This is a genomic window from Bradyrhizobium sp. 31Argb, assembly GCF_043638955.1.
Taxonomy (GTDB): Bacteria; Pseudomonadota; Alphaproteobacteria; order Rhizobiales; family Xanthobacteraceae; genus Bradyrhizobium.
In genome coordinates this window covers 1-57671 of the sequence record NZ_JBEGDB010000004.1, presented here as the reverse complement: position 1 = coordinate 57671, position 57671 = coordinate 1, and the positions used below count along the sequence as shown (strand labels likewise).

The window sequence follows — 57671 nt, the reverse complement described above, 5'->3', positions numbered from 1 at the left end:
CTGCTCGCGGAGGACGGAGAAGCAGACGCTGAACCCATCCACTGTCCGCAGCGTCACCATGCGCACGCTCGGATCGCTCGATTGCTCGACCATCCAGGAATCCAGCGGATAGGCGTAGCGCAGGCTGCCGTCGCCGTAGCGGCGCTGCAGCGCCTTGTCGAGCAATCCGGGCAAGGTCATCACCAGGGTGCCGACCTGGTTGAGCGAAAGCCTCAGGGTCGCGGGGTTGCCGGCGGAATCGACGAAGCCAAGCGAAACGGCGCCGTCGGCGGCGACTTCGCACGTCGTCAGGGCCTGCGGGTCGATCTGCATCATAGGCTCCGAACAAATATACGTTATATTCGTAAGGATATATCGATGCGATCCCGGTCGTCCAGCCCGTCTTTTTTGACCCGCAGCGCCGCATCCCGGGTATGGCCGGAAACCGCCGGGACGTGATATAGTGACGGATATAACGGAGCCCGGGCCGGGGCCCGTCGCCAATGGAGATGAGGCCCGCCATGTTCGACTCCCAATGCGATCTTGCTGCGCTCGTGTACGAGCAGCATCAGGACCCCGACGAGATCCTGCGCGATTTCGCGGCCAGCCTGAACAGAGCCGGATATCGCGCCGTCGGGATTGTGCAGCTCGGCCATCACTGCCTCGATGCCGGCCTGTCCGCCATGCTGGTCCATAGCGGCGAAGAGCTGCAGCTATTCCAGAACCTCGGCAATTGCTCGGCCGGCTGCCGGCTCGACGTCGGCCAGTTGCTCGACGCTGGCGAGCGGATCGCGGCGGCGATCGATCGCGGCGCGGACGTGCTGATCCTCAACCGCTTCGGTCGGCAGGAATGTGAGGGCAAAGGCCTTTGCTACCTGGTCGAGCGTGCGCTCAGCGCGGATATCCCGGTCGTGATCGCCGTGCCCAGCCACCGCTTTGCCCATTGGATCAAGTTCGCCGACGGCATGAGCGTCCGCCTCCGCTGCGACCGCGATGCACTGGAGGCGTGGTGGAGCCGCGTCTCGGCCCAATATCCGAGGCCGATGGCTGCCGAACACCAGACGGTTTGCGAAGTGTTGAAATGATGTCAGCGCAGAAAGGAGCTTGGCCTACGGCGCTTGCGCAAGATGCTGCACGAAGAGGGTAGGGACGTTGCACGTTCCATCGCGGAGCGTGAAGACGCGCGTTCCCGGTTTCGCGCCCGCCTTGACATCGGACACGTTGCGGCCGGTACGCAGCAGCCGCTCGCGCGCGGCGTCGGCATCGTCGACCGACCAGGCGATGCCCCAGAGGCGGTCCGCCTTGCGCGCCTCGCCTTCGTCCGGACGGTGGACGATCTCGATCAGCATGTCGCCACAGGCAAATTGCATCAACCGGCTTTTGCTCTTCGCGTCGGTGCGGTCGAAGATCAGCTCTAACCCGAGGCGCGCGCCGTAGAGCGCCACCGCGCGCTCCGGCTCGTCGGTTGCAACCACCACCAGGTCCATCCTGCGAACCGTGGCCGGCCCTGTCGCCGCAGAGCGAGCTGCTTTGGATAGAAGCTTACTGAAGCGGATCGGTACGCCGTGCGACTGTTCGGCCGGCAAGCCGCTGCGTCTCCAGGAGAGTGTCGTGCCGGTCGCAAGATGACTGCAGGTGATGTCGGCGACCTCGTCCGGCTGAAGCGAGATACGTCGCAATCGCCGATAGCTCTTTTCGATATCGTCGACCTCGAACTCTAGACACCACAGGCCTTCGCCGCTCTCGGCAAGGGCGGCACGGACGCGCGCGCCAAGCGCGCCTTCGCTGTTGGGAGCCATGACCCGAAGCGTGGCGTTGTCCAGAATGAAGAACGCGCTTTCGACGCCATCGGTTCTGGAGCGAAACGCCGGTTCTCTCGCGAGCACCTCGCGATAGGCGGCAATGCCGGTGTCGAGATCGTGAACCAGGACGCTGGTATGGTCGAGGGTCGTGATCATGAGGGACGCTCCGGAAGAGGCCGGCTCCGCTGCAAAGTGCATCGAGCTTCGGCGCGCAGCAGCATATTGGATGACCCCAAGAATTGACAGTTCATTTTTGGAACTGTATGAGGAGGACCAGCCAGGGCATGGCTACAGGTCGCCTGTACGTGACGGGCGGAGAATAACGGATGCTCGGGAGGAGAGGCCGGTGGGAAATCCCCTGAAGGTTGAATTCCATTTCGATTTCGGCAGCCCGAACGCCTATCTGGCGGAACTTGTCATCCCCTCGATCGAACAGCGCACCGGCGTGAAGTTCGACTATGTGCCGGTCTTGCTCGGCGGAATTTTCAAGGCGACCGGCAACATGTCGCCGGCCGACTCGCTGCGCGGCATCAAGAACAAGCCGGAATACATGGCGCTGGAAACCGAGCGCTTCATCCGCCGCCACAACATCACGACCTATCGTCCGAACCCGTTCTTCCCGGTCATCACCCTGATGCTGATGCGCGGCGCGGTCGCTGCGCAATTCGAAGGCGTGTTCGAGCCCTACGTCCGTGCGGCCTTCCATCACATGTGGGAAGAGCCGAAGAAGATGGATGACGTCGAAGTGGTTCGCGCCGCGCTCAAATCTTCCGGCCTGGACGCCGACAGGTTGATCGCACGGGCGCAGCAGGACGACGTCAAGAAGCGGCTGATCGAGCTGACGGTCGACGCGGTCAACCGCGGCGCTTTCGGCTCACCGACGTTCTTCGTCGGCAAGGAGATGTTCTTCGGCAAGGATCAGCTTCGCGACGTCGAGGAATCCATCGTCGAGCAGACAAGGCAGTTGGCGAAGAGCGCGTGAGCGCCGGACCGCGGCGGCCGGAGATCGTCGAACAAATAAGGAGAACGTGATGCCGGGCCCACTCAATGGCGTACGCGTACTGGATCTCACCGGCGTGGTATCGGGACCGTTCGCCACCATGTTCCTCGCCGACCAGGGCGCCGATGTTCTCAAGATCGAGCCGATCGGCGGCGACATCACCCGCCGCAGCCGCGCCACCATCGACAAGTCCGGCGAATTCTCGGCGCTGTTCATTTCCTCCAACCGCGGCAAGCGCTCGCTCGCAATCGACGTCAAGAGCGAGGCCGGCCGCGAGGTGCTGGCCAAGCTCGTCGCGCAAGCCGACGTGCTGGTGCAGAATTTCCGGCCCGGCACCATGGAGCGCCTCGGCCTTGGCGCGGATGAGCTGCGCCAGCGTCATCCGCGCTTGATCTATGTCTCGATCAGCGGCGTCGGCGAGACCGGGCCCTATGTGAAGAAGCGGGTGTACGATCCGATCATCCAGGGATTGTCGGGATTCGCCGACATCCAGTCCCAGCCGGTCACCAACCGTCCGCAGATGATCCGCACCATCGTCTGCGACAAGACCACCGCTGTCATGACCGCGCAGGCAGTCGCTGCTGCGCTCTATGCGCGCGAGAAGACCGGGCAGGGCGATCACATCCGGGTCGCGATGCTGGATGCGATGATCTCCTATCTCTGGCCGGAAGGCATGATGCAGTACACAGTGGTCGGCACCGAGGAGACCTCTGCCGATCCCAACGACCGGCCGGATCTCGTGTTCAAGACCAGCGACGGCTACATCACCGCCGGCACGATCTCGGATTCGGAATGGCAGGGTTTTTGCCGCGCCACCGGCGATCCCGAGCTTGCCAAGGATCCGCGCTTTGCGACGCCCTCCGCGCGCTCGGTGAATGCGACGGCGCGGATCAACAAGATGGCCGAATATATCGCGCAGCACACCAAGGCCGAATGGCTGGAGCGGCTCGATGCGGCCGATGTTCCCTGCGCCCCGATCCTGCGCCGCGGCGAGATCATCCACAACGAGCAGGTGGTGGCGCGCGAGATCATCACCGAGTTCGAGCAGCCCAAGGTCGGACGCGTGCGGCAGCCAAAACCGGCGGCGCGCTTTGAAGTCAACGAGGCGTCGATCGGCGGACCGGCGCCGCGCGTCGGCGAGCACTCGCGCGAGGTGCTGCGCGAGCTCGGCTATGACGATGCCGCGATCGAGCGGATGGTCAGCGAGAAGGCCGTGCGGGTGGCGGTGTAAGCGCGCAATCAATAAGCAACGAGTGGGGCGCTCTCTTTCCCTCTCCCCGTTCTTCACGGGGAGAGGGCAGGGTGAGGGGCTGCCTCCGCGATCATATCTCTCACCGTATTCGCGGAGAGAGCCCCTCACCCCAACCCTCTCCCCGTAAAGGACGGGGAGAGGGAGAACTGCTGCCTCGCGCTTGGCTGCTCACGTCTTCGGCGGCGTGATTGGGGCGAGCGGTTTGTTTGCGGCCTGGCCGCACTGATAGGCTTCCCGCTGGTGCATGCGCTCGAGATAGGGATGGGCGTGGTCGCAGATGCCGACGCCGTAGGCGATCGCCCAGTCGAGGCAGGTGGTGAGCAAGATGTCGGCGCTGGTGAATCGATCGCCCATCAGGAATTGGCGGCCGTCGGCGAGCGCGACCTCGACGTGGCGCGATTGCTGACGGAAATATTCCGCGGCCTGGGCCACGACATCGGGCGCGACGCCGTAGATGTGTCCGAGCGCGTCGGCCTTGTGTCGGCGCATGACATAGAGGCTCGTCGAATCGAGCTCGGCAACGATGAAGAAGCACCATTCGAGCCAGGCGGCGTAGTCGCGCTGGCTCTCCGGAATCAACGAGCGCTCCGGTGTCGAATAGGTCCGCGACAGATAGGCGACGATCGCCGCGCTCTCGCCGATACAGAAATCGCCGTCCTGCAGCAGCGGAATCTTCTGCCGCGGATTGAGCACGGTATATTCCTGGGTCTTGGTCTCGCCCGTGCGGGGGCCGATCGGCCGCGTCTTGTAGGCGAGGCCAAGCTCGTGCATGGCCCAGTGCGGTCGTATCGTCCGGCTCGTGCCCACACCCCAGAGGGTCAGCTCCGGCGCGGCCATCTCACCATTTCTCCACCGCGGGACGCAGATCGAGCTCGTGCGTCCAGCCGTCCCGCGTCTGCTGATGCGCGAACCAATAGGCTTCCGCGATCGACGACGTCTTGGTCAGGCTGTCCTGTGGAATCGCGCTCGCCTCGATGCCGCGGGCTTTCATGCGCTCATGGATGGCCGGGCTGTCGACGCCGGCGTCAATGATGAGGTGCACGACATGGACGTTCTTCGGACCGAGCTCGCGCGCCATCGCTTGCGCGACCGCGCGCAGTGCGAACTTTGCCGATGAGAACGCAGCAAAACCAGTTCCGCCGCGGATGCTCGCGGTCGCGCCGGTGAAGAAGATGGTGCCGCGGCCGCGCGGCACCATGTGGCGCGCGGCCTCGCGGCCGACCAGGAACCCGGCGTAGCAGGCCAGCTCCCAGGCCTTGAAGAACAGCTTTTCGGTGGTCTCGAGCAGCGGCTTGTTGACGTTCGAACCGGCGTTGAAGAGGCAGACTTCGATCGGGCCGATCTCTTTCTCGACGCGGGCGAACAGATCCTGGACTTCCGCTTCCTGCCGGGCGTCAACGCTGAGCGCGTGGACCTCATGGCCGGCGGCCTTCAATTCGTCGACCAGGTCCTGCGATTTGGCGGCATCGCGGCGGCAGATGCAGACGGTGTAGCCGCCCTTTGCGAAACGCCGCGCCACGGCGGCCCCGATCGCGTCGCCCGCGCCGACCAATATCGCTACCCCGCGGCGTTCTGTCATCCTGGTTTCTCCCACATAGTTCTTATTTGGTACCGAATTAATAGAGAGCGGTGAGGACGATGTAAATGGAGTTATTTGAGCTGGTACAGCTATTCAGCCTTCAAATTCACATCATTCCGCCGTGAGCCGCTTACTCGCGAATAATTGCGATTGACGAGTTCAAAAAAAGAACGTTAGATGCGGCGAGTGATGAAGTCGCCTCGCGAGCGGCTCGATATCTGTCGGGAGGTCTGAGGTGGCGAATTTGGCAGGGACACTTGGCATCCGCGAAGCCGCAGGCTCGGCGCCGCGCGCTACGGCACGAAGATCCGTCCACCTCGGCGAAACCCGGTAGGAGCGTCGTCCGATGGAGCTGGTGCTTACTCGTGAAGAAGCAGCGTTTCGCGACGAGGTGCGCGCCTTCATCGCGGAAAACTATCCGGCGGAGATGCGCGTTCCTAATCCGGACACCGACCTCACCAAGGAGCAGATGCTGCTCTGGCATCGCATCCTCCACAAGAAGGGCTGGATCGCGCCGCTCTGGCCCAAGGAATATGGCGGCCCCGGCTGGTCGATCACCAAGCGCTTCATCTTCGAGCGGGAGACCACGCGCGCCGGCACACTGCCGCCGCTCGCGTTCAGCGTCACCATGGTGGGCCCGGTCATCTACACCTTCGGCAATGAGACGCAGAAGAAGAAGTTCCTGCCGCGCATCCTGTCCGGCGAGGATTGGTGGTGCCAGGGCTATTCGGAGCCGGGCTCAGGCTCCGATCTTGCTTCGGTCCGTACCAAGGCGGTGCGCGACGGCGACCACTATATCGTGAACGGCCACAAGACCTGGACCACGCTCGCACAGCATGCCGACTGGATCTTCTGCCTGGTGCGCACCGACCCGAGCGCGAAACCGCAATCCGGCATCTCGTTCCTCTTGATCGACATGAAGTCGCCGGGCGTCACCGTGCGCCCGATCATCACGATCGACGGCAGTCATGAGGTGAACGACGTTTTTCTCGAGAACGTCCGCGTGCCCGCCGCCAATCTGATCGGGGAGGAGAACAAGGGCTGGACCTACGCGAAATTCCTGCTTGGCAATGAGCGCACCAGCATGGCCGGTATCGGCCGCTCGACGCGCTATCTCGATCGGCTCAAGCAGATCGTGAAGGCGGAGATTCCCGAAGACGATCCGGCCCACCTCGAATTCGTCAGGGACATCGCCCGCATCGAGCTCGACGTGCTGGCGCTGGAGGCGACCGAGCTTCGTATCGTAGCCCAAATGGCGCGCGGCATCGATCCCGGTCCGGCGGCGTCGCTGTTCAAGATCAGGGGCACCGAGATCTTCCAGGACATCACCGAGCTGACACACCGCGCGATCGGCAATTACGGGCTCGCGATCCGCGAGCATCCCGTGAGCGCCAATCATTTCATGCCGGGCCCGGACTACGGGCACACCGCCTCGGAAAAATATCTCAACTCGCGCAAGCTCTCGATCTACGGCGGCTCGAACGAGATCCAGCGCAACATCATCGCTAAGGCCGTACTCGGACTCTAGCTTCGCAGGGAGCCATCGGAATGGACATCCAGTTCACGGAAGAGCAGGAGCTGTTACGGTCCAGCGTGCAGCGCCTGTTGCGCGATCAGTATGATTTCGATGCACGCCGCAAGATCGTCGCGAGCGAGGAGGGCTGGAGCCGCAAACATTGGTCGTCCTTCGCCGAGCTCGGCCTGCTCGCCGCGCCGTTCTCCGAGGAGGTCGGAGGGCTCGGTGGCGGGCCGCTGGCCACTATGATCATGATGCAGGAGTTCGGCAGGCACCTTCTGGTCGAGCCGTTCTTCGAGACCGTCGTCCTTGCCGGCGGCCTGATCGAAGATTTCGGCTCGGCGGCTCAGCAGGCCACGTATCTCCCTGATATCATGTCCGGAGAGAAGGTCTGGGCACTGGCCTGGTCCGAAGGCCGCTCGCGTTACGATCTCGGCCATGTCTCTACCATCGCTCGCCGTGAGGGTGGAAGCTACGTGCTCAGCGGCACCAAGGCAGCGGTCGTGGCTGCGCCCTGGGCCGACAGTCTGATCGTCTCCGCTCGCACCTCGGGAGAGCGGGGCGATCGCAACGGCGTCAGCCTGTTCGTTGTCGATCGCCATTCTCCGAATCTTCATCTGCAAGGTTTCAGGACCATCGATGGCCGGCGCGCCGCCGAGGTCGCGCTGATGAACGTTTCCGTGCCGGCGAGCCAGATGCTGGGACGGGAGGGCGAGGGCGTTGCCGCACTCGAAGCCTGCCGTGACAGCGCCATCGGCGCACTCTGCGCGGAGACCGTCGGCGCAATGGGTGAACTGAATGCGGCGACTCTCGAATACAGCAAGACGCGAAAGCAGTTCGGCGCGACGCTCGGCTCGTTCCAAGTGCTGCAGCACCGGATGGTCGACATGTTCATCGCGCATCAGGAGGCGCTGTCCCTGATGCAGCATCTCAATCTCAGCCTTGCATCGAAGGACGAAGGGGTATCGCGGCTTGCTTCCGGTGCCAAGTCGAAGATCGGCTATGCCGCCAAGTTCGTGGCCGACCAGGCGGTGCAACTCCACGGCGGCATGGGCATGACCGACGAGCTCAATGTCGGCCATTACTTCAAGCGGATTTCATCCATCAACATCCAGTTCGGCGATCCCGCCTTTCATGTCCTGCGCTATGCGCAGCTCGACGCGGCAGCCTGACGAGAAGAGGAAAGCATATGCGAGATGCAGTGATCGTATCGACGGCGCGTACCGGCGTCGGCAAGGCCTATCGCGGCGCACTCAACAACACGGAAGGGCCGACCCTGGCCGGCCACGTGATGGCCGAGGCGGTCAAGCGCGCCGGGATCGAACCCGGCGAGGTCGAGGACGTGGTGATGGGCTGCGCGATGCAGCAGGGCACCATGGTGATGAACGTCGCTCGCAAGGGCGCGACCCGGGCTGGCTTGCCGGTCACCGTCGCCGGCACCACGATCGACCGGCAATGTGCCTCCGGCCTGCAGGCCATCGCGGTCGCGGCGCGCTCGGTGATGCTCGACGGCGTCGAGATCGCGATCGGCGGCGGCATCGAATCGATCAGCCTGGTGCAGAACGAGCACATGAACAGGTTCCACGCCGTCGACGACGAGCTGATGGCGATGAAGCCGGAAATATACATGTCGATGCTTGAGACGGCCGAAGTGGTCGCCGAGCGCTACAAGATTGGTCGCGAGCAGCAGGACGAATACTCGCTCGAGTGCCAGCGCCGCGTCGGCGCCGCATTGCAGGGCGGCCGCTTCAGTGACGAGATCGTGCCGATCACGACCAGGATGGCTGTTGTCGATAAGGATACGAAGGAGGTCACCTACAAGGAGGTGACGCTGACCAAGGACGAGGGACCGCGGCCTGATACGACGGCCGAAGCGCTTGCGAAGATCAAGCCGGTGTTCGAGGGCAGCGCCGGTAACGCCAGCCAGCTTTCGGATGGCGCGTCCGCCTGCGTGATCATGAGTGACAAGGTTGCCGCGCAGAAGGGGCTGAAGCCACTCGGCATCTTCCGCGGCTTCGTTGCTGCTGGCGTCGAGCCGGACGAGATGGGCGTCGGCCCGGTCGCCGCGATCCCGCGGCTGCTCAAGCGGCACAACCTGAAGATCGACGATATCGATCTCTGGGAGCTCAACGAGGCCTATGCAGTGCAGGTGATCTATTGCCGCGACAAGCTCGGCATCAACCCTGAAAAACTCAACGTCAATGGCGGCTCGATCGCGATCGGCCACCCCTACGGCATGACCGGTGCGCGGCTGACCGGCCATATCCTGATCGAGGGTCGCCGGCGCAAGGCGAAATACGGCGTGGTGACCATGTGCATCGGTGGCGGCATGGGCGCTGCGGGACTGTTTGAAATCATCCACTGATCGGGAACGCGGGAGAAACTTCGTGAAGACAGCGATCACTGAACTGCTCGGCATCCAGCATCCGATCATCCAGGGCGGCATGCACTATGTCGGCTTTGCCGAGCTCGCCGCCGCGGTGTCGAACGCCGGCGGTCTCGGCATCATCACCGGGTTGACGCAGAAGACGCCGGAATTGCTCGCCAAGGAAATCGCGCGCTGCCGCGACATGACCGACAAGCCGTTCGGCGTCAATCTCACCTTCCTGCCGAGCTTCACCGCGCCGCCTTATCCGGAATATATCGCCGCGATCCGCGAGGGCGGTGTCAAGATCGTGGAGACCGCGGGCCGTAGCCCCGAGCAGTACATGCCGGCGTTGAAGGCCGCCGGCATCAAGGTGATCCACAAATGCACGTCCGTCCGCCATTCGCTGAAGGCCGAGAAGATCGGCTGCGATGCGGTCAGTGTCGACGGCTTCGAGTGCGGCGGTCATCCCGGTGAGGACGATATCCCGAACATGATCCTACTGCCGCGTGCGGCCGATGAACTGAAGATCCCGTTTGTGGCCTCGGGCGGCATGGCTGACGGGCGTAGCCTCGCCGCGTCGCTCGCGATGGGCGCTGATGGCATCAACATGGGTACGCGCTTTGTCGCCACGAAGGAGGCGCCAGTCCACGACAACGTGAAGCGGGCGCTGGTGGAGGCCACCGAGCTCGACACCCGCCTGGTGATGCGCGCGCTGCGCAACACCGAGCGCGTCCTGAAGAACAAGGGCGTCGATCAGCTTCTCGAGATCGAGCGCGAGAAGGGCGCGAGCATCAAGATCCAGGACATTCACGAGCAGGTCGCGGGCGTCTATCCCAAGGTGATGGTCGACGGCGAGATGGATGCCGGCGCCTGGAGCTGCGGCATGGTGGTCGGACTGATCCATGACATCCCGACGGTGCAGGAACTGATCGACCGCGTCATGACCGAAGCCGAGCAGATCATCCGGCAACGGCTCACCGGCTTCCTCGACGGTGTCGTGGCGGAGGCGCCGGCGCGCGCGGTCGCCTGAGAGGTCTTTGAGGTTTTCGACATGTTGGCTGGTTCGCCTGAGCGGGCGGACCGGGCCGCGGGCGTATGCCTGCATTTCTTTTAAACGATTGGCCTGCGCGTGACAGGCTTTGGAGGGAGGGAAGCATGAAGATGAAATTGAGTGTGGCGGCGGCATGCCTAGCGGCGTCGCTGCTGGCGCTTCCGGCTGACGCCGCCGACGAACCGGGCGTCAGCGCGACCGAGATCAAGATCGGCGGGATCTTTCCGTTCAGCGGTCCGGCGTCGTCGATCGGTCTCGTCGGCCGCGGCGTGCTCGGCTATGTCCAGATGATCAACGATCGCGGCGGCATCAACGGGCGCAAGATCAACTATATCGCGATGGACGATGCTTACAGTCCGCCAAAGGCGGTCGAGCATGCGCGCAAGCTCGTCGAAAGCGACGAGGTCGCCTTCATCTTCAGCCAGCTCGGGACACCAGGCAATTCGGCGACGGCGAAATATTTGAAGGCGAAAGGCGTTCCTTCGATTGCGATCGTCAGCGGCTCGAGCAAGTTCACCGATGTTGCCGAATTTCCGCTAACGACGACCGGGCTCGTCAGCTATCAGACCGAGGGCCGGATCTACGCGAAATTCCTCGAGCAGACGCTGCCGGGCAAGAAATACGCGATCCTGTTCCAGAACGACGATCTCGGCAAAGACTATGTCGCCGCGTTCAAGTCGATCCTGAAGGGCGATTTCGACAAGCGCGTCGTCACCGCAGCCTACGAGGTGACGGAGCCGACCATCGATTCCCAGGTGATCACTCTCAAGAGCTCCGGTGCGGAAGGCTTCTTCATCGCGGGAACGCCGAAATTCGCGGCGCAGGCGATCCGCAAGGCGTCCGAGATCGGCTGGAAGGCGACCGTGATCCTCAATTTCCCGTCGGGCTCGATCGGAGGTACGTTGAAGCCGGCCGGACTTGAGAATTCGAAGGGCGTCATTGTCGGCACCATCAACAAGGACCCGACCGATGGGCGATGGGACGATGACGAGGGCGTGAAGGCCGATCGCGCGTTCTTCGAGAAGTACCTGCCCGGCGCCGACATCCAGAACACCAGCTATCTCACCGGCTATATGCAGGGCATGGTTCTGGAGCAGATCCTGAAGCAGTGCGGAAATGACATGTCGCGAAAGAACATCATCATGCAGGCGAAATCGCTGAAAGACTTTGTGGTTCCGACAGCGTCTCCCGGCATCAAGGCCAATACGTCCGACAGCAACAACATGGTCTGGACGCAGTTGCAGATGCAGCGCTGGAGCGGCACCAATTGGGAACCGTTCGGCGCGATCCTGGATGCGAATTCGGAATGATCTCGCTTTCTCCTGTGAGTGCGGTGAGGAATTGTAGGGTGGGCAAAGCGAAGCGTGCCCACCGTCCACGTTCGGTGCAAGGAAGGTGGGCACGCTGCGCTTTGCCCACCCTACGGCGCCGGTGCGTCTCTTACTGGCCGTGAAATACCGGCTTGCGCTTCTCAACGAAGGCGCGCACGGCTTCGTTGTGGTCGTTCGTGCGCGCCGCGCGGACCATATGCTCGGCTTCCAAATCCATCGAGGTCAGAAGGTCGGACGCAAGGGCGTGGTCGAGATTGTCCTTGATGTAGCCAAGCGCGATCGGCGGCCCATCGGCGAGTTGCTGTGCCAGTTCCAGCGCGGTCGATCGGAGCTGATCGTCAGGGACGACGCGGTTGACCAGTCCGAACGCTTCGCAACGCCTAGCGTCGAGACGTTCCGACAGGAACATCAATTCGCGCGCGCGGGCCGTTCCCGCCAGCCGCGTCAGCAGCCAGGCGACGCCGTAATCGCCGGACAGGCCGATGCGGGCGTAGCCGGTCGCCATGATGGCGGATTCGGCTGCGATCCGGATGTCGCAGGCAAGCGCGATCGCGAGGCCTGCGCCTGCAGCAGGGCCGGGAAGGGCGGCGACGGTGGGTTTGCGGACGGCCACCAGCACGCCGGTGAGCGTGCGCTGCCTCTCCTGGAGAATAGCGACACGCTCCTCCAGCGTCCGTTCGGGCCGGGCAATGCCGCTGCCCATGCCCTTGACGTCACCGCCGGCGCAAAAGGCATTGCCCGCGCCCGTGATCAGGAGGGCGCCAATCTTGGGATCGTCGCCCAGGCTCTTGATCATGCGCCGCAAAGCCGGGGTGAGATTGTCCGAGAGCGCGTTGCGTGCCTCAGGCCGATTCAGCGTCAGGATGGCGACGCGCCCGTCGATCTGGCACAGCAATTCGCCGGTTCCGGTTTCAACCTCGGTCAGATCCTCCGACATGGCAAATGCCCTCACGATTATATTTCGATCATAATATGATAGGGCGAGCCGTGCTGCAATAGAGTGTCAAGTCACTTTGACTCCGCCATGTCATTCCATCCGCGCGCTTGCACCGGTTCCGGATTTGAATACGATCCTGCGATGCCCTTTGGATGGGCATGCACGAAGCGCGGAGAATACAGATGGAATACCGGCGCCTGGGAAAGTCAGGGTTTAGCGTGCCTGCGCTCAGCTTCGGGACCGGCACCTTCGGCGGCGTCGGTCGCTTGGCCCCGTGGGGCAATACCGATGCGACCGAAGCGCGGCGGCTGGTCGACATCTGCCTCGATGCCGGCGTGTCGATGTTCGACACCGCTGATGTCTACTCCATGGGCGAATCCGAACGCGTGCTCGGCCAGGCGATCAAGGGGCGGCGCGACAAGCTGCTGATCTCGACCAAGGCGAGCTTCCGTATCGGCGAAGGGCCGAACGATATCGGCTCGTCCCGTCAGCATCTGCTTGCGGCGGTCGACAGTTCGCTGAGCCGATTGGGGACCGATTATATCGACCTGTTCCAGCTGCATGGCTTCGATGCATTCACGCCGCCCGAAGAGGTGCTCGCAACGCTCGATGTGCTCGTGCGTTCCGGCAAGATCCGCTATGTCGGGGTCTCGAATTTTTCCGGCTGGCACCTCATGAAGGCGCTTTCGGTTGCCGACAAATACGGCTTTCCGCGCTACGTCGCCAACCAGACCTATTATTCGCTGATCGGGCGCGATTATGAGTGGGAGTTGATGCCGCTCTGCCTCGACCAGGGTCTCGGCGCGGTGGTGTGGTCGCCGCTCGGCTGGGGCAGGCTCACTGGCAAGATCCGGCGCGACCAGCCGCGGCCGGAGGTCAGCCGGTTGCCGCAGACGTCTTCCTTCGGACCGCCGGTGCCGGATGAGCACCTCTATCGCGTCGTGGATGCGATCGACGAGATCGCCAAGGAAACCGGCAAGAGCGTATCGCAGATCGCGCTGAACTGGCTGTTGCAGCGACCGACCGTCGCCACGCTGATCGTCGGCGCGCGCAACGAGGCGCAACTGCGCGAGAACCTCGGCGCGATCGGATGGGCGCTGACCAAGGAGCAGGTCGCCAAGCTCGACGAAGCCAGCAAGGTGACGCTGCCTTATCCCTATTGGCACCAACGCTCGACCTTCATCGACCGTAATCCGCCGGCGGTGTAAGACGGGTGAGCGGGGTCGCGCGTGCGACGTCACCCCGCAACATGATCACGTCCAGCGCCGCAGGATGATGCTGGCGTTGACGCCGCCGAAGCCGAACCCGTTCGAGATCGCGTGCTCGATGGCCATCGGCCTGGCTGCTCTGGCGACGAGATCGATGCCTATAGCCGCATCGTCAGGATTCTCCAGATTGAGGGTGGGCGGCGCCACCTGGTCGCGGAGAGCGAGGACGGTGAAGATCGCTTCCAAGCCTCCGGCCGCGCCGAGCAGATGTCCCGTCGCCGATTTGGTTGCGCTCACTGCGAGCTTGCCCTCGCGCCCGAACACCGACTTGATGGCTTCGATCTCGGAGTGATCGCCGGCGGGCGTCGAAGTCGAGTGCGCATTGAGGTGCTGGACCTGGCTGGGCTCAAGTCGCGCCTGACGCAAGGCGAGTTCCATGGCGCGGCGTGCGCCGTCGCCGTCCTCGGGGCCCGAGGTGATGTGGTGGGCATCCGCGGTCGTGCCGTAGCCGATGATTTCGGCAATGGGCCTGGCGCCGCGCTGGAGCGCATGATCGAGTTCCTCTATGACCAGCATGCCGGCGCCTTCGCCCATCACGAAGCCGTCGCGGTCCCGATCGAAGGGACGGGATGCGCGCTCGGGCGTTTCGTTGAAATCGGTCGACAGCGCCCGCGCGGCGGCAAAGCCGCCGAGGCTGACGAGATCGATGCAGGCTTCCGCGCCGCCGCATACGGCGACGTCGGCTTCTCCCGACCGGATCAGGCGCGCGGCATCGCCGATCGCCTGCACGCTCGCGGCGCAGGCGGTGACGGGCGCTCCGATTGGACCCTTGAATCCATAGCGGATCGAGATGTGGCCGGCCGCGAGATTGGCGAGGAACGACGGCACGGTGAACGGTGACAGGCGGCGAACGCCGCGCTGATCGGTGGTGCGCACCGCTTCGACGATCGCCGGAAAGCCGCCGATGCCAGATGCGATGACGGTCGCCGTCCGCTCCATCGCATGGGCATCGGCAGGCGTCCATGCGGCCTGCGCAATCGCCTCGGCCGCGGCGACCAGCGCGAACAGGATGAAACGGTCCATCTTGCGCTGGTCCTTGGGCGGTGCGCCGAGATCGGGATCGAAGCCGCCTTCGACATCATCGGCCTTGGTCGGCACGATCCCCGCGACCCGCGCCGGCAGCGCGGCCGCCCATGCCGGCAGGGCACGAAGCCCCGATCGTCCGGCAAGCAGTCGCGACCATGCGAGCTCGACGCCGCAACCGAGCGGCGACACCAATCCCATTCCCGTAACGACGATGCGGCGCATCACAACAACACCCTATGCTCTTGACCTTGCGAGAACCGTCCGTTCCCAATCGGAACTTGTGTGCTCGCGTGCGGAAAGTCGAGTGGGTGGCGCGCAATTTCATGCTTGACTTGCTTCGCGTCCTTCGCAGCGACAGCGATCCATGCCGATCGGCAGTGCGCCTTCGTCAAGCACCCATGTGCTTCTCATGTTGAGGAGCATTCCAGGGTGGAAAGGGGTCGTCGAGGCTGCGCCAGCAGTCCGGATCGAACCCATTTTCGCAAGGGGTGAGGCAGGCATCGAGCGAGGCGCGGATCTGTGCCTCGTCCATGCCTGAGCCGATGAAGACGAGTTCCTGGCGGCGATCGCCCCAGTCGTCATCCCAATGGCTATTGATCTGCTCCTGAAATTGCTGATGGCTGGGCCATGCCGGCTTCGGAACGGTTGCCCACCAGAAGCCCATCGGCTCGCACCGACGCTGAATCCCGGCCACGGACAGCACACCTACCCAATCCGGACGGGTGGCAAGCCAGAAATGGCCCTTGGCGCGAATGACGCCCGGCCAGGGTTGGTCGAGAAAAGATCGGAAGCTGACTGGATCGAATGGGCGCCTCGCCCGGTACACGAAGCTTGATATTCCGTACTCGTCGGTCTCCGGCACGTGAGAGTCAGGGTTGTACAGCTCCTTGTGCCAGAGCGGATGGGTCGCAGCTCTCGCTTCATTGAAGAGACCGGTGCCGAGCAATGCTTTGGGAGGAATCTTGCCGAAATCGGCTTCGATCTGACGCGCGTCCGGATTGAGTGCCGCAATGATCTTCCGGAGCGACGCGCGCGTCGTCTCCGCCGCTTCCGAGATCTTGTTGATCACCACGACGTCAGAAAATTCGATCTGCTCAACCAGGAGATCGATGAGCGTGCGCTGGTCGTTTCTATCGCGCATCTCGCCGCGCTCGCGGAGCAGTTGACGGCTGCCATAGTCGCCGAGCATGCTCGTCGCATCCACGACCGTAACCATTGTGTCGAGCCGCGCGACATCGGAAAGCGAGACGCCGCCCTCGTCGCGAAAACAGAACGTTGCCGCGATAGGAAGCGGCTCGGCGATCCCGGTTCCTTCGATCAGCAGATAATCGAAGCGCCGTTGTTCGGCGAGTCGCCTGACCTCCTGCAGGAGGTCGTCGCGGAGCGTGCAGCAGATGCAGCCGTTGCTGAGCTCGACGAGGCTCTCGGTCGTGTGCGACAGGTCGGCGCCGCCATTGCGGATGAGGCTTGCGTCGATGTTCAGTTGACTCATGTCGTTGACGATGACCGCGACCCGAAGACCGTCGCGGTTCATCAAGAGATGATCGAGCAGCGTTGTCTTGCCCGCGCCGAGAAATCCGCTCAGCACGGTCACAGGCAGCAGATCTTTCCCGTTCCTTCCCATCGAGCGCTAGCCGACCAGTTGTGGTTGGAACACAACGTCCGCCCAGTAATTGGCCGAGTTGAACGAATTGGTCGGGAATAGCCCGGTCGTGCTGTTGCCGCCATAGCCATAGACGCCGTTGCCGCCCGCGCTCGCACTCGAGGGCGCCGTCAGCGGCCCGCTGGTGACGGGAGAACTGAAGCCGCCGCCGTTCGCCACATACGCACCGGTGGTGTGATAGGACGCGATGTAAGTCGTGTTGGCGTTGATAGAGACAGGCGTCGGAAGCTGAACCGTCTGCCAGCCGCTCGCCGTCGTGTTGGTGAAGGTGGCGGTCGCCAGCCTGGTGCCGGTGGCGCTCCAGAGGTCGACGACATCCGGGCCGGTGTCGTTGGCGCTCCGGTAGAATTTGAGCGCGGTAATCTGGCCGGCGACCGAAGAGGTGAACTTCACCCCAAGTTCAACCTGCTGGCCGTCATTGAAATTCCCCGCTGGCGTGCTGGATGCGCTGAACAGGCTGACCGGTGCAGGCGGGGGCGTGGTGGACACGGCGATATTGAAAGTCTCGCTGGTGGCAGCGCCCGCAAGATCGGTAGCTGTCACCTTGATGCTGGCGGTGCCGACATTGGCGGCCGCCGGCGTGCCGCTGAAGCTGCGTGTGGACGCGTTGAATGAGAGCCAGGTGGGCAGGGCGGTGCCATCGGCGGACGTGGCCGCATAGGTCAGGGTGTCGCCGGCGTCGACGTCAGTGAAGGTGTTGGCGGGCAGCACCAGCGAGAACGACGAGCCGACGGTCGCGTTCTGGTTGGCGGTCTGGGTCGCGAGCACCGGTGCGTCATCAGCGCCGTGAATGGTGATGGTGAGCGTGGTGGTCGAGGTGAGGCCGGCGGTGTCACGCATGGTGTAGCTGAAGGTGTCGGTCACCGTGTTCGTCGACAGCCGCAACGCCTGCACGGCGGAATCATTCTCGTTGATGGTATAGGTGAACGTACCGTTGGCGCTGAGTACGAGGCTGCCGTGCGCGCCGGCGAGCGCGGTGCCGAGCGTGCCCGCTGTCGCACCAAAACTGACCGCGGTGACGGTCTTGGTGTCGCCGGTGTCAGGATCGGTATCGTTGGTGAGGACGTTGCCGGTGGCAGGCGAGCCGCCTGAACCGTTGGCGACGCCACCTTTCTCGGTCGCGTTGGCGACGTCAGCGACAGCCGTCGGCGCGGTGTCCGATGGGCCGCCCGACACTGCGATATTGAAGGTCTCGCTGGTGGCGGCGCCCGCAAGGTCGGTAGCTGTCACCTTGATGCTGGCGGTGCCGACATTTGCGGCCGCCGGTGTGCCGCTGAATGTGCGTGTGGATGCGTTGAACGAGAGCCAGGTGGGCAGGGCGGTGCCGTCGGCGGACGTGGCCGCATAGGTCAGGGTGTCGCCGGCGTCGACATCGGTGAAGGTGTTGGCAGGCAGCACCAGCGAGAACGACGAGCCGACGGTCGCGTTCTGGTTGGCGGTCTGGGTCGCGAGCACCGGTGCGTCATCAGCGCCGTGAATGGTGATGGTGAGCGTGGTGGCCGAGGTGAGGCCGGCGGTGTCACGCATGGTGTAGCTGAAGCTGTCGGTCACCGTGTTCGTTGACAGCCGCAACGCCTGCACGGCGGAATCATTCTCGTTGATGGTATAGGTGAACGTACCGTTGGCATTGAGCACGAGGCTGCCGTGCGCTCCGGCGAGCGCGGTGCCGAGCGTGCCCGCTGTCGCACCAAAGCTGACCGCGGTGACGGTCTTGGTGTCGCCGCTATCGGGGTCGGTGTCGTTGGTAAGGACGTTGCCGGTGGCGGGCGAGCCGCCTGAGCCGTTGGCGACGCCGCCTTTCTCAGTGGCGTCGGCGACGTCAGCGACAGCCGTCGGTGCGGTGTTCGACCCGCCACCCGATCCGGACGGAATGAACACGACATCGGCCCAGTAATTGGAGGCGTTCCAGGTACTGGTGGGGAAGATGCCGGTGGTGTTGGTGCCGCCATAGGAGTAGACGCCGTTGCCGGTGGCGATCGCCGTCAGGGGCCCGTTGGTGACGGCGCTTGTGAAGAAGTTGTTGTTCGCAACATAGGCGCCGGTGGTGTGATAGGAGGCGACGTACGTCGTGTTGGCGGTGAGGGTGACGGGCGTCGGCAGTGCAACCGTCTGCCAGCCGCTGGCCGTGGTATTGGTGAAGGTGACTGTTGCCAGATTGACGCCGGTCGCACTCCAGAGGTCGAGAACGTCAGGACCGGTGTCGGTGGCACTGCGGTAGAATCTGAGCGCGGTGATCTGACCAGCCACGGAGGTGGTGAACTTCACGCCGACTTCAAGCGCCGAGCCGTCATGGAAACTGCCGGCCGGTGTGCTCGATGCGCTGAACAGGCTCACCGGCGTTTGCCCTGGTGCAAGCACGGTGAGGCTGACATTGGCGGTAGCCGTGCCGCCGCGGCCGTCCGAAACCGTGTAGGTGAAGCTCGCGTTGCCGGTATAGCCCGCGTCGGGCGTGAAGGTGATGGTGTTGTTTTGCGGATTGCTCTGCACGTTGAGCGTGACGGTCCCGTGGCTGGCTCCGCTCACCGCGGTGATGGTCAGAGGATCACCATTGGCATCGCTGTCATTGCTGATCAGGGACGCGGCGGTAATCGTAACCGCCGTGTTTTGCGTCACGTTCGGCCCGACGTCGTTTGCCGCCACCGGCGGCACGTTGGTGTTACCCGAGGAGGGGTTGAACATGACGTCAACCCAGAAGTTCGTCGCCTGGAACGTGCTCGTCGGAAATAGGCTGGTGCTGCCGTAGGCAAAGACGCCATTGCCGCTGGCGGGCGCGGTCAGCGGTCCGTTGATCACGTCGGCGGTGAAGAAGTTGTTCGTGTTGGAATAGTGGCCGGTCTGGGTGTGATAGGAGACAGTATAGATTTGTCCAGGCGTCAACGTGATCGGAGTGGAGAAGGTCGCACTCTGCCAGCCGCTCGCCGTCTCGTTGGTGAAGGTGACGGTTGCAAGCTTGACGCCGGTGCTTGACCAGATCTCGCCGGTGTGGGTGCCTGTGTCCTGGCTGCTCTTGTAGAACCGCACGCCGGATGCGGTGCCAGCGACCGAGGTCTGAAACCTCACCCCGAGTTCGACGGCGCTCGCGTCCGTGGTGTTCACGACGGCAGGGGTTGCTAACGGTGAGAACAGCGAAACGTAATTCGGTGCCGCGACGGTAACGGTGCGGCCGGTCGAAGGCGTTTCAAGATTGATGCTGTCGTCGACCGCGCGCGAGAGGATGGTGTAGGTGCCGCTGACCTGCGGCGACCAGGAATAGGTCCAGTTCTCGTCGCCGGTGGCCGGATGCCAGGTCGCGCCATTGTCAGTCGAGACTTCGACGCTGGCGATCACGCCGCCCCCGAGATCCGCGGCCGTGCCGGAGATCGTGACAATGGTTCCTGCAGTAACGGATCCGAGCGGGGTGATCGTGGAGGTCGGCGGCGTGTGGTCTGTCGAGGCGGTGGCAGCGACGAGCCCCGATTGAAGCGTGCCCGGCTGAACGCCCATGTCGGCGAGCGTGTTGACCATCGCCTGTTGCGCGCGCGAATCGGTCGGCGTCGACTGCAGGTCGTGATTGTCGCTCAAGGCCCAGGGCCAAAAGACGGTCCCGGCACCGAAGACCAACGCGCCGCTCGCAGCACGATAGAGCGTGAGGCTGTGCGTCGAGATGCCATTGCCGGTCGTGTTGCCGTAATCGAGCAGATAGCTGCTCACCGGCAGGGTCGTCGAGGAGAGCCGCACCAGGCCCGCGGGATCAAACCCGTTGTCAACCGCGTCGTCCCACTCATAGCCGAGATAGTTCTGGACCAGCGACGCGGTCTGACCGGGCTGCAGATTGGCAATACTGGTGTTGCGCCAGAAGCGCAAATTGGCGTCGTCGTACGGGATTTGGATCGACTGCAGGTTGGTACCGACGTCATCGACGTCGAAAAGCTGTCCAGTGAGCGAGTTCTCCGGATTGCCGCCGCCGATCGCCGGCGGGCTGAAACGCGGGTCGCGGAAAGTGCCTGTCCATTGGTCGGTGGGATCGATCGAGGCGTTCGCCCATGTCTCCTTGTAGGAAATCAACGTGCGATAAGCGCTCGCGTCGCTGCTGATGCTGTTGCCCCAGCGGGTGCGCCAGTAAACTTCGTTGCCGCTCCAGAACATCAGGTTGACGCCGGCATCGCGCGCGGCCTCGACATTGGTACGCTGCTGACCTGACCAGTATTCGTCGTGGCCGGCATCGACATAGGCTTTATGGTTGAGCAGCAGACTGCCGAAACGATCGGCGTCAACTCCCGCCATGTAGGAGACATCGTAACCGTTCTGCTCCAGCCAGTAGATGCCTGCGTATTCGGCGCCGAACAGATAATCCTGCGGCCCGGCAAACGTCCCCACGCCACCCCGTGTGTCGATCGGGCGATTGTAGCTTACCGCGTAGGCGCGGCCGGCGCCTTGGCCCGTCGCAGGCCCGTTGCCGCCGTAGAAATTGGCTCCGCCCCATCCATTGTAAGCCTGCCAGGTCTCGTCAGAGGTTTGGAATACGACATCGCTGTGGCTGCTGTCGTCCCGCACGATGAAGGGGATTTGATTCTCGCCAGACGTTCCATCCAGCCGCGTGAGCTTTGCGATATAGACGCCCGACACGGCATCCGCGGGAACGTCCCAACTCGCCGAGACGGACCAGTTGCCGGCGTCGACCAGTCCCGTCGTATTGTCCCGCAAGGGCGCGGGCTGATTCTGCAAGCCGGTATGATCTATCGTCCCGACCTTTCGGGCACCCATGCCTCCATAATATCCGAGGCGGTAGATATCGATCCTGTAGTGCGTCGAATTGGTATTGATCTTGAAGCTGACCGTCGTGCCGTGATTGACGCTGATGTCCGTGGCGAAGCCCTCGATGTTCGAGTCGCCCGCGCCGTCGATGCCCCACTCGCTTTCGGGATTTCCTTGCTTTTGATTTTCGAGGACCATCGGGTTGGTTGATGTCGCAGCAGCCGTGGCGTTCGTTGTGGCAGCAGCCGTGGTGGTCGTTGTCGCGGCGGCCGCTCGGAGGCCGGGTGATGCCGCCGGCGCGACTTGCGGCGTGGCGGTTATGACCGAGCCGCCCAGAATCCCGATCTGGCCGGTCATTGTGGTGCCGCTGGCGGTCTCTCCGCCGCCAGGGAGCTGCGTCCAGTTCGCCACTGGTGCCACATCCTGCGTCGACATGGCGGCGCTTGTGGAACTGCCGATGAGTCCGGCCTTGTCGGTCGGCACGAAATCGGCTCCGGATCCCCCGCTATGCACCATCTGACCAGCCAACTGCGTCCCGTTGGTGTTGCCCTGACTCATCGCCTGGGTTGGGCAATTGATGTAGCCGCACGAACCGCAGCAAAGCGGTGCACTAGCCGGGGTGGCCACTGCGGGGGTCGTGGGGAGCATGGATCCGGTGATACCCGCGGCAACGGCCGGCGAAGGGGTGCCGCCGAGGATCACGACGGGATTTGACGTTGCGGCTTCAGCCGTCGCGGAGACAGAGGTGGGGCTTGTTGCCGCCGACGCAGCGAGTTCGGCCTTCGCCGCTCCAAGGGACAGAGGCGCTATGAGCGCATGGGCGTTCGCCGACGTTTCCGGCGACCGCAGCGCTGCCAAAGACAAGAACCAGTTTTCGTCTCCCGCAATGGATGCTTCGGTTTCCGGTTTCTTCCCGCGCGGGAGGACGCGTTGCCAATTCTGCAATCCGAGAGCGACACGGCTCCAACCAGAAGCTTCCTCAAAAGCCTTCGTCATATCTGTGTCCTCGAGAAAGAGGGGGAATAAGCCTGAAAAAACCGATCGAGGGGGCAGCCGTCGAGATCGGAAAGGCCTCGGAGCGGCGGCTTCAATGTCAGGGGACCGAGCGCCATCGCGGTACCGCGCGGCCGTGCCGATGGGGATCGTGGGACCGCGACAGGGCGCGTGGCGGCTCGAGAGCTCATGCTTCTCGACACGGCACCCGGCCGTGACTGCAGGCTCGTCTTTGCAGTGGTTGCCGCGACCATGGCACTTTCCCGCTAGCCCCAACGCGATAGGTCGGCTATGAAATTAAATAAGGTATTTAATATTATTTTACCCATTAGTCGAGCGGTAAATTTGCCGCAAAAAATCACAATTAAATCAACGTGTATAACGACATATCCTCAACCTGAGCGGTGTGCGTGTAATACACATATGCGTTATCCACTCCTATTTTGCGCTGGATTAAATTCGTGAGGGTCCTGCATCATCGAGAATGTTTGGATGCGGACCGATCCATAATTAAATTCTTAATAATAAATTAGACGAAGAAAAATAAATAATATAATAATCCCGGTCTGGGCCTCGAGCCCTCGGGGACGCACAACGCGAACGCGCGGCTTCCCAGCCAAGTTCTGCTTATTGAATTTTGCTGATCCGATTTCAGAGAGATTTAGACCGGGAGCCGTCGATGGATCGTCATGCCGAGTTCAAGCTAGTTTGCGACAATTGCAACTCACTGAGCATTCGGATTGACCTTGCTGAGGGGGCTCCGTCCTCGACCCCGATCCGGTGTGGCCATTGCGATGCGCCCCGGGGCACGTTGGGTAACCTTCGACGCCTTGCCAGCAAATGTGATTCGCTCAAGTCCGACCTGGACAAGGCGTTCTTTCCAGCGAGACGTACCCCTGACGCGCTTGAAGGCGGTGACCTGCGATAGGGTCCGGAGGCGCATTTCCCATCGTTGCCGTCTGTGGGGCTTTCCGGCCAACGGTCATACGTCGTCCGGCTCGCCCGCGTATGAGCCGAGCGTTCCCCCACCGCAACACTCGCGCGGCGAATTCGTCGCTTCCACGCGGGGTGCATTCAGCGGGCGACGAAACCAGTCACTGTTCTCGGGATGGTCGCGCCGCCGGATAGACTGGCAGGAGCGCACTGCAGCATCGGCGCTATACTTTTATCCGCGAGCGAGAGTCGACTATTGCAAGCCAGCCACACAGAGATCTCGCTCGCATATGCGGGAAGTGTTTAGTTCGATTTGAGAAAAGAGGTAAGGACGCTTCGCGTCGCGCCCGATTTAAGTTGCTTCGTTTCGTGGCTCGATTTAAACTATTTAAAGCGGACGCGAGTTAGTCTTTCGTCCGGCCGTCGAATTTCCGGGCGGAAGTTTGCGAGACATGCGATGAATTTTCATGCGTAAAATTGTCGCAGGCGGGATGAACCATCATCGATGATCGCCGACTAACGAAAGTGACGATTGCCGACCACCGGTCATTTGTTTGGGTGAGGGGGTCAATAATGAGAAATATTTATAAGTCGAGTGATTGCGTCCTTTGGGATTCCCTTAACGCGATCAAGCAGGCGCAAATTCAGCTTCATCTTTTAAATGGTGAGGGAGCCAACCCAACCGTCATTGCCTCCCGAATTCAACTCTGCGACGTTCTTCTGGGTGAGATTTCGGGCATCCGTACCAGTCTCGCCAGACATCTCGAGTATACACGCGGCGCGGCGCCTGTTCAGTTGCACAGCTAAGATATCTCGGCGAACGACGCGCTCAGGAGCGGTGAGCGTTGTCGTCCGTCGCCTTCTCGCTGTTCTCGATCCTGAACTCCTCCAGCTTGCGCCCGGACTGCAGCGCGGCGACGAGCCATCGGGGTTGCTTGCCGCGACCGGACCAGGTTTCGGTTGGCTCCATCGGGTTGCAGTATTTCGGCGGCACCCGTGGATATCTGCGGCGCGGCCGTTCGGCGCCCGGCTCGGAACCTGCATTATCCTGCATCGGCTCGGGCGGATTAAGTTGAGCCAGGCGTTTCTCCAGCTCGAGCTTCTCGGCCGTGATTCTCTCCGACAAAATCTTCGTGATCTCTTCGTGGAGAAGCCAAAGCTCGTCGAAAGTCATAGTCTCTAAATCGGATTTGCGCATCGTGCTCTCGCGACCAATTTGAGCCTGAGCGGAGGCAATTTCTCTACAAAACACACTCTCTGCTCAGGCGATAAAAAGCGCTGAGCGCCGACGTGAATGGAAGACATTATATGTGACATAAATATTATATCCAATGATTTATTTAATGCTTGATAATTCGTTTTTTATTGGCAAGCTATAGCGGAATTTCAGACGATCTACGGAGTTTAAATAAATAAATAATTGTGCGGAAATGTGGTTTAAGTTGGTATTGTAAGGGTTTGAGAAATGGACCGTATTGAGCTTCCCCTCTGCCATCTTCATGAGACCGTCAGTCGCTTTGTCGTCCCCTCCGCCGCCCTGCGGGACATTCGCGCCTTGCAGGCCCAGATCGAGCTTCGACGTCTCGCCCTGAGGGATATCGAGGTAATTCGCTGCCGGCTACGGCCGCTCATGCGGCGGAGAAGCAAGCGCGTTATCCCGAGCCTGCGTAAGAGGGATGGGAGGCGATTGCGCCAGGCGCCGGCATTCCGCGCCAGGGGCCTGCGCGAGTCCTGCGCCGTGTAGCCTCTTCAAATTTGGTAACATATCTTATTGCGAGTTCCCTTGGGCTGTTGCAGCTTCTGGAATAGGCTGTGGGTACATAAATGTATGCACGGCGGATTTATCCAGAACTTGCCGGGGAACTTTTTGGTATTCCCCTTGATTAATAATGAACGAGGCCATATGACAGCCGATTATTAAGGCGGAACTGCGGGACGACCATGTCGGCGAAAGAAATCGAACTAAAGTCCATGTCTTTAGATGATCTCTGGTCACTTCATGAAGAGATCAGCGCGATATTGTCGGCCCGGATCGAAGCGGAAAAGCGCGAACTTGAGAAGCGGCTGGCGGTTCTTAGCAGGGGTGTGAGTGGCGCGCGTGAGTCGGACGATGCGCGCGCGCTCCAGGGCGGGAAGCCGCGGCGGAAGTATCCGAGAGTACTGCCGAAATACCGTAATCCGAAGACTTCCGAGACCTGGTCGGGCCGTGGCAAGCTGCCTCGGTGGCTTGTCGCCGCGATGAAATCAGGAAAGAAAATCGAAGAGTTTCGGATCAGCGAGAGCGGTTCGAAGGGCCGGCAGCGCGCCTGATCCTCGACGAAGTCCAGGATCGCAAATCCTCGATATCTGGTCGACGGACGACAGCTTGGACAGCATGCGAGCCATGCCATCCGGGCTTAACCGTCTTGCGTTCGTTCATTGGTGCCCCATTGCCGAGGGCGGCTTCGATCCGACCCCTGGAGCGTTTCCGGGCGACGTGGATACCTGCTGGTGTGAAGGAAAAACGCGCCAACAGCGTCGGTTCTGATGCGATCAGAACCGAATACGGTCAAAAGGCGTTGCGCGCGCGCAATACTTCCATTGGGGTCCGGAGCAGAATTGCGAGATCCAGTCGTAGACTCCAGTTGTCGATGTACCACAGGTCGAATTCGACCCGTTGCTCGATCAGGGTCCTCGTGGGCGTCGGGCCGCGGCAACCATGGATCTGAGCCCAACCGGTGAGCCCGGGCTTGACCCGCCGGCGGAACGCGTAGTGCTGGACCGCCTCGTCGAATTGACTGTCGTGCGCCATCGCATGCGGTCGCGGTCCGATCAGGGACATGCTCCCTTCCAGGACATTCAGGAGCTGCGGCAGCTCGTCTATGCTCGTCCTGCGCAGCCACTTGCCAATCCGGGTCACGCGACTGTCGGCGGGCCCGGCTTGGGTGATCGAGGGTCCGTTCTCCAGCACACGCATGGTGCGAAACTTGTAGATCGCAAAGCTCCGGCTGTTGAAGCCGCAGCGTTGCTGCCTGAAAAGGACGGGGCCTGACGAGTCCAGCTTGATGATGACGGCAACGAGCGCCAGCAGCGGCGCCAACATGATCAGGCAAATCCCAGCGCCGATCAGATCAATGCTTCGCTTGGCGGCGCATTCAATTGGGGTGAGAGGCCCGCGCTGCACCTCGACGCCTATGGCGCTTCCGAGATCCCGGGTCGGTCGCGCGAACATCTCCGATGCAGCCCCGACCGGAACGAAGACGACCGGAAACGGCAACACTCTTAGCTCGGCCACGAACTCGCGCAACTCGCACCATCGGTTCGGATCTGCTTCCACAATGATCTGTTCAATGTCGAAGCCGCGTGCATGCCGGACGACAAGGCCGCTAAGTCGCCTGCGGTAGCTTGAACTGGCGCCGGGCCGAGGCAGGCTGAAATGTCCAGCCAAGCGAAATCCCAGTGCCGTGAGCGCCTCCGCCAACCCGGTGTCCTGCGATCGCGCCTGGTCCGTGATCAACACCACATTGCCGCCGGAAAATTTCCGGTCGTTGAGGCCCTTCGAGAGCAGGGCTCTCATGACGCCCCGATGTCCGATCAGCATCGCCAGGCCGACGACGGCAAAGGCGATGCCGGCGCCGCGGGAGAGTTCTGCGCCAATGTTGAAGGCGCCGACCGCTCCGCTGAGCAGAACGAACACGAATATCCAGGAGAGGCAAACGGCGTGGACTTGACGGCGAAATGCGAGCAACTCAGGTGGCCTGTACATGCCTCGCATCTTCAGCAGGGAAACGTAGAGCGCCGCGACGACGATTGCGGAGCCTACGGCCTTGCTGACATCGGCTGCAGTCGCGCCGGCATACAGCCGGTAAAGCAGTGTGGAAAGAATGCCGGCGATCAGGATGATCGCGACGTCGCTGCAGGTCGCGAACAACTCAATGGAGCGATAGCGGATCGGCCATTTTCGTTCTGACTTCAGCGGTGGACTGAAGCTACGAGCGGCAAACTCGCCGTGGACGTCCGCTGCAATGTTGCGGCTTATGAAATTCATGGCTTGCTGAAATGATCAAGGGTGGCCCGTCTTAACCATTATTTAATGTATAATAAACTATTAAATAGAGCAACGATTAATTGCAAAATTAAATGAATTAAATGCGACGCTCGTTCTGGGCCCGCGCGTCGCTGGAGCGGCTCCTGTAGCCGCCGGGCGCACATCCGGGTGCATTGGGCGGCACGCGATAGCGCTTCTCGCTGCCCACGTGGAGCGGCGCGGTAGCGGCGTAATGGACGCATGATCTCCTCCCGGAGATCATGCCGTGCCGGCAGCGTCGCCGGGCATAAGCCCGCCGAATCACCGAGTGATCGCTGGTGTAATTGTGACCGATGGTGAAGTAATTGGCGTCGGTGTCGTGATCACCGTGCTTGTTCCGCCCGCGGTGGCGGCCTTGAGTGCGTAGCCGTTGGTCGCGTAGATGATCGGGTCGTTTGCCGTGGCCAGGACCGTTCGCACGAAATTCAGGAACTTGGTGGTTTCGACCGTGGCAGAGTTGGACGTGTAGATGACGTCCTTGTTCCGCATTTCAAAGGTTTGAGCGAGGAAATAACCCGAAGGATCGCGGAAATTGATCAGATAAACTATAGGAATGATCGGACCCTTAAAGGGCCTGCAATCGACGCCCATTTCCTTGGCCACCTCGCGCGTCTCGCCCCGATACAGGAAGACCGACGACGGATCAGCCAATCCATCGTTCATGCCGCCCTGCTTGCCTACCGCCTCGGCTAGCGAGATGCGCCACGCATCGAACTTGAATTGCCCCTGCAGGCCGGACGCACCGAACGCAACGAAGGTCTGCGGTTGGCTGTAGAGATAGATGACGTCGTTCGGCAACACGTAGATGTTGTTGGAAGGCTCGTACATCAATGCGCCGAACGGGACGCTAGCCCGGTGTCCCTTGCGCTCGAGCGAGACCCACATGTCATAGCCTTGCGTCGCAGGTCCGCCGGCGCGCGCGATGGTGTCGATGATGCGCTCGGCGGACGGACTCGCACGAAAGCGGCCGGCGTTGCGCACGTCGCCAAGCACGCTGACCAAGGACGTGTTCTGCTCGGCCAGAGCCACGACGACCTGCGGCTCGAGGGCTCGGCCCTTGAGCTTGTCCGTGACCTCGTCACGGATCTCCGATGGGGTGCGGCCCAGCGCCCGGATCGTGCCTGCGTACGGAACGGCAATATATCCCTTCTCGTCCACCGCCTGGTTTGGAACCGTAACGAAGTTGCCGGCGCGGACGCCGGCGTCCGATGTAAACAGGCCGCCGGCTGCGGATTCGAATATCGTGATGCTCACCGTGTCGCCCACGCCGAAGCGGAACGCCTTCGCCGGCGCCCTGTCGGCAAAGGCCGAGGACAGCCTTGGCGTATAGCGGCCGAGGACTTCGACAACCTCGGGCGTCAGCTTGACCAGGGCGTAGGGGAGGGTGGCAGGCTCAAGCCCTTCCGACGCCGATCGGACATCCGTCGCCAGCGGGCCGGATCCAGGCGTGATAATGCACCCGGCACAAGATAGCGCCAGGAGGCCAGCAACGATCCTCCCACATGTTTGCAGCGCAATAATGGTGATTATCCCCAAGTCGTCCCAGTAGGGGTAAGGTACATTAATACGCGATTCAGGCCAGCGAATCATCGCGTTAATCTGAAATGCAACCGGTGCTTGTTGCCGATATGCAACATGGCGGGGAGGGGCGGGGGCGCCCGATCCCCGACAGGGTATCGAATCCGCTTCAGTTGGAGACGGTCAGCCCGTAGCGGATATAATGATCGTCGCGATAGTAGTCGCTGCGGTGCGTGTCGTAGCGAGACATCGCCTTAATGTCGGTCTTGTTGAGAACCGCTCCGATGAGGCACTCGTGGATATTGGGGGCGGTGTGCAGCGCATGCTTGACGACGTCGACCTTCGTCTGTCCCCATTCCACCACCAGGACGAAGCAGTCGATGAAGCTTGTCGTCGAACGCACATCGACCAGGGGGGTCAGCGGCGGAAGATCGACGATGACGTAGTCATACGTCGATCTTAGCTGATCGAACAGCTTGCGCATCGAATCCGCCGCCAACATCTCGCTGGTGTGAAGCACTGGTGTCCGGCTGATGGCGGGCAGGAATGCCAGATTGGTTTTCGGATCGCGCCAGATCGTCTCCTCGATCTGCTTCCCCTGGGTGACGACGTCTACGATGCCTGTAGTGGCGTTCGCGGCGAGGCTGGCGGAAAGCGATGGGTTTCGGAGGTCGCAATCGACGACGATGACGCTCTTGCCGCTATGGGCGATGAGCTGGGCGAGCGAGGCTGCGACCGTTGTCTTACCCTCATTGGGCAAGGCCGAGGTGATGCCAATCACCTGATTGGAGGCTTTGCTGGGATTGAGGTCTATAGCGAGTTTGATGGCGCGGATCGACTCGGCGTACCGAGATAATGGCTTGCCGATGATGGTCCTGTGAAATGTCGAACCAGTGGAAATCTTTCGCTGCCGCATGTCATGATCGGAGTTCCATGACGCTGCCTTTGCTGTCGACGACCGCTTTTCGGCCCGCAATGCCGGCACCAGCGACAGGCACGGTAATCCCAGCGTGGTTTCGATCTGCGAGGACGTACGGAAGACGCGATCCATCATTTCCCTGAACAGGCCGAGCCCCAAGCCCAGCCCAAGGCCGCCGAATAGACCCATCATCATGATGACTGATCCCTTCGGTTTGCTCTTGCTCTGCGGCGGCACCGCGGGATACATCACCCGCGCTTCCGCGATAGGAAAACCTTCTTGCTGCGCCGAGCCCACATAGCGCTGCAGGAACGTATCGTGCAGGCTGCGCAAGCTTTTCGCCTTGCTTTCCAATTCGCGTATTGTGATCTCGGCCAGGTTTGTCGTGCGCGACTGCTCCACAGCCTCCGCCATTCGCTTCTCAATCTCCTGCTGCCGCTGCTTGGCGACCTCTAATTCGCTCCGACTCGTCTCCGCATACCGCTTGACCTCGTCGAGGATCGACCCGCGAAGCTCGCGCATCCGATTTCGTAAGTTTACCACCGCGGCGTGGTCGCGGCCAAAACGTGGCGCCCACTCGGCGACGCGCCGTTCGAGCTCTAGATATTGCTGGCGAAGATTGGTGATGATGGGGCTGTTAAGTGCATCCGCGCCCCCTGCATCCAAATTGCCGATCGATGGCGAGTTCGCCGGGTTGGCTTCCAGAATTGCCTCGTAGCGGTTCAACTTCGCCAACGCCTCGGACGTTTGCGCGCGCGCGGCGACCAGTCGGCCGTTGAGGTCCGAGACCTGCTGCTCGTCGATCGGCCTTCCCCCGGAGGAAATGACGTTGTTCTTGGACTTGTAGGCACTGACCGCGCGTTCAGCAACGAGGGCCTGCTCTCCGAGCTCCTGTAGCCTCTGCTGCATCCATTCCCTTGCCCGCCGATTTGTCTCCTGCCTCGCTTTTTCCTGATCGGCAAGATAGACGCTCGCGATCGCGTTGGCGATCTCGGCCGCTCGTACTGGGTCGCTCGAACTGTAGCCGATCTCGATCAGATCGCTGAAGCTGATCCGGTTTACTGAGACGCGGCCCTGAAACGCACTGATGAGGCCATCCTGCGGCTCGCTCGGCGGAGGCGGTTGCAGATCCTGCGGCGGAGACAATCCAAATACAGCACGAACTCGCTGAAACACAGAGGGCAATGACCGCGGCGATGGCTTGAAATCGGGGTCGTCGGCAAGGTTGAACTGAGTGATGATCTGGACTGCCAGCCCTCTCGATTTGAGGACCTCTACCTGAGTTTCGAACAGACTGCGATCGAAGGCCGGCTCAGCCAAGATCGATTGTTGCCGGATGAATTGCGCCTTGGCACTATTCTCGAGCATGACCTGGACCAGGGCGGTATAGGTCGGCGGCGTGATCCGCAGATAGATCAGGCACGCGGCCATGCCGAGTACGGTTGCAAGAATGATCACGACGTACTGACGTCGCAGGAATGCAAGAGCGGTATTAATGAGTTCGCCGATCCCTCCGCTCTCGGCCACATCGTTGTAGGCGGGTGCGCGAAGCCTGTCGGGTTGCAGCATGTTGCTCTGGAGCATTCGGTGTTCGCCTCCGCCACCTGTGAATTCCGCCGTGCCGCCGCCAGCGTAAGTTTTGGCATGGCCCGTCGAATGCCGGGCGCCGCGCTGCCCTGCACTTAATAAATATACCGGAAAATGTGGTTTGTTCAAATTAAATGTAAGATGGTTAATTTGCGGATGCTGAATGTGGCCGTTCGCGGGTATTTTTCGCGGCTATTTAATGTGTGGGACGTTTGAGTAATCTCCGCAAGCATCTCCGCAAAATCGCGGAGAGCGGGAGGTTCGTCCGTGGCCGCCATAAGCGAATTAAGGCTTACTCTGTAGTAAAATCTTCATTCAGCCAGGAAACAGGCTTGTTCGTGAATGGGTTGAGCGGAAGCTGCGTGGCGGTTCCCCGAATCTAGATTCAGCGATCGGTAACGTCCGAGATAATATATATGTCGTGTGATAGCGACATAATCGATTGACATTTAATTTGCTGCGATCTTTATTTATTGCCGGAGTATCCGGTTGGTCATTTCGGGTGTTGGAGATGCTGAGACGGGGAACCATGCGGCTTGTTTGAGGACTCCGATGCCCAGCTTTTCGGCTTCCCGCCATTTCCGCGGATGCCGGACGGATATCGAAGCAACAACAGCCCGGTTCTCGCTCGGCCGCTCCAGGTCCGTGACTACCGTCAGCGTCGATCCCCTGGCTGCAGGTCGACGCGGGGCTGAAGTTGGCAGCATTGGAGGCTTTGATGCACGACGAGCTCTATACTGACGGGGTGGAAGAGATCACCATTGGCGGATCGATCGTCCGTGTCGATCTGGTCAGCCTTTCGCCGACCGAACGCGACGCCAACAATGCGCCGAAGAAGGTGTTCCGGCAAAGGCTGATCTTTTCCGTGGAGTCCTTCGCGAACTCAGTCGAGGTGATGCAGAACGCGCTGCAGGGGTTGGTCGACGCCGGCGCGGTGCGGCGCAATCCGCCGAAAGGACAGGCCGGCCAGGCCCCGACCACTTCGACGGATCGCGAACCGCCCAACAGCCCACGGTCCCCCAATGTCTCAAGCAATTTCCGTTGAAGCCGACCTCACGGGCGCGGAAGCGTCGCCTGTGAGCGCCGACGAGACCTTGCGTCCGGCCTTGCGGACAGAACTTGAATGTCTCGCAAAGGTCGCCGCCTATCACGGCGTCGATCTGCCGGTTGAGCGGCTCAAGCACAGCTACGCCATCGACGGGGTTCCCGTCTCGGCAACTCGACTGCTGCGCATGGCGAAGGAAGCGGGCATGCGCGCAACGCGCACGCAGCTTGACTGGGGGGCGCTGTTTCGGTTGGGAGAGGCTTATCCGGCTCTGCTCCGACTTTCGAACGGCAACTGGATCGTCGTTCTCGGGGCAGGGCAGGGAGCCGATGGTGCGGAAGCGGTTAGCGTGTTCGATCCGCTCGCCGAGCGCCGGGACGAGCCTCTGATCGTCGACAGGGATACGTTCTGCACCCGATGGGGTGGCGAGGCCATCCTGATCAAGCGCGAGCGGCTTGCTTCGGACCATCGGCCGGCGTTTGGGCTGCGCTGGTTCATCCCCGAACTGGCCCGTCAGTGGCGCCTGTTTGTCGACGTCGCGATCGCCGCCATCATGCTCTATGCGCTGGGGCTCGCGACACCGATCTTCTTCCAGCTCGTCATCGACAAGGTCCTTGTGCACGAGAGCTTCACTACGCTCTATGTGCTGGCAGCCGGTGCGACTGCCGCGCTGGCGTTCGACGCGATATTCGGCTTTCTGCGACGCTATCTTTTGCTCTATGCGACGAACAAGGTCGATATCCGGGTGGCGACCAAGACGTTCGGTCACCTCCTTGGCCTGCCCGTGACGTTCTTTGAGCACATTTCGGCCGGCGTCCTGGTGAAGCACATGCAGCAGGCGGCGCGAATTCGCGAGTTCCTGACCGGCCGTCTGTTCCTGACCACGCTCGACGCGCTGTCGCTGTTCGTCTTCCTCCCGGTGCTGGCGTTCTACAGCGTCAAACTGACATGCATGGTGCTGGCCTTCACTGCCGCGAGCGGCATGGTCGTTGCGCTGCTGATGGGACCGTTCCGGCGCCGTCTCTATAATCTCTACCAGGCGGAAGGTGCACGTCAGGCTCTGCTGGTCGAGACCGTGCACGGCATGCGCACGGTGAAGTCGCTGGCGATGGAGCCGCTGCAGGGCAGGGTCTGGGACGATCGCTGCGCACAGTCGGTGACGATGCGATTCGGCGTCGAGAAGATTTCTGCCGCCGCCCAGTCGACCACCGGATTTCTTGAGAAGATGATGACGCTCGGAATCATCTCCTTTGGAGCGCTCGACGTCTTCAGCGGCGAGATGACCATCGGCGCGCTGGTCGCCTTCAATATGCTGGCGGGGCGCGTGTCGGGACCGCTGGTCCAGTTGGTGACCATGGTTCATGAATATCAGGAAGTCGCGCTGGCGGTGAAGATGCTGGGCGAGGTGATGAACCAGAAGCCCGAACGCGATGGTAATCGCGAGGGGCTGCGGCCCGACTTCGCCGGCAAGATCGAGTTCGAGAATGTCTCGTTCCGCTACGGCTCGGAAGGCGCGCCGGCGCTGGATGATGTCTCGTTCTCCATCGCCCCGGGATCGATATTCGGGATCGTCGGCCGAAGCGGCTCCGGCAAGACCACGCTAACGCGGCTCATTTCCGGGATGTATCCGGTGCAGCAGGGCCTGCTGCGCGTCGACGGATACGATTCGAGGGAGCTCGATCTCGCCCATCTGCGCCAAAATCTCGGATTGGTCTTGCAGGATAATTTCCTGTTTCGCGGCACGGTTCGCGACAATATCGCCTGCGTGAAGCGCGACGCGACCTTTGCAGAGGTCGTCCGCGCGGCCCAGCTCGCAGGAGCCGATGAATTCATCGAACGGCTCCCGCGAGGCTTCGACACCATGCTGGAGGAGGATGCCTCGAACCTGTCGGGCGGACAGAAGCAGCGTCTCGCGATCGCGAGGGCGCTGATCGTCAACCCGCGCATCCTGATTCTGGACGAGGCAACGAGCGCGCTCGATTCCGAAAGCGAGATGATCATCCGGCGCAACCTGCGCCGTATCGCTGAGGGGCGTACCGTCATCATCGTCTCGCACCGGCTGTCGATGCTCGCAGACGCGAACCAGATTCTCGTGATCGACCGCGGCCGGATCGTCGACGTCGATCATCACGACCGGTTGCTTTCGGAGTGCATGATTTACCGACATCTCTGGAACCAGCAGACGAAGCAGATCGCATGACCAAGCCTGAGAAATCCGGCAGCGATGCAAACGCTCCGGTGCGGACGACCGAACGGCGGCGGCGCGGGCTATTCCGGCCCACCAGGCGCCGGCCGCAGGTAGTGACGGAATTCCAATCCGACGCGATCGAGGTCGAGCATCGGGCGCCGCCGCGGATCGCCCGCGTGACGCTCTATTGCGTCCTGGCTCTGATACTCACCGCGATCGGCTGGGCCGCGGGGTCGCAGGTTGACATGATCGTGACGGCGCAGGGCAAGCTGGTCACCACGCGCCCCAATCTCGTCGTCCAGCCGCTCGAGACCTCTGTCATCCGCGAGATACATGTCAAGCCCGGCGACCGGGTCAATCGCGGCGACCTGCTGGCGACGCTCGATCCGACATTCTCGCAGGCGGATCTCGACCAGTTGAGCAGCAAGGTCGGTGTGTTCAATGCCGCAATTGACCGTCTCAAGGCTGAGTTGAATCGTGAGGAGTATGTGGTCGGCGAATCCGCCAACGCCGACCAGGTCCTGCAGCGCAAGATGTTTCTGCAACGCAAGGCGGCCTACGATGCGCAGGTGGAGAACTATCAAGCGCAAATCGCGTCCGCACGCGCCAATCTGAAGACTGCGGAGAACGAAGAGACAGTGCTGCTTCAGCGGCTCGAAACGATGAAATCGATCGAGGTCATGCGCGCGACGCTGATGGACAAGGAAGTCGGCTCGAAGCTGAACTTGCTGCTGTCGCGCGATGCTCGCCTCGATGTCGAAAGCAATCTGGCCCGCGTCCGCGGCAATATCGCCGATTATACGCATCGTCTCGACAAAGCCGAGGCGGACCAGAAGGTCTACGCCGAGGATTTTCGCAAGACGGCTTATCAGGACCTCGTGGAGACGCTGGCGAAGCGGGATAGCGCGGCGGAAGATCTGAAGAAGGCTGAGCTTCGCCGGCACTTGATCGTGTTGAAGGCGCCGGCCGATGCAATCGTGCTCGATATTGCCAACCGAACTGTCGGTTCGGTCGCCCGTGAGGCCGAGCCGATGTTCGTACTTGTTCCCCGCGATGTGCCGCTGCGGGCCGAGGTCAATGTCGAGGGCAAGGACGTCGGCCAGGTTTCGGTCGGCCAGCCTGTCCGGATCAAGTTTGATGCCTTTCCGTTCCAGAAATATGGGACAGCCAAAGGCGAGGTAGCCGTCATCAGCCAGGACTCGTTCCCGCCGGATCCGAAAGCCGAAGGTGCGCACCGTCCGACCGCTCCCTATTACCGCGTATTGGTCGACTTGTCCGATACGCACCTTCGGCTGCCGGCGGAGCGCGCTCAATTCATCGCCGGCATGGCGGTGACCGCCGAGATGAAAGTCGGGCGGCGCAGCGTGATGTCCTATTTCCTCTATCCATTACTTCGCGGCCTGGATGAAAGTATCCGCGAATACTAGTTGCAGACACAAATTGCATATCGGGCATTTCATGAAGTTGGAATCCAATGCCAGTCGCCTGCCGGTGGTGCCCGTGACCGCGAACGAGCGGTCATGGACGTCGAGCTTGGTGGACTACGCGCCGAGAGGTTTACAGCGGTGCTGGCTGCGGGAGCACGGTCACTGATCTCATATCCAAGAAATTGAGGACATTTTCATGCAAGATATCCGCGTTGGTATGGGCGTCGTTGGATACGGCTATTGGGGGCCGAATCTTGTACGCAACTTCGTCAACAACCCTTCCGCTCGCCTCGTTGCGATCGCCGACCTCGATCCGGGCAAGCTTGCGGCGAGCACGCGCCTCTACCCGGGCGTGGCCACCACTGACCGCTACGAGGACTTGCTCAAGGATCCGAGCATCGATGCGATCGCGATCGCCACACCGGTGCGAACGCATTACGAGTTGGCGCTTGCAGCTCTGAAGGCCGGCAAGCACGTTCTGGTGGAGAAGCCACTGGCGCCAAGCGCGGATCTTGTACGCCGACTTATCGACGAGGCCGATCGGCGAAGGCTAACGCTGATGGTCGACCACACCTTCCTCTATACGCCGGCGGTTCGGAAAATCCGCGAACTGGTGCTTAAGGAAGAGCTCGGCGAGATCTATTATTACGACAGCACGCGCTCGAGCCTTGGCCTATTCCAGAGCGATGTGAACGTCATATGGGACCTTGCGGTCCATGATGTCTCAATCATTCAGTATATCTTGAACGAGGACCCCGTGGCCGTCTCGGCGACGGGATCTTGCCATGTGGCCGGCACGCCGGAGAACATGGCGCATATCACGCTGTTCTTCGATAGCAAGTGCGTGGCTCATGTGAGCGTCAACTGGCTCTCGCCCATCAAAGTCCGTCAGACCTTCCTAGGCGGGAGCAAGAAGATGATCGTCTATGACGATCTTGAGCCGACCGAGAAGATCAAGGTCTATGACAAGGGCATCACCCTCGACGAGCCGTCCGAAGACGCCCATCAATTCCGGATTGGATATCGGGCTGGCGACATGTGGGCGCCTCACATCTCCGCGAAGGAGGCGCTGCAGACCGAGATCGAGCATTTTATCGATTGCGTGCGTACTGGATTGCCCCCGATCTCCGGCGGCATGTCGGGCCTGCGTGTGATCGAAATTCTCGAGGCAGCATCACGCTCGATTGCCGACCAGGGCCGGCCCGTTTCGCTGACCGGGAGGCGAACCTCTGTAACGCCGGTCAGAGCCACGGCCTGATACATGAAGGACCTCGATCAGCCTGGGCCGTCAGGCACCGCGCCGGGTTCGCGGCGCTCCGTAAAACGTTCGATCTTCTTTTCCGCGATCGAACGGTACGGCAATCTTGTTGTGTTCCTGGTCACGACTGCCGTGCTGGCACGTCTGCTGACGCCCGCGGAGTTCGGGATTTATGCGGTCGTCAATGCTGTGACGGCAGTCGTTGTCGCGTCCTTCCAGGAGTTCGGAGGTGCCAACTACCTGATTCAGAAGCGCGAGTTGTCGCGCGCCAGCGTGCAGACCGCTTTTACGGTCACGTTTGGAATTTCGGCATTCACCGGGCTGGCGCTGCTCGCACTTTCAGGCGTTCTGTCACAGCTATTCGAGCAGGAAAGTTTGCGGAAAGGGATCGCGGTCTCGGCGCTGAGCTTCCTGCTTGCACCATTCTCTGGAACGATTATCGGCCTGTTTCGCCGTGACATGGAGTTTGGGAAGCTCGCCATTTGCAACCTTGCATCCGCCGTCGTGGGGGCCACGGTATCCATCGCGCTTGCAATGTTGAGCTTCGGTTTTATGGCGCCGGTCTGGGGCGGCGTAGCGGGCAACGTGGTCTTGACCATCATGTTGCTGAGGCAGCATCGCGATTTCGGCGTGTTTCGGCCATCGGTTGCGGATTTTCGTGACGTCGTCGGTTTCGGCCTGTATTCGAGCGGCATAAGCATCATAAACGTGTTGTATAACCTGTCGCCTCAGCTGTTTCTGGCGAAGATTCTCGACTTTACCTCTGTCGGCTTGTACAGCCGTGCCACGGGCATAACTCAGGTTTTCGACAGGCTCGTCGTGCAGGTCTTGAACCCCATCATCATGCCCGCCCTTGTCTCGAGGAGCAGAGATGCGGCGGGTCTGAGGAGTGCCTACCTTGAGGCGATTGAGCTGCTTTCGGTTGTACAGTGGCCCTTTCTGCTCTTCATCGCGATCATGGCGCATCCGATCATTCTGATCCTGCTCGGCCAGAACTGGTTGGAAATCGTGCCTCTGGTTCGCTTTCTCTGCGTCGCGAATTTGGCGCTGTTCGCCGCCTGTTTGAGCTATCCGACATTGGTGGCTACCGGCAGCGTGCGCGACGCGCTCACGTCGTCCTTGATCTCCCTACCGCCCTCGCTTCTCGTCATTCTGTGCGCAGCTTTCTTTGGGGCCGAGGCCGTGGCAGCTTCAGCATTGTTGACCTTGCCGTTCCAGGCTGCTGTGGCTTTGTATTTCATCGGTCGACGGCTAGCCCTTGAGCCAAAACACCTTTCTCGTGCTTTGCTGAAGAGCGCCGTTGTGACGGCTATGTCCGCTTCAGGTGTGATGGTCTGCGCGGCGCTCATCGAAGCGAGGATCGTACCGTCCTTCGTTGGCCTAATCGCTGCGTGCGGTGTCGCCGCCCTCTGTTGGGGGCTCGGGCTGATGCTCACCGGACATCCGCTCCTGCATCACCTTCATCGAGCGGCAGGTGGGGTGGTTGTGATTGCGCCGTGGCTCAGGCTGCGGCGTCTATGAGACTGTTGCAAGGTTGTTGAGAGCTTGGAGATAGCAGATGCCTATCGCGAAGGATGTTCAACTCGGTCGCGACGTCCGAATATTCCATCCGGATCTCGTTAATCTCTATGGCTGCTCGGTCGGAGACGACACTAGGATAGGAACTTTCGTCGAAATCCAGATCGGCGCGAAAATCGGGGCGCGCTGCAAGATATCTTCACACAGCTTCATCTGTGAAGGCGTGACCATCGAGGACGAGGTTTTCATCGGGCATGGCGTGATGTTCACCAACGACAAATACCCGAGGGCAACCACTGCGGACGGCAAGCTGCAGGGACCTGCGGACTGGAAGGTGGAACGAACCCATATCGGCCGCGGGGTATCCATTGGATCCAACGCCACCATTCTTTGCGGTGTCACGATCGGCGCTGGGGCCATCGTGGGCGCCGGCGCGGTGGTGACAAGGGACGTTCCACCGCAGGCGATTGTTGCCGGCGTACCGGCGCAGGTTCGTGAACCGCGCCACGTCGCCGCGGAAGCCGCAGACCGTTAATCAAGGATTAGATTCAGCTCAAATTTCTTCGCGCGGCTATTTTCATTGCGCGATTTATATGATTTAATTTTATCTGGAATAATCATTTAATATATTTAATGGGTCCGGGCGACCCGGAGAGGATAGCCGCTTGATACCTTTTCTGGACCTGAAGGCTCAGTATCGCCAGATCAAGCCACAGATCGATGCCGCGGTTGCGCGGGTCATCGACAGCACTCAATTTGTTCTGGGGCCGGACGTTGCCGCCTTTGAGGATCGCTTTGCGGCTTATTGCAACGTTGATCACTGCCGCGCGGTCAATAGTGGAACCTCGGCGTTGCATCTTGCGCTGCTCGCGGCCGACATTGGGCCGGGCGATGAGGTGATCACCGTGTCGATGACGTTCGTCGCCACGACCGCAGCGATCCTGTACTGCGGCGCCAAGCCGGTGTTCGTCGACGTCGACCCGATCTCCTGGACAATGGACCCGGCCTTGATAGAAGCCGCGATCACGCCGCGAACGAAGGCGATACTGCCTGTGCACTTGCACGGACTGATGGCGGACATGGATCCGATCATGGAGATCGCTCGCCGCCACGGGCTCTTCGTCATCGAGGACGCGGCGCAGGCTCATGGTGCGGAATACAGGGGCCGGCGCGCCGGATCCATCGGCGATCTCGGCTGCTTCAGCTTCTATCCCGGTAAGAATCTCGGAGCATACGGGGAGGGCGGAGCGGTGGTTACCAACAGCCCGGACCTCGCACGACGGATTTCGCTGCTCCGTGATTGGGGCCAGGAATCCAAATACAATCACGTTGTCGCCGGCTACAATTTCCGCATGGACGGCATTCAGGGCGCCGTGCTGAACGTCAAAATGGACCACCTCGAATCCTGGACCGACAGGCGCCGGACAGTGGCTGCGCAGTATGATTCCATGCTCGAGAAGCTTCCGTTCGAACGACCGCGAGCGCCGACCCACAGCCGGCATGTCTACCACGTCTACGCGGTAAGGCTTCCCCGGCGTGACGAGGCGCTGAAGGTGCTGCAGGAAGGCGGAATTGGTGTTGGCATTCACTATCCCGTTCCGGTTCACCTGCAGAAGGCCTACGCGACTCTTGGCTGCCGCGCAGGCGATTATCCCGTCACTGAACGGCTGGCGAGCGAATTCCTCTCGTTACCGATCTATGCGGAACTGCGGCCGGACCAGGTGGCAGAAGTCGTGGCTCGGCTGCAGAAGGCGGTACTTGCCGAGGCTGCCTAAGGCATCCCGGTCAAAGCAGCATGTCATGCACATCTGCTTTCCGAGCTCCAACAACAGGAGAGCATCTTGGCTGATCTGAAGGGTAAGCGGATTCTGGTTACGGGTGGGGCCGGTTTTATCGGCTCGCACATCATTGACCTGCTGTGCGACGAAGGGTGCCTCGAAATCGTTGCGCTTGATAACATGGTGAGAGGACGGCCCGAAAATCTTCGGCACGCCGTCTCGCGCGGTCCTGTGCGACTCGTCCACGGAGACATCCGCGACGGCAAGCTCATGGCAGCGCTGGTGCAGGCGGCCGACATCGTCTTTCATCAGGCCGCACTCCGCATCACCCATTGCGCCGCCGAGCCGCGCTTGGCCATGGAAGTCATGGTCGACGCGACGTTCGATCTGCTCGAACTGTGCGTCAAGCACAATGTCCAGAAGGTTATCGCGGCGTCCTCCGCATCGGTGTACGGCATGGCGGAGGAGTTTCCCACGACGGAGCGGCAGAATCCTTACGACAACCGTACCCTTTATGGGGCGGCTAAGGCCTTCAACGAAGGCCTGCTGCGCACCTTCAACGACATGCACGGGCTCGACTATGTCGCCTTCCGCTATTTCAATGTCTATGGCGATCGCATGGACATCCATGGCCGCTATACGGAGGTGCTGATCCGCTGGATGGAGCGGCTAGAAGCGGGCCTGCCCCCGATTATCTTCGGCGATGGTCAGCAGACCATGGATTTCGTCCACGTTCGCGATGTTGCTCGCGCCAACATTATGGGGGCGAAGGCAAAGCTCACCGATCAGGTTTTCAATGTCGCGAGCGGGACCGAGACCAGCCTGTTGCAGCTTGCTACGACCCTCGCTTCGGTGATGGGCCATCGTGGCTTGTCGCCGGAATTCGCGCCGGAGCGATCGGTCAATCCGGTGCCGCGCCGCCTGGCTTCGACAGGAAAGGCGGAGCGCCTGCTCGGCTTCCGCTCGAGTGTGCCGCTCGAACAGGGACTTGCCGATCTTGTGAAATGGTGGCGAGCCGAACGCGGATCGCTCGAGCCATCCCGCCAGAAAGAAGCGGTGGCTTCGTGATACCGATCGCACTGCCGCTGCTCGCGGGTGAGTTTGATCCATTCCGATCCGGCTAGCCATGATTTCGATCGTCGTTCCGGCCCACAACGAGAGTTCCGTGATTGCGCGGACGCTGAGCCAGTGGGTCACCAACCCGGCTTCGGACGAGATCGGCGTGGTCGTCGTTTGTAACGGGTGTACTGACGACACTGCGACCGTCGCCCGGCGCTTCAGTCCGACCGTCCATGTTGTCGAGTCGGATATCGCAGGAAAAACCCACGCGCTGAATCTGGGTGATCAAATCTCAAATGGGTTTCCTCGGATTTATGCTGACGCCGATATTGTTCTGTCGCTTGACGCCGTTCGAGCTCTGGCGAAGCGCCTCGAGCAGGGCGACGTTTTGGCGGCGGCACCGACGGCAGATATCAATGTGACGGGCTGTTCCTGGCTGGTCCGCAAATACTACGGAATTCGGTCACGACTGCCATCTTCGCGCCAGGGAATTGGTGGGTCTGGCGTCTATGCCCTATCCGAGGCGGGGCGCAGGCGATTCGGTCAGTTTCCGGATGTCATTGCTGATGACACCTATGTTTGTCTTCAGTTCAGACCAGGAGAGCGGGCGACACTGCCCTGCGTCAGCTCCACGGTATTCCCCCCACGCACTGTGCTGCAACTGATCGCGGTCAGAACGCGTGCCTACAGGGGAATATTCGAGCTCGTCCAGCGCTTTCCCGAACTGCGCGTGAACAAAGGAGAAGCCAATAATCGGACGCTCATTGCACTGTTCAAAGAGCCGCGCTTGTGGCCCGGATTATTGGTCTATTGTTGTGTCAACATTGCTGCCCGGCACAGGGCGACCATAGCTTCCCGAAGTGGAGCTCATCCGTGGCAACGCGATGAGACTTCTCGTGCAGCGCTAACTGCAGATTCACTCAAATGAGGGCGTAGTTGGGTGTTCGCGGCACGGCAACTAATATCTTGATTCTAAATGGCCCGCCATTTAATTTGAATATCATATTAAATCAAAGAAGGTAAATCCAGTGATGCGAGGACATCGAGGCGCCCCAATCCGACTTGACGTGGCTGCCAGGTGGTCAACGAACTGGATCAGCTCCAGGTCTTACGAGACCGAGGGCTCAGTGCACACGCAGGAGGCGCTAGCTTCATGATCCCGATTGCCATTCCGCTTCTTGACAAGGAGGAGGCCGACGCGGCTCGCGAGGCCGTGCTATCCGGCTGGGTTTCGCAGGGGCCGCAGGTTGCTGCGTTCGAGCGGGAATTCGCTGCTCTGGTTGGTGCGCCTCATGCGTGCGCGGTCTCGAATTGCACGACGGCATTGCACGTCGCCTTGACTGCGGCAAACATCGGGCCTGGCGACGAGGTGATCACCGCAAGTCATTCCTTCATCGCAACAGCCAACTGCATCAAATATTGTGGCGCGACTCCGGTGTTCGTGGATATCGACCCGGACAGTTACAACATAGATCCGGATCGGGTAGCCGAAGCGATCACGTCGCGCACGCGTGCGATCATCGCCGTTCATCAGATGGGCATGCCCTGTGATCTCGCGGCGCTCGCTGCGTTCGCCGATCGTCATGGCCTCATCCTGATCGAAGACGCGGCCTGTGCCGCCGGCAGCGAGGTCCGGGCGAACGGCCACTGGGAGCGGATCGGCAAGCCGCACGGCCGGATCGCGTGCTTTTCGTTCCATCCTCGCAAGGTCATCACGACCGGCGAGGGTGGAATGCTCACTACCGCGGACGCGGAGCTAGATCGAAAGTTCAGACTGCTGCGCCAGCACGGCATGAGTGTGCCGGACACAGTGCGCCATGGCTCCGCGCAAGTGATTTTCGAAGACTATCTGATGGTGGGCTTCAATTACCGCATGACCGATATCCAGGCCTCGGTTGGCCGCAAGCAACTTGAGCGGCTCTCCGAGCTTGTCGCGCGCCGTCGCTCGCTTGCCTCCCGCTACACGGAACTGCTCGGTAACATCGAGGGATTGATCTTGCCTTTCGAACCGCAGTGGGCTCGTTCAAACTGGCAGAGCTACTGCGTCAGACTGCCGGATGGCGTGGATCAGAAGGTGCTGATGCAGCGATTCCTCGATCAGGGAATTGCAACTCGACGCGGCATCATGTGTGCGCATCGCGAGCGACCCTACTCGAATGACAAGCGGCCTCACGACCTTCGGCAATCGGAGCTTGCGCAGGATCACTCGATCCTGCTGCCGCTCTACGCCCAGATGACTGAGGAGAATCAGGTGCTGATTGCGGAGACGTTGAAGAAAGAACTTCAAGTCTAAACAGATCGTGTCGATGTCGCGAGCCGGCAGTTGCGCTGGTGACGCCGATCATTTCGGTTGGGCTCAGGGAATCAGGCGCATGGCCAAAGTCGATATCGTTGTACCCTGTTACAATTATGGGCGGTTCCTTGAAGCCTGCGTGGGGAGCGTTCTCAGGCAGTCCGTCGCAGATCTTCGCGTGCTGATCATCGATGACGCTTCGTCCGATAATTCGCTCTCGGTGGCGAGAAAGTTGGCGCGAGACGACCCTCGAGTGACCGTGGTCGCGCACGAGCGGAACAAGGGGCATATCGGCACATACAATGAGGGAATTGCCTGGGCCTCCGCCGATTACTTCCTTCTGTTGTCTGCGGATGATCTGTTGGTCGCCGGCGCACTCGAACGCGCCGTCGAAATCATGGACAAAAATCCGGACGTTGTTCTCACGCATGGCGAATGCGTCAGTTGGAACGATGATTCGCCGATCCCGAACATCGAACCGACGCAAGACTACACGTGGGCTCGCCAGGATCTCCTGGAAGAGATGTGTGCGATTGCGACGAACTTTGTTTGGACGCCGACCGCTATTGCGCGAACGAGTACGCAAAAAGCAATCGGCGGCTATCGAGCATCGTTGCCGCACAGCGGCGATATGGAGATGTGGCTTCGTTTCGCGGCGAGCGGTTCGGTGGCGCGCATCGACGCGGTGCAGGCAATCTATCGAAGGCACTCAACTGCAATGTCCAACGCGTACTTTGCCGAGATAATATCCGACTATCGACAGTGTCAACTTGCGTTTGAGAGCTTCTTCGATGAATACGGGGATCGTCTCGGCACCTCGCGTGACTTGAAAGGCTTAGCTCGTCATGCATTGGCCGAGCGAATATTCCAGCGCGGGATCGCGTTGCTGCGACGGGGCCGCCTTAATGACGGCCTCCGCCTCATGCGCGAGGCGATGGCTATGGATCGCCGGCTGCGTTACTTGCCTCCGCTCTGGCGGTTGCTGAAGATTCCGGGCGAGGGCGGCCGTCAATGGGCTTTGTCAGTTATCAGAAGGACGCCGGGCAAGCTCTTGGGGTGGGCATCGCAATCGCCGAAGAGTCAGCATCAACCCGAGGTCGATAGCAGTCATTTCTCCTCCGGGAACCATGTAGGTCATTAGATGGACTCAAAACGGATACGAGGTCCAATCGTCCTCGCTTGTGACAGGCGTTACGCCATGCCACTCGCGACGACCCTGCGGTCGATTGTGGAAACGGATAGAAGCGGCGAACCGCTCGAGTTTCATGTGCTTGCCGACGGGCTTTCCGAGCGTGTTCGAAGGAGGATATTGGACTCCCTTCCGCATGGTTCTGCGTCGATCCGATGGATCGAGGTGGACTTGGGAATGTTCCAGGAGTTCTCGACGATTAGTTACATTTCAAAAATCACCTACGCCCGATTCCTCATCCCGCGTATTTTCCCGGATACGGTCTCCAAGGTATTGTATCTGGACTGCGATCTTCTCGCTCTTGGTGATCTGCAGGCGCTCTGGGCAACGGATCTGGAGGGAAATGTTCTTGGCGCGGTTCTGGACGGTCTCGATTCTCAGATGAAAAATCAAACCGTTCGCCTACCGGTACCTCGCGTGCGAGATTACTTTAACGCTGGTGTACTTCTGATAGACCTGCACCAATGGCGAAAGGCGCAAATCGTCGAAACAGCGTTAGAATATCTCAAGCGCTGTCCTGGATCGCCCTACTCGGATCAAGACGCATTGAATGTTGCGTGCGATGGCCTTTGGAAAAAGCTCGATTCCCGATGGAACTATCTAGCTTACAACGAGAAGCTCGACGTCTCTGAATTAGCAGGCGAGTACAAGCCCAATATAGTTCATTTCACGACCTGGAACAAACCTTGGAGAGCTGGCGTTCCAAACGCGAATGCCGCGTTGTACGACTCGTTTCGAAGCCGCACGCGGTTCCCGCGCAACTCCATGGACAGAATGGAAGCTACGCTGCGTATCGGTTGGTCCCACATAAAGGGCTTCCAGAAGGCGAGACAAGGCAAATCAACTCGCTCGGACGCTATGGTCGATCGTCAGGCCGATCAGAGTAGCTTCAAATAATCGAACAGTTTCTTCCTTTAATCATTCGGCCGCGAGGTTGGCTGGTGGCAGTCACCCCCAAAGATCCGCCTCTGATCTGGGTGACATTTGAGGCCGGAGGGGCAGGGGTTTGCGATTCGGGCCATCCAGCCTAAGCAGCGGTCAACAGGAAAGCTGCCTGATCTCCCTGTTGTTCGATATTCAGCTTTGCCGCTCGCTTGGCAAACCCTCTCAACTCATGACGGCTAAACACATCGCTTGGCCCGGATGATGTGAGCGGCTTAGACTTCCGGTACATTTCGCTTCCCCAGAACTGAAACGCAGTGGAATCATCAATCGATTGTCTGACAGACAGGCCGCAGCGCTCCGCCAACGCGCTCATTCCCTTGCGAGAGGGAATCACAATGTGGCGTGGCGCATCCAGTTGCACCCAATTCGGGCCGTACTCCGTCCATGCTTGCGAGGACGAAGTTGGGATGCGAACCAGAATGCGGCCCCCGGGCGCAAGCAGCTTTCTTGCATCGCCAAGACTTTGGCCCGGATCAGGGACGTGCTCTAACGAGTGATTGAACATGATGAAATCAAACTCGCCCGACATGCTTTGAAGATCCGATTTGTGAATCGTCACGGCTCCTGATGTCGGCTTGGAAATGTAGGGGTCTACTCCAGTAAGGTTCTTGAACCCTGCGGCAGACATTCTATGAAGAAGTTTCCCGGACCCGCAGCCGACGTCCAGCACCCGAGAGCTAGGATCAATCTTAAAATCTCCGATGACCCCCACGATGGGATCGTACCTCACAAAGGACGCTACGGCCCCCAATATGCTTTTGATGCCGAGTGCATGCGCATCCCTGATTGCGATGACCCGCGAATTTCGCGAAGGCTTGGCGAATGAATAATACCCGTCAGGGTAAAAGCGACCCTCATCTGCGGCATCCGCCAGGCGCTGGATCGTCCCACAATCAATACATTCCTGGTATTCAAACCGCTCTCCTGTACCAAACATCATCTCGGTAAATACGTGGCGGCGATGTTCGCGGTCTGACAAGCAAGCTTTACAAATCATCTCAAGTACCTAGCCACTCCAGGGGTTCGAATCCGGCTCAGCCAGCATCGGAGAAGCCGTAACGGGTGTAGTGGTCGTCGCAATAATGGTCGCGGTGAAATTGACGAGTTCTCCAATGCCGCAGCCTTCGGCCTGGTCGCTCTGCCCAGCCCCGTTGATCGGAGCACGGGTCCTGTCACTTTGCAGCCTATTCATCTGAAGGTGCTCGCTCGCTCCACCTGTCGATCTCCCCGGGGCGTGGCCCGTCACCGGGGTGCCGATTAACGCTCCGGCTGAGGTTTGTTGCATTATAATAATATATTGGATAAAATCGGCGTTGTCCAAATTAAATAGTAGCTGGTTAATTTGGCTAATGTATTGAAGACAAAATACTGGACTTGACTGACCGGGAGCTTTTCATGACGTCCCAAGCACATCCGTCCAAAGTCGAAGGGGTGCCTGAAGGTCCCCTCGTCACGGTCGTGATGTCCGTTTACAACGCAGGGGAATATCTACGGCCGTCGCTGCTGAGCATAATCGATCAGACGTATAAAAATCTGGAGATCCTCGTTATCAACGATGGCAGCACGGACGGCTGCTTCGACTCAGTTCAAGACTTGCTAGTGGACGAGCGTGTCCGTGTGATCCACCAGGCAAATTCGACCAAGCCTGTGGCTGTCAATCGGGCGCTCGATCAGATCCGCGGCGAGTTTTACGCAATTCAAGACGCGGATGACATCAGTCATCCAGCGCGAATTGAAAGACAGGTTCGTGCGCTGCTCAACAAGCCGCATTTGGCTGCCGTATTCTGCGGTAACGAACTTATCATTAACGGGAAATTCATGGCGCCCGTGTTTGCGCCGCAAAGCGAGGACGACTGCCAGTCTGAGATTCGAGCCTTTCGAATGCCTGCCCTTGATCCGACAGGAATGTTTCGAATGTCATTGGTCGGGGACATGCGGTTCGAGCCCTCGTTGAAGGTTGCTGAGACCTACGACTATATATTGAGAATTGGGGAAATATATCCGATGACCGTGTTGGGCGAGTGCCTTTACGCGTATCGCATCCTTCCCAATTCACTCACCCGGCGTGCGCCAACGTGGCGCAGGCAGTTCGAGGCTGCGGCATTCAAGCGAGCTTGCGAGCGGCGAGGTGTACGGTTCGAGCCAGAATGCGAGGATAGCAGCCACAGCTCTCGTAACAGTTTGCTGGACAACAACATCGCCGCCCATTTTATGAGAAGCGTGTTGGATTTTCGTCGGTCAAACCGTCGCCTTTCGGCGTTGAGGACGGGTTGGCAATGTGCTTGTTTGCATCCCGCGGATCCGCACTACTACAAGGCGCTTGTTTACGCGCTGATTTCACCCACCGTAGCGAGGCGCCTGCGTCGTAACTTCCAGGCTATTCCTTTGGAGACGACGAAATGATGCGCGTCTTCGGACGGAACGGTCGCTTTACGCGGCGCCTCAATTTTGAGCGCTGCTTCTTTTTTGCGGAACGTCTTCGGCATTGGGGGTATTCACGTTGAACCGCAGAAGCTTAGAATTGGATTCGGGTTTTCAACTTGCCTATCTGCGGGATCGGCAGCTGAGTTCAGTCAGGCGTGCGGCAAGCGGCTCGCACTCGCGTACCGAGCTATATCTCAAAGTATTACTGGTCGCGATTTTTCTGCCCGAGGGCCTGTCTTTCTTCGTCGGTGATTTTCGCCTCTCGGTCGCTCGAGTTCTGATTTTTGTTTCCTCCATCGCGGCGATATCGCGACTCTCAAGCGCGCGAGCTGTAGTCTGCGTGCCATCAGATATTTTGGCCCCGGTTGCGGGCGTTTGGATGATGTTTGCCGCCACCATCACAGGTGGTCTTACGGGCCTTAAAGGGGCGGGAATAGACGCAATTGTATTCACTGGCGGATATCTGACGTTCCGGTATCTCACTCCTGGCGATAGTTCCGTGCGACTCGCACGCTTCTCCTGCATGCTGGCAGTTCTGATTGTCTGTATCGCGCTTCTCGACCCTTGGAATGATAAACTGTTCACCTATGAATTCATCAAAGGCATTACTGGTTATGTGAAATTCAGCTATGAAGGCGCATTAGCGACGAAGGCCGAGACCTTGTATAGGGAAGGGGTCATTCGCGCCATGGGGCCGCTGGAGCATTCGATATTATTCGGCGCTGTTTGCGCCTGGTTTGGGACCGTGGCCTTGATTACGTTTAGGTCCCAGGTATTTGGCTGGGCTGTTGCAGGTATTGCGCTCATCGGTGTGTTGTTTTCGCAGGCGCGGAGTCCGTTGCTGGCTTATCTGATCGGATTTGCGCTCGCGATGTTCTATGTTGCAACCCCTCGCTTCACGGCTCGATGGAAGTTGGTCGGACTGTGTGTGACTGCCATAGTCGTTACTGTTTTCACTTTCTCTGGCAACCCTGTCGTAACGCTTGTACGCCTTTGCGGAGTAAGCCCGGAGGCGGCCTGGTACCGTCAAGCGATCTGGCAGGTTGGGGGGCGTGTCGTACTCGGTTCGCCGATCTTCGGAATTGGTGCGAACGGCGACTGGGATTGGCAATCCAACGGCGCGCTTTTGAGTGAGAGTGTGGATGCCTTTTGGCTTGCTAATGCAATGGCGTATGGAATTCCCGGAAGCATATTAGTTCTTTTGACGATTGTGGGCGCATGCTGGCTTGGTTCGATCGATAAATCGCGTCACCTTACTCCGGAAGAAGGACGGCTGTCGGTCGCGCTCGGAGTTGTCATAACAACCATCGTTTTTCTGGGGTTCATGGTGCACTTTTGGGGCATCTGTTTGATCCTTATCGCTGTCTTTGCTGGGATGCGAGCGAACCTCGCGGAAACCGCCGTACTGCGTGATAGAGCCGCACGAGCGGCGGAAACATGGGTGTGATCGATGACCGGAGGTGTTTCACCGCGAGGTCATGGCGCCGTGCCAAGCGGAGGAGCCCGCGGAGCGGATCGCTATGTCGGTGGCAATCAAATTAAATAAATCGGATGGTTATTGAAATGTCTGATATTTAATATAGTTAATGCTCCGGAGATTCTAGTCATTGAATCAGCGCGGAAGACGCGGAAGAGTGGAGCGCACCTTTTCGAAAAGTGCCGTGATCGCTTTTGGCACGATCTGCCGGTTGCGCCGTGTGTAAGGGAATAAAATGAATCAGTACCACCTCTCCGGCAGCCAGGCAGCGCGGCGGATCGCCTTCGCCACGATCGGCGACGCAAGCGAGGTCAGGTTCTGGTCCGGCACTCCATTTCACATGTCGAAATCGCTCGCAAACGAAGGTCATGAGGTGGTCCATATCGGTCCCCTGAACGCACCGATCCTGCCTCTTTACAAGACGTATTCCAGACTTTGCCGCGCCTTTCATAGGCCGGGCCTCTCCCCATTCCATGCGGGGCCTGTTGTTGCGCAGTATGCAGCGGACGCAGCACGCAAGATCCGCGCCGTCTCGCCCGATATCGTCTTCGCACCCGCCGGGTCCAACTTCGCCTGGAATGTACCTAAAGGCGTTCCCCTCGTCTATGCGTCCGACGCGACCTTTCGGCTTGTCGAGAATTACCATCCCAACTATCGGAACTTGTCACGCAACGCTCGGGAGATTGCGGAACGCCTGGAACGCAACACAATTGCCCGCGCGGATCTGGTCCTCTACCCCTCGAAATGGGCCGCCGAATCTGCGGTTAGGGACTATGGCGTCGACCGTGCGCGCGTGCATGTCATTCCTTGGGGCGCCAACCTCGAAGAAGCGCCGGATCGTGCCTCGGTGCTTGGCTGCCGCAAGCCGGGTCCGTGCCGGCTCCTGTTCATCGGGGCCAACTGGAAAGAGAAGGGCGCGGACATCGCGGTCGGAACTCTCGCTGAGCTAAGGGGCAGGGGCGTAGAGGCGGAGCTCGTGATCTGCGGATGCACTCCGCCCAAGCCTGTCACCCAGGATGGCCTGACGATCATTCCTTTCCTCAATAAGAACGATCGTGAACAGCGCAATCGACTGGATCAACTCTATCGTGACGCGGATTTCTTTCTCTTGCCGACCCGGGCAGATTGCTACGGCATCGTGTTTTGCGAAGCGGCGGCCCATGGCGTACCGAGCATTGCGCCGGCCACAGGTGGCGTGCCCGGTGCTATCCGCGATGGGGAGACAGGCATCTTGTTGCCGCCGGATGCGACGAAGGAGGACTATGCGACGGTCATCTCCGAGACCTTTGCGTGCCCGGAACGGCTGGCACGCCTGAGACAATCGAGCCGCGACGCTTTCGAAGTCCGGCTGAACTGGCAGGCCTGGAGCCGGCGTGTCTCAGATCTGATACAAACTCTATGATTGTCCTGAACTATCACGAGCTGGTGGAAGCGTCGCCTTCGAACGCGTGGTGCCTGACGCATGAAACATTCGATGCACATCTCGCGCTTTGCGGGGACAGGCTGGTCTCGCCTCAGTATTTTCTGGAGCATTGCCCCAATCCGAAAGCCAGGCACACCGGTTCGGTCCTGCTAACCTTCGACGATGGATGTCTTTCGGACTACACGCATGTCTATGCGCGTTACGTGAAGACCGGTCGGATTCCGGGTTTCATGTCCTTTATCCCAGTGGATTTCGTGGGCTCGCCGGGACGTATGAGCTGGGAGATGATTGAGGAACTTGGCAGGAACGGCGTTGCGATTGGCTCACATGGCATGGCCCACGTCGATTTGACCACTGTCTCGGATGTCGAACTCGGTCGCGAGCTTATGGTGTCGAAGTCGATGCTAGAGGATCGCCTCGGGCAACAGGTTACTCTTTTCGCCTTCCCATACGGGCGCTTTTCCCGACGCGTGTGGGACGCGGCTCTGAAGGCCGGCTACACGCACCTCTTTACAATCCAGCTTGGGCATCATCGGGGGTTCGAACCTTTTCTCTACTCCCGCCTTTGTCTGACAAACAGCATGGATGCGGACTACATGCGCCAGCACTTGCGCGATCCGGATGCGATGCGTGGTGTTGCCTGGAGGGTCAGTACAAGGCTGGGCCTCTATCGCCAACTGATGCGCTGGCGGCATCGATAAACCGGTTAGTGGCTTACATTTGATCGACGAGCCTTCCCAAAGCCGGCCAATGACAAAGACAGTCAATTTGACTCGGTCAGGCTTGCCGGAAGGTGGGACGCGGAATCGTGGTTCTTTGGTGCTGGAAAGGCCTTATTTGAAAAGAGCGTCGTAAGCCGCAATCAATTTCGGCTCTTCATGCTCCCACGACAGCTCGTCGCGCACACGCTTGCGTCCGTACATGCCCATCTCGCGGCGACGATCTGGGTCGTCGATGAGTTCGAGGATCTTGTCACCAAAATCGGCCGTGTCGGGGTTGCGCGCATAGAGAGAAGCAGACTGGGCCGACACCCGCCCTTCGGCCAGATCGAACTGCACAATCGGCTTGCCGAGCGCCATATACTCCATGATCTTATTCATGGTCGACATGTCATTCATCGCGTTGGGACGATCCGGATTGACGCAGACGTCTGCGGTCGAAAGCACCTTGAACAGCGTCGTGTCGTCGACCCTGCCGGTGAAAGTGACAAATTCCGAAAGTCGCATCCGCGTACATGTCGCTTTGAGTTGCTCCAGGCTTGGCCCTGCGCCCATGATAACGAACTGGACGTCGGTACGTTGACATGTGGACGTGATGTGCCGGACCGCCTCTAGCAGAAGGTCGATGCCTTCCTGCTCCCCGATCACGCCGACATAGGCGACCAGATGCGACCGGCCGTTGCGCCATGTGTTATCGGGGGCGAGCTCACGCACGCGCGCGAGATTTGGCCCCGAGCGGACGATAAACACGCGATCGGGTTCCATCTGGCCGCGCTGGACAGCGACATTGGCGTAAGACCGGTTGGTGGCGATGGAAATGTCAGCCACGCCAAAAGTCAGACGCTCGAGAAAGACAAGCGCCTTCCACATCAGCCCGCGATGTCCAAATTTTGCTTCGAACAGCTCGGGGTTCAGGTCATGATGGTCGAATACGAACTTCTTGCCGAACAGGTACTTGTAGAAGGCCCCGACCAGGAAAATGAGATCTGGCGGATTGCAGGCGTGAATCACATCGAAACCGCGCCCCCAAAACACCTTGAGCGAATAGGCGAACTCCCACCATAGCGCGCTGCTGTATTCGGCAAGATAGCCGAGCTTGCCCTTGGCCTCGATTGGTAGCGGATGGCGGTAAACGTCGATGCCGTCGATCGATTCGAACGGGGTTTCTGCGAACGGGCCACGGGGACAGATCACCGAAACCTCGTGACCCGCCCTGTGCAATGATTGCGCCTCCGCCCAGACCCGGCGATCAAACGGAACGGGGAGATTTTCAACGATGATCAGGATTCTCCGCCGGCGTACGCTGCGCGTGGCCTCAACGACCGATGCCATTGTCATGATCGCTGTCCCAGCGACTTACCAACAAATGCCGCGATAGTCGTCTGCGGTCTGCTTTTCCGGCGAGATGCGTACAAGATCGATGATTACTTTGTCATGACCGTTCAAAACCAATGAGTTCTTCAGAAACTCCTTACGGTTCCCCACGACGAGAACGTCGGCAAAGGCCGCGACGTCGCTCATTTTCTCCCGAAGCAGACAGGCAATGTGCGGCAGGCGACTCGTCAGGTGATCCCTGTTAACCCCCGTGAGCTGAGACAGGCGAACGTTCGAGTCGTAGATCGCGAGCTCATAACCGCGACCAATCAACCGTTCCGCAATCTCGAGCATCGGACTGTAGCGCAGATCGTCCGTGTCCGGCTTGAAGCTCAGCCCGACGAGCCCGATACGCCGTTTTCCGGTCGCAGCAACGAGTCGGAAAGCGCTGCGAATTTGGTTCTCGTTCGCCTGCAGCACGGCGTCGAGCAGGGGCGTGTCAACGTCGACATTTCGTCCTGCATAGCGCAAAGCGCTCACGTCTTTCGGCAAGCAGGACCCGCCAAATGCAAACCCTGGTTTGAGGTATGCCGGCGAGATATTTAGTTTCTTGTCGGCGACCAGGACGTTCATGACTTCGTGGCTGTCGACGCCCATCGCCTTGCAAAGCAATCCCATCTCGTTCGCGAAGCTGATCTTGGTCGCGTGCCAGGCGTTGTTTGCATATTTGACCGCCTCGGCGGCACGAATTGACAGCACCAGAGGCGTTACCGCGAATCGATCGTGAATTTCCATGAGTCGCCGAAGCGTAAGCGGATCATCGTCGACACCAATTACAATCGTTCCAGGATCATCATAGTCGGATATGGCCGTCCCCTCCCGCAGAAACTCGGGCAGATAGGCGACCCCGAAATCTAGACCCGCTTTTTTGCCGGACGACCGCTCCAGAATGGGTATGACTATGTTCTCCATCGTGCCCGGCAACATCGTCGAGCGCATGACAACAGAATGGAAGTTTGTGGTCTTGCGGATGCTTTCTCCAATCTCCTGCGCCACCCGGCTCAGGAAAGATGTTTCCAGCGATCCGTTGTCCTGTGAGGGGGTTCCAACACAGACCAATGAAATGTCCGTCGACGAGACGGCGGCCGCGGAATCTGTGGTTGCCTTCAGGCGGCCGGTGCTGACCCCGGAGCCAATGCTTTCAGCGAGATTTGGCTCCACGATCGGCGACAGTCCACGGTTCAGGACGTTGACCTTGTCCTGATTGACATCGACCGCCACGACGTCATGTCCGTCGCGTGCAAGACAGGCTGCCGATACTGTGCCGACATAGCCGATTCCGAAGACGCAAATCCTGTACTTGCTCGCGCTGTCTACGCGAACCTTTTCTTTCTTGTCCAGAATTGAGCTGTCCCATGCCGGGCGGGACGGACTGTGAACGAGCGCATCCATGTCTAATCTCTTGGCTTTTAATGGGACCAATTTAAATGCCAAAAAACTATATTTAAATATAATGGGAAATCAACCCAAATTTAATGTCGTATTAAATATTAAAAAGGGGAGCTTGGGCAAGTGGTAAACCCTGACCGGGGCGGGGTTTTTCGCGGCAGCTCCAATCCGATGGTTGTGCGTCGGCTTCATAGCCAGACAACATTTGCTCTCGTCGGCAGGCGGCGTGGAGCGGGATTGTCGCTAGAAAGGCAGTAGATTTGGGTCGGGCCTCGCCCGCACCACTAGGTGGCCGCTATCGCGCCTCCGCTGTGCCGCGTCGGCGCGCGTGAACGCTTGTTTGGGCATCAGCGTCATCGAATTCGATGTCAACCGCAGCGATGCCGCTACGCGCTTGCTTCTCGGAAGCGCGGCGGCGCTCCGATGTGATAGCCTCGACCCGACCTCCTTGTCTGCGCGGTCTAGGTGTGGGGCGCTCCTTACGTCTTGCCCATCTTGCTGATTGGTAGCGGGATTGTGGATCCCGACCGTCCGCGCCAAGCATTTAGTGCGTTTCGCGCCCGCAAACCGGCGAGAGGTCGATCCGTTCCCGTCACCGCGGTGGGTACGCAGCTGGCCGCGGGATGGGGTTTCCGAGGACGAGCCGATCGCCTTCCCAACTAGCCCAGCGCACGTTCTCCCACTGCGCGATGTTGACGCGGCGACCTTTGACCACGTCGAACAGGAATGCCCTGTAACGGAACGAACCACGCACGAAGTATACGTTCTTCAGGCTCACCGAAGAGCCGCCGTCTGCCGGGATACGAAGTCCGAAAGTGCCGCCCTCGAACAATACGTTCTCGAAGACGTGTGAGCCTCGCCAATCATCGGCCGACCAGTAACCCGCGGTCGTGGCTCCGGCCATCTTGAACGTCGAGTTCTTGACCGTGACCGTGCCCGTGGAACCTGGGGCATAGCACTGCAATCCATCCGCATGGTCATTCTCGACCCCCGTAGCCTCGATATAGACCCACGTCAGATTGATATTGCCGCTCTTGCAGCGAACGCCTTCTCGCGACTGAATACGAACCCGCGTGAGGCTACAGGAGCCAAGGCACGTGATCGTCGGGTCTCCTGAGTTCTCAATGATCGACAGGTCTGTTCGGGAGGAGTCCGGCGGCAAGGCGATATTGGTCTTGCCGCTCGTGACGTTGGCATAGACGGGGTCGTTGAAGCTCAGCGGGACGTCGGCAGAGCTCGGTACCGGATCAGGCGAGGGATGAGGCGTGGGGCCGGGCGTCGGGGCAGGAGCGGCCACCCCGCGCTCCTCTGCGGTCAGACGATAGCCGTCCGCGGGCATCTCGGAGAGAGGCTCCGGAGCTCCCAAGGCGCGCTTATTGCAAGCGTCCTCCGCCTTATCAGCCAGTGTGTGGCTCGAGAGTATCGCGCTCGACGAATCTCGGCACATCGACTGTGCAGCCTCAGCCCGCGTCGATGTGACAGTCGGTTGGGCAATAACTGCCCCGGCCGGCAATAACGCCAGCGTCATCAGGTACCGCATGGGACGCTCCTAAAGCGGAATTTCCGCCGAATCTCTGCACCTCCGTCTAGCCCGGATATCTCGCAGCAGATAGGCGCATCGAAGTGCCAAGACGGCGACGCGTTATCACAAGATAGCCGATGTTCCGGCCGCTATCGAGGCCCTGTTCGTGCGGTTTTTCTGTTGCCGCCAGCAGATTTGGAGTTGCTGGCTGCACAGGTGGATCGGGAGCGAGCCGAAGGCGGCGATCCAGCCGCCCATTGCACCTGCAACCCGTTTCGCCGTTGCCAGGATGCTGGTTCTAATCGGCTAATTTATCAATGAGACTTTGAACATCAGCGTGATGCGCAACAACGGACACAGGCGCGAGATGCCGCGCGCCACATGCGGGATCCAACCGGGAAATTTCACAAGTCGGTTCGGCTTGGGGTACACTGCGCACAGCAGATCATCTCCGCCTTCGTTGAAGAACAACGTCTCGCCCGCCCAGTCCGGGTGCCAATGCAGATGTGGATAATAGAGCAGCGTATAATGCTCGGGCCCGATCGAGTCCTTGTGCACCCCGCCTTCGGCACCGGACGGATAACCGTTGGCGTAGCAGCGCAGCAGCCGCGACCGGCCGCGCACTTTCTGCCACATCGCCTCAACCAGCGGGTATTGGCTCAGCTCCTGCTCGGCCTGCGTATGTCGATCCAGCCCAGCGGTTGGCACCTCCCAGAACCCGGCGAAGTGCTTGAACCAGTAACGGCTGGCGTCGTTGCCCATATGTGAACGCGCGCCGTAGCCCCAACCGGGAGCCTGCAAGAACTCATACATCTGCTCTTGCTCGACCTTGTTCAGATAGTTGTCTATCACTTCCACATCTGCGGCGCTGTACTGGCGCTGACTCGCGGAGGGTTGGCGTTGGATTGCTGTTGGCGTCGCTGACATTGTTTCATCCGATGACATTAATCGCACCTCGCAGCCCGATGAACCTATAGGTGGGCATCTGTCTTAGGATTGGGGTTGTCCATAGGCCGAAACATGATGAATATGTGGCTGGTAGGTTAGGCCGTGTGGACAGTTACCTTATCCAGAGCAGAGTGGCGGCAATGGCGACGACGGCGAAGTAGTTTCGCGCGGTC

At 60.2% G+C, this 57671-nt stretch carries 43 protein-coding genes (1 of these 43 running past the window's edge); 26 read left to right on the top strand and 17 right to left on the bottom strand.

Annotated elements, in window-relative coordinates:
* Positions 1-312, bottom strand: partial view of a hypothetical protein gene (locus AAFX91_RS01505; RefSeq protein WP_130576769.1) — the 5' portion only. 66 nt of this gene lie to the left of the window's left edge; 312 of the gene's 378 nt are visible here — the first part of the coding sequence; it begins with the start codon at positions 310-312; its stop codon lies off the left edge, out of view.
* A 188-nt stretch (positions 313-500) separates the two neighbouring features.
* On the opposite strand from AAFX91_RS01505, the gene AAFX91_RS01500 reads away from it, so the two are divergent.
* Complete coding sequence (locus tag AAFX91_RS01500) at positions 501-1064, top strand: DUF2478 domain-containing protein (RefSeq protein ID WP_130576768.1); 564 nt, start codon at positions 501-503, stop codon at positions 1062-1064.
* A gap of 24 nt (positions 1065-1088) precedes the next feature.
* On the opposite strand, the gene AAFX91_RS01495 is transcribed toward AAFX91_RS01500, so the two are convergent.
* On the bottom strand, positions 1089-1937 hold the full coding sequence (locus AAFX91_RS01495; RefSeq protein ID WP_394565346.1) for a VOC family protein: 849 nt from the start codon (positions 1935-1937) through the stop codon (positions 1089-1091).
* A 190-nt stretch (positions 1938-2127) separates the two neighbouring features.
* Here AAFX91_RS01495 and AAFX91_RS01490 point away from each other — a divergent pair, with 190 nt between their 5' ends.
* Positions 2128-2763 carry a 2-hydroxychromene-2-carboxylate isomerase gene (locus tag AAFX91_RS01490; RefSeq protein WP_245475616.1) on the top strand — a complete coding sequence of 212 codons (636 nt, stop codon included), beginning with the start codon at positions 2128-2130 and terminating at the stop codon, positions 2761-2763.
* Between the two features lie 49 nt (positions 2764-2812).
* Positions 2813-4012 (top strand): CaiB/BaiF CoA transferase family protein, encoded by a 1200-nt coding sequence (locus tag AAFX91_RS01485; protein WP_394565345.1) that lies wholly within the window; start codon positions 2813-2815, stop codon positions 4010-4012.
* A 189-nt stretch (positions 4013-4201) separates the two neighbouring features.
* Here AAFX91_RS01485 and AAFX91_RS01480 read toward each other — a convergent pair whose 3' ends face one another.
* Entirely contained in the window at positions 4202-4870 is a 669-nt protein-coding gene (locus tag AAFX91_RS01480; protein ID WP_130576764.1) for a glutathione S-transferase family protein, read from the bottom strand.
* Position 4871: 1 nt separating this feature from the next.
* Entirely contained in the window at positions 4872-5612 is a 741-nt protein-coding gene (locus tag AAFX91_RS01475; protein ID WP_282526368.1) for an SDR family NAD(P)-dependent oxidoreductase, read from the bottom strand.
* A gap of 346 nt (positions 5613-5958) precedes the next feature.
* On the opposite strand from AAFX91_RS01475, the gene AAFX91_RS01470 reads away from it, so the two are divergent.
* The 5 genes from AAFX91_RS01470 to AAFX91_RS01450 all read left to right on the top strand — a co-directional run bounded on the left by AAFX91_RS01470 (position 5959) and on the right by AAFX91_RS01450 (position 11857).
* On the top strand, positions 5959-7140 hold the full coding sequence (locus AAFX91_RS01470; protein ID WP_130576762.1) for an acyl-CoA dehydrogenase family protein: 1182 nt from the start codon (positions 5959-5961) through the stop codon (positions 7138-7140).
* A 20-nt stretch (positions 7141-7160) separates the two neighbouring features.
* Positions 7161-8300 carry an acyl-CoA dehydrogenase family protein gene (locus AAFX91_RS01465; RefSeq protein ID WP_282526370.1) on the top strand — a complete coding sequence of 380 codons (1140 nt, stop codon included), beginning with the start codon at positions 7161-7163 and terminating at the stop codon, positions 8298-8300.
* 17 nt (positions 8301-8317) lie between these two features.
* Positions 8318-9493 (top strand): acetyl-CoA C-acyltransferase, encoded by a 1176-nt coding sequence (locus AAFX91_RS01460; RefSeq protein WP_394565344.1) that lies wholly within the window; start codon positions 8318-8320, stop codon positions 9491-9493.
* A 22-nt stretch (positions 9494-9515) separates the two neighbouring features.
* Positions 9516-10526 (top strand): NAD(P)H-dependent flavin oxidoreductase, encoded by a 1011-nt coding sequence (locus tag AAFX91_RS01455; protein WP_394565343.1) that lies wholly within the window; start codon positions 9516-9518, stop codon positions 10524-10526.
* A gap of 125 nt (positions 10527-10651) precedes the next feature.
* Positions 10652-11857 carry an ABC transporter substrate-binding protein gene (locus AAFX91_RS01450; protein WP_394565342.1) on the top strand — a complete coding sequence of 402 codons (1206 nt, stop codon included), beginning with the start codon at positions 10652-10654 and terminating at the stop codon, positions 11855-11857.
* Between the two features lie 130 nt (positions 11858-11987).
* Here AAFX91_RS01450 and AAFX91_RS01445 read toward each other — a convergent pair whose 3' ends face one another.
* Positions 11988-12815 carry an enoyl-CoA hydratase-related protein gene (locus AAFX91_RS01445; protein WP_130576757.1) on the bottom strand — a complete coding sequence of 276 codons (828 nt, stop codon included), beginning with the start codon at positions 12813-12815 and terminating at the stop codon, positions 11988-11990.
* Between the two features lie 182 nt (positions 12816-12997).
* Here AAFX91_RS01445 and AAFX91_RS01440 point away from each other — a divergent pair, with 182 nt between their 5' ends.
* A complete protein-coding gene (locus AAFX91_RS01440) occupies positions 12998-14023 on the top strand; it encodes an aldo/keto reductase (protein ID WP_394565341.1) in 1026 nt (341 codons plus the stop codon).
* 45 nt (positions 14024-14068) lie between these two features.
* Here AAFX91_RS01440 and fabF read toward each other — a convergent pair whose 3' ends face one another.
* The 4 genes from fabF to AAFX91_RS01420 all read right to left on the bottom strand — a co-directional run bounded on the left by fabF (position 14069) and on the right by AAFX91_RS01420 (position 24630).
* Complete coding sequence (fabF, locus tag AAFX91_RS01435) at positions 14069-15331, bottom strand: beta-ketoacyl-ACP synthase II (protein ID WP_394565340.1); 1263 nt, start codon at positions 15329-15331, stop codon at positions 14069-14071.
* A gap of 166 nt (positions 15332-15497) precedes the next feature.
* The gene (locus tag AAFX91_RS01430; RefSeq protein ID WP_394565339.1) at positions 15498-16733 is read right to left on the bottom strand and encodes a GTP-binding protein; all 1236 of its coding nucleotides are present in this window, start codon (positions 16731-16733) and stop codon (positions 15498-15500) included.
* A gap of 6 nt (positions 16734-16739) precedes the next feature.
* The gene (locus AAFX91_RS01425; RefSeq protein WP_394565358.1) at positions 16740-21704 is read right to left on the bottom strand and encodes a DUF4082 domain-containing protein; all 4965 of its coding nucleotides are present in this window, start codon (positions 21702-21704) and stop codon (positions 16740-16742) included.
* 2557 nt (positions 21705-24261) lie between these two features.
* Entirely contained in the window at positions 24262-24630 is a 369-nt protein-coding gene (locus AAFX91_RS01420) for an H-NS family nucleoid-associated regulatory protein (protein ID WP_130576751.1), read from the bottom strand.
* Positions 24631-25373: 743 nt separating this feature from the next.
* On the opposite strand from AAFX91_RS01420, the gene AAFX91_RS01415 reads away from it, so the two are divergent.
* Complete coding sequence (locus AAFX91_RS01415; protein WP_130576749.1) at positions 25374-25742, top strand: H-NS family nucleoid-associated regulatory protein; 369 nt, start codon at positions 25374-25376, stop codon at positions 25740-25742.
* A 238-nt stretch (positions 25743-25980) separates the two neighbouring features.
* On the opposite strand, the gene AAFX91_RS01410 is transcribed toward AAFX91_RS01415, so the two are convergent.
* The 3 genes from AAFX91_RS01410 to AAFX91_RS01400 form a co-directional block, all read right to left on the bottom strand.
* A complete protein-coding gene (locus AAFX91_RS01410) occupies positions 25981-27459 on the bottom strand; it encodes an exopolysaccharide biosynthesis polyprenyl glycosylphosphotransferase (protein ID WP_130576747.1) in 1479 nt (492 codons plus the stop codon).
* A 300-nt stretch (positions 27460-27759) separates the two neighbouring features.
* The gene (locus AAFX91_RS01405) at positions 27760-29088 is read right to left on the bottom strand and encodes a polysaccharide biosynthesis/export family protein (RefSeq protein WP_130576745.1); all 1329 of its coding nucleotides are present in this window, start codon (positions 29086-29088) and stop codon (positions 27760-27762) included.
* A 97-nt stretch (positions 29089-29185) separates the two neighbouring features.
* On the bottom strand, positions 29186-31519 hold the full coding sequence (locus tag AAFX91_RS01400) for a polysaccharide biosynthesis tyrosine autokinase (protein ID WP_130576777.1): 2334 nt from the start codon (positions 31517-31519) through the stop codon (positions 29186-29188).
* Positions 31520-32240: 721 nt separating this feature from the next.
* Here AAFX91_RS01400 and AAFX91_RS01395 point away from each other — a divergent pair.
* The 12 genes from AAFX91_RS01395 (at position 32241) to AAFX91_RS01340 (ending at position 46174) form a co-directional block, all read left to right on the top strand.
* On the top strand, positions 32241-32567 hold the full coding sequence (locus tag AAFX91_RS01395) for a hypothetical protein (protein ID WP_130576743.1): 327 nt from the start codon (positions 32241-32243) through the stop codon (positions 32565-32567).
* Positions 32545-34767 (top strand): peptidase domain-containing ABC transporter, encoded by a 2223-nt coding sequence (locus tag AAFX91_RS01390; protein ID WP_394565338.1) that lies wholly within the window; start codon positions 32545-32547, stop codon positions 34765-34767. Before AAFX91_RS01395 ends, AAFX91_RS01390 begins: the two co-directional genes overlap by 23 nt.
* The gene (locus tag AAFX91_RS01385; RefSeq protein WP_394565337.1) at positions 34764-36182 is read left to right on the top strand and encodes an HlyD family type I secretion periplasmic adaptor subunit; all 1419 of its coding nucleotides are present in this window, start codon (positions 34764-34766) and stop codon (positions 36180-36182) included. The genes AAFX91_RS01390 and AAFX91_RS01385 overlap by 4 nt, the downstream gene beginning before the upstream one ends.
* 196 nt (positions 36183-36378) lie before the next feature.
* A complete protein-coding gene (locus tag AAFX91_RS01380) occupies positions 36379-37440 on the top strand; it encodes a Gfo/Idh/MocA family protein (RefSeq protein WP_394565336.1) in 1062 nt (353 codons plus the stop codon).
* 3 nt (positions 37441-37443) lie between these two features.
* Positions 37444-38961 (top strand): oligosaccharide flippase family protein, encoded by a 1518-nt coding sequence (locus AAFX91_RS01375; protein ID WP_282526384.1) that lies wholly within the window; start codon positions 37444-37446, stop codon positions 38959-38961.
* Positions 38962-38998: 37 nt separating this feature from the next.
* Complete coding sequence (locus AAFX91_RS01370) at positions 38999-39493, top strand: acyltransferase (protein ID WP_394565335.1); 495 nt, start codon at positions 38999-39001, stop codon at positions 39491-39493.
* A 130-nt stretch (positions 39494-39623) separates the two neighbouring features.
* Complete coding sequence (locus AAFX91_RS01365; protein ID WP_394565334.1) at positions 39624-40733, top strand: DegT/DnrJ/EryC1/StrS family aminotransferase; 1110 nt, start codon at positions 39624-39626, stop codon at positions 40731-40733.
* A 75-nt stretch (positions 40734-40808) separates the two neighbouring features.
* On the top strand, positions 40809-41804 hold the full coding sequence (locus AAFX91_RS01360; RefSeq protein WP_282526422.1) for an NAD-dependent epimerase/dehydratase family protein: 996 nt from the start codon (positions 40809-40811) through the stop codon (positions 41802-41804).
* Positions 41805-41862: 58 nt separating this feature from the next.
* Entirely contained in the window at positions 41863-42723 is an 861-nt protein-coding gene (locus AAFX91_RS01355) for a glycosyltransferase (RefSeq protein WP_394565333.1), read from the top strand.
* Positions 42724-42948: 225 nt separating this feature from the next.
* Positions 42949-44088 (top strand): DegT/DnrJ/EryC1/StrS family aminotransferase, encoded by a 1140-nt coding sequence (locus tag AAFX91_RS01350; RefSeq protein WP_394565332.1) that lies wholly within the window; start codon positions 42949-42951, stop codon positions 44086-44088.
* Positions 44089-44167: 79 nt separating this feature from the next.
* Positions 44168-45229, top strand: a complete 1062-nt coding sequence (locus tag AAFX91_RS01345; protein WP_282526389.1) for a glycosyltransferase — start codon at positions 44168-44170, stop codon at positions 45227-45229.
* The gene (locus AAFX91_RS01340; protein ID WP_394565331.1) at positions 45230-46174 is read left to right on the top strand and encodes a glycosyltransferase family 8 protein; all 945 of its coding nucleotides are present in this window, start codon (positions 45230-45232) and stop codon (positions 46172-46174) included. It abuts the gene before it with no gap.
* A gap of 130 nt (positions 46175-46304) precedes the next feature.
* Here AAFX91_RS01340 and AAFX91_RS01335 read toward each other — a convergent pair whose 3' ends face one another.
* Positions 46305-47201: a class I SAM-dependent methyltransferase gene (locus AAFX91_RS01335; RefSeq protein WP_394565330.1), complete on the bottom strand. Its 897-nt coding sequence runs from the start codon at positions 47199-47201 to the stop codon at positions 46305-46307.
* Positions 47202-47617: 416 nt separating this feature from the next.
* On the opposite strand from AAFX91_RS01335, the gene AAFX91_RS01330 reads away from it, so the two are divergent.
* From AAFX91_RS01330 to AAFX91_RS01315, 4 genes are all read left to right on the top strand, one after another.
* The gene (locus tag AAFX91_RS01330) at positions 47618-48625 is read left to right on the top strand and encodes a glycosyltransferase family A protein (protein ID WP_130576725.1); all 1008 of its coding nucleotides are present in this window, start codon (positions 47618-47620) and stop codon (positions 48623-48625) included.
* Between the two features lie 118 nt (positions 48626-48743).
* The gene (locus AAFX91_RS01325) at positions 48744-50093 is read left to right on the top strand and encodes an O-antigen ligase (protein ID WP_130576724.1); all 1350 of its coding nucleotides are present in this window, start codon (positions 48744-48746) and stop codon (positions 50091-50093) included.
* Between the two features lie 370 nt (positions 50094-50463).
* Positions 50464-51525: a glycosyltransferase family 4 protein gene (locus AAFX91_RS01320; protein WP_245475613.1), complete on the top strand. Its 1062-nt coding sequence runs from the start codon at positions 50464-50466 to the stop codon at positions 51523-51525.
* Positions 51522-52247 (top strand): polysaccharide deacetylase family protein, encoded by a 726-nt coding sequence (locus AAFX91_RS01315; RefSeq protein WP_130576722.1) that lies wholly within the window; start codon positions 51522-51524, stop codon positions 52245-52247. The genes AAFX91_RS01320 and AAFX91_RS01315 overlap by 4 nt, the downstream gene beginning before the upstream one ends.
* A 132-nt stretch (positions 52248-52379) precedes the next feature.
* Here the strand turns inward: AAFX91_RS01315 and AAFX91_RS01310 are convergent, their stop codons facing one another.
* The 4 genes from AAFX91_RS01310 to AAFX91_RS01295 form a co-directional block, all read right to left on the bottom strand.
* Positions 52380-53603 carry a glycosyltransferase family 4 protein gene (locus AAFX91_RS01310; RefSeq protein WP_245475611.1) on the bottom strand — a complete coding sequence of 408 codons (1224 nt, stop codon included), beginning with the start codon at positions 53601-53603 and terminating at the stop codon, positions 52380-52382.
* An 18-nt stretch (positions 53604-53621) separates the two neighbouring features.
* Positions 53622-55031 carry a nucleotide sugar dehydrogenase gene (locus tag AAFX91_RS01305; RefSeq protein ID WP_130576721.1) on the bottom strand — a complete coding sequence of 470 codons (1410 nt, stop codon included), beginning with the start codon at positions 55029-55031 and terminating at the stop codon, positions 53622-53624.
* 589 nt (positions 55032-55620) lie between these two features.
* Complete coding sequence (locus AAFX91_RS01300; RefSeq protein WP_130576720.1) at positions 55621-56568, bottom strand: hypothetical protein; 948 nt, start codon at positions 56566-56568, stop codon at positions 55621-55623.
* Between the two features lie 288 nt (positions 56569-56856).
* Positions 56857-57477 (bottom strand): 2OG-Fe(II) oxygenase, encoded by a 621-nt coding sequence (locus AAFX91_RS01295; protein ID WP_130576718.1) that lies wholly within the window; start codon positions 57475-57477, stop codon positions 56857-56859.
* Between the last annotated feature and the right edge of the window lie 194 nt (positions 57478-57671).

What these genes read in the sequence shown, in the direction of transcription:
- AAFX91_RS01500 (WP_130576768.1), top strand. Translation starts at nt 501, where the DNA reads ATGTTCGACTCCCAATGCGATCTTGCTGCGCTCGTGTACGAGCAGCAT.
- AAFX91_RS01495 (WP_394565346.1), bottom strand. Translation starts at nt 1,937, where the DNA reads ATGATCACGACCCTCGACCATACCAGCGTCCTGGTTCACGATCTCGAC.
- AAFX91_RS01485 (WP_394565345.1), top strand. Translation starts at nt 2,813, where the DNA reads ATGCCGGGCCCACTCAATGGCGTACGCGTACTGGATCTCACCGGCGTG.
- AAFX91_RS01480 (WP_130576764.1), bottom strand. Translation starts at nt 4,870, where the DNA reads ATGGCCGCGCCGGAGCTGACCCTCTGGGGTGTGGGCACGAGCCGGACG.
- AAFX91_RS01475 (WP_282526368.1), bottom strand. Translation starts at nt 5,612, where the DNA reads ATGACAGAACGCCGCGGGGTAGCGATATTGGTCGGCGCGGGCGACGCG.
- AAFX91_RS01470 (WP_130576762.1), top strand. Translation starts at nt 5,959, where the DNA reads ATGGAGCTGGTGCTTACTCGTGAAGAAGCAGCGTTTCGCGACGAGGTG.
- AAFX91_RS01465 (WP_282526370.1), top strand. Translation starts at nt 7,161, where the DNA reads ATGGACATCCAGTTCACGGAAGAGCAGGAGCTGTTACGGTCCAGCGTG.
- AAFX91_RS01460 (WP_394565344.1), top strand. Translation starts at nt 8,318, where the DNA reads ATGCGAGATGCAGTGATCGTATCGACGGCGCGTACCGGCGTCGGCAAG.
- AAFX91_RS01450 (WP_394565342.1), top strand. Translation starts at nt 10,652, where the DNA reads ATGAAGATGAAATTGAGTGTGGCGGCGGCATGCCTAGCGGCGTCGCTG.
- AAFX91_RS01445 (WP_130576757.1), bottom strand. Translation starts at nt 12,815, where the DNA reads ATGTCGGAGGATCTGACCGAGGTTGAAACCGGAACCGGCGAATTGCTG.
- AAFX91_RS01440 (WP_394565341.1), top strand. Translation starts at nt 12,998, where the DNA reads ATGGAATACCGGCGCCTGGGAAAGTCAGGGTTTAGCGTGCCTGCGCTC.
- fabF (WP_394565340.1), bottom strand. Translation starts at nt 15,331, where the DNA reads ATGCGCCGCATCGTCGTTACGGGAATGGGATTGGTGTCGCCGCTCGGT.
- AAFX91_RS01430 (WP_394565339.1), bottom strand. Translation starts at nt 16,733, where the DNA reads ATGGGAAGGAACGGGAAAGATCTGCTGCCTGTGACCGTGCTGAGCGGA.
- AAFX91_RS01425 (WP_394565358.1), bottom strand. Translation starts at nt 21,704, where the DNA reads ATGGTCCTCGAAAATCAAAAGCAAGGAAATCCCGAAAGCGAGTGGGGC.
- AAFX91_RS01420 (WP_130576751.1), bottom strand. Translation starts at nt 24,630, where the DNA reads ATGCGCAAATCCGATTTAGAGACTATGACTTTCGACGAGCTTTGGCTT.
- AAFX91_RS01415 (WP_130576749.1), top strand. Translation starts at nt 25,374, where the DNA reads ATGTCGGCGAAAGAAATCGAACTAAAGTCCATGTCTTTAGATGATCTC.
- AAFX91_RS01410 (WP_130576747.1), bottom strand. Translation starts at nt 27,459, where the DNA reads ATGAATTTCATAAGCCGCAACATTGCAGCGGACGTCCACGGCGAGTTT.
- AAFX91_RS01405 (WP_130576745.1), bottom strand. Translation starts at nt 29,088, where the DNA reads ATGATTCGCTGGCCTGAATCGCGTATTAATGTACCTTACCCCTACTGG.
- AAFX91_RS01400 (WP_130576777.1), bottom strand. Translation starts at nt 31,519, where the DNA reads ATGCTCCAGAGCAACATGCTGCAACCCGACAGGCTTCGCGCACCCGCC.
- AAFX91_RS01395 (WP_130576743.1), top strand. Translation starts at nt 32,241, where the DNA reads ATGCACGACGAGCTCTATACTGACGGGGTGGAAGAGATCACCATTGGC.
- AAFX91_RS01390 (WP_394565338.1), top strand. Translation starts at nt 32,545, where the DNA reads ATGTCTCAAGCAATTTCCGTTGAAGCCGACCTCACGGGCGCGGAAGCG.
- AAFX91_RS01385 (WP_394565337.1), top strand. Translation starts at nt 34,764, where the DNA reads ATGACCAAGCCTGAGAAATCCGGCAGCGATGCAAACGCTCCGGTGCGG.
- AAFX91_RS01380 (WP_394565336.1), top strand. Translation starts at nt 36,379, where the DNA reads ATGCAAGATATCCGCGTTGGTATGGGCGTCGTTGGATACGGCTATTGG.
- AAFX91_RS01375 (WP_282526384.1), top strand. Translation starts at nt 37,444, where the DNA reads ATGAAGGACCTCGATCAGCCTGGGCCGTCAGGCACCGCGCCGGGTTCG.
- AAFX91_RS01370 (WP_394565335.1), top strand. Translation starts at nt 38,999, where the DNA reads ATGCCTATCGCGAAGGATGTTCAACTCGGTCGCGACGTCCGAATATTC.
- AAFX91_RS01355 (WP_394565333.1), top strand. Translation starts at nt 41,863, where the DNA reads ATGATTTCGATCGTCGTTCCGGCCCACAACGAGAGTTCCGTGATTGCG.
- AAFX91_RS01350 (WP_394565332.1), top strand. Translation starts at nt 42,949, where the DNA reads ATGATCCCGATTGCCATTCCGCTTCTTGACAAGGAGGAGGCCGACGCG.
- AAFX91_RS01345 (WP_282526389.1), top strand. Translation starts at nt 44,168, where the DNA reads ATGGCCAAAGTCGATATCGTTGTACCCTGTTACAATTATGGGCGGTTC.
- AAFX91_RS01340 (WP_394565331.1), top strand. Translation starts at nt 45,230, where the DNA reads ATGGACTCAAAACGGATACGAGGTCCAATCGTCCTCGCTTGTGACAGG.
- AAFX91_RS01330 (WP_130576725.1), top strand. Translation starts at nt 47,618, where the DNA reads ATGACGTCCCAAGCACATCCGTCCAAAGTCGAAGGGGTGCCTGAAGGT.
- AAFX91_RS01320 (WP_245475613.1), top strand. Translation starts at nt 50,464, where the DNA reads ATGTCGAAATCGCTCGCAAACGAAGGTCATGAGGTGGTCCATATCGGT.
- AAFX91_RS01315 (WP_130576722.1), top strand. Translation starts at nt 51,522, where the DNA reads ATGATTGTCCTGAACTATCACGAGCTGGTGGAAGCGTCGCCTTCGAAC.
- AAFX91_RS01310 (WP_245475611.1), bottom strand. Translation starts at nt 53,603, where the DNA reads ATGACAATGGCATCGGTCGTTGAGGCCACGCGCAGCGTACGCCGGCGG.
- AAFX91_RS01305 (WP_130576721.1), bottom strand. Translation starts at nt 55,031, where the DNA reads ATGGATGCGCTCGTTCACAGTCCGTCCCGCCCGGCATGGGACAGCTCA.
- AAFX91_RS01300 (WP_130576720.1), bottom strand. Translation starts at nt 56,568, where the DNA reads ATGCGGTACCTGATGACGCTGGCGTTATTGCCGGCCGGGGCAGTTATT.
- AAFX91_RS01295 (WP_130576718.1), bottom strand. Translation starts at nt 57,477, where the DNA reads ATGTCAGCGACGCCAACAGCAATCCAACGCCAACCCTCCGCGAGTCAG.